The organism is Paraburkholderia mimosarum LMG 23256 = NBRC 106338 (assembly GCF_000739815.1).
Classification (GTDB): domain Bacteria; phylum Pseudomonadota; class Gammaproteobacteria; order Burkholderiales; family Burkholderiaceae; genus Paraburkholderia; species Paraburkholderia mimosarum.
Map to the genome: position 1 here is coordinate 1 of NZ_BBJJ01000035.1, position 56,271 is coordinate 56,271.

A 56,271-nucleotide genomic window follows, 5' to 3' on the forward strand; every position below is an offset into this window, starting at 1 on the left:
TAGTTGAAGACGAAGCGGCTTTCGCGCGCCAGCAAGCCGCTCGGGCCCTGCGGCGTATGCACTTGCAGACTGCGGATTTCACGCAGGAGCCGCTCGAGGTCGAATGGGGCATCGCCTGTCATTCGTCGTCCCTGAAGATATCATTCAGGTCCTCGAGTATCACGGTATCCATGGGCCGCAAGACGACTTCGTAGCCGAGTGCGTTCACGAGACGGCAGAGTTCGCGAATGCCGACGTTGCCCGCGCGTTCGGCGTTCGTAATGGTGCGGCGGGCGATGCCGGCACGATCGGCCAGCGCTTGCTGGGTCAACTTGCGCGCGCGCCGGGTCGCGCGCAGCGACTCAGCGAGGCGCTCGACGTTGGAGATCGGCAAGTCGGTGTGATTTTTGCGCATGATGATGCGCATTATAGGTTGTCGGCGGGAATTTGCGCATAATTTTGCGCAAAACTCGCGGGGCCAGCTTAGCCCGAATGAGCGCAATTGCGCGCAAACGCGGCGCCGAGGAGCGGAATGCGCAGGATCATGCGCATTCCGTCCGCGCAATGCGTTCCCGCTTTACAGCGCCCGCAATGCCGAACGCTTGAGCTTCCCAGTCTCGGTTCGCGGCAGCGCGTCGATGAACGCGATCAGGCGCGGATACTTGTACGCCGCCACCGCGTTTTTCACGAAGTTCTGCAACTCGGCGACCAGCGCGTCGCTCGCGTCGAAGCCTGGGCGCAGGACGACGAAGGCCTTGACCACCTGGCCACGCAGTTCGTCGGGCACGCCCGTCACCCCGCACTCGGCCACCGCAGGATGCTGCATGAGCACCGTCTCGATTTCCGGCCCCGCGATGTTGTAGCCCGACGAAACGATCATGTCGTCCGAGCGCGCCTGATAGAACACGTAGCCGTCGGCGTCGATCGAAACGGCGTCGCCGGGCAGATTCCAGCCGCCGCGCACGAACACCTTCTGGCGTTCGTCGGCGAGGTAGCGGCAACCGGTCGGACCGCGCACGGCGAGATTGCCCGTTACACCCGGCGCGACAGGTTGCAGATCGTTGTCCAGCGCCTGTACGACGTAACCCGGCACCGCACGCCCGATGGAGCCGGGCCGCACGTCGGCGCCCGCCGACGAAACGAAGATATGAATCAGTTCCGTGCCGCCAATGCCGTCGATCATCTCGATGCCGGTCGCCTCGTGCCACAGGTCGCGCGTGGCCTGCGGCAGCGCCTCGCCTGCCGAGACCGTCTTGCGCAGGCTGGAAAGATCGTGCTGCGCGACGAGCGGCGCCATCTGCCGATAGAACGTGGGGGCGGTGAAGACCATCGTCGCCCGAAAGCGCTCGATGGTATCGAGCAGCAGCGCCGGCGTGAGCTTCTCGATCAGCACGGTCGATGCGCCCACTCGCATCGGGAAGCACAACAAGCCGCCCAGCCCGAATGTGAACGCGAGCGGCGGCGTGCCGCAGAACACGTCATCGGCCGCGGGCTTCAGTATGTGGCGCGGGAAGAGGTCGCACATGGCGATCACGTCGCGGTGGAAGTGCATGCAGCCCTTCGGCATGCCCGTCGTGCCGCTCGTGAAGGCGATCAGGCAGACGTCGTCGCTGGCCGTATCGCAGGCCGTGAAGTCGGCGGGCTTGTTTCTCGCCAAGGCTTCCAGCGTGCCCCGTGAACCGACGCCCGGCGAAGCGTCGCCCGGCGAAGCGTCGCCCGGCGCCTCGTCGTGGAAATAGCGGACCTGCTTCAGGCTCTCGCAGAAAAATTCGTCGGCGGGATCCATGCAGCGCGCCAGTTCTTCGGTGAGCCGCACGTCGCACAAGGCGGCGCTAACCTGTGCCTTGTCGGCGATCTGCTTGAGCTCCTTCGCGCGCAGCAGCGGCATGGTGGGAATCACCACGAGGCCTGCCTTGAGCGACGCGAGGAACGCGACCGCCATCTGCAGCGTGTTCGGCCCGCGCAACAGCACGCGATTGCCCGGTTGCAGTCCCATGTCTTCGACGAGCACGTGGGCACTGCGATTGACGAGCGCGAGCAGCTCGGCATATGTCGTCGCCTGGGGCTTGCCGTCGATGTCCGACCAGATGGCCGGCCGCTCGCCGTGCCCGGCCTCGATCGCGCGGTCCAGCAGCTCGACCGCGCAATTCATGCGTGCGGGGTAGGCGACGTCGGGGTTGTCGAGCAGCATGTCGGGCCACTGCGACTCGGGCGGCAGATGATCGCGGGCGAAGGTATCGACATGGGCGGTGGGTTGCATGGCGTCTCCGGCAGTCTGAATGGGCGGGTCGTGCTGTTGCGCTTGCCGCGGCCTATGCGCGCGTGAGGCGCGCGTCGTCGGGAATCACGGCCGTTGCTTCGATTTCGACCTTGGCTTCGTCTTCCATGAGGGCGACCACCTGAACCGCGCTCATCGCGATGTCGTAGTCGCCGATCAATTCGCGAAACGCTGCGCCGATCTCCTTCAGCGATGCCAGGTACTCCTTCTTGTCGGTGACATACCAGGTCATGCGCACGAGATGCTCAGGCCTGGCGCCCGCCGCGCCCAGCACGGCGACGATATTGCGCAGCGCCTGCACGGCCTGCGCGCCGAATTCCCGGCTCGTGAAGCGTGCGTTCTCGTCCCAGCCGATCTGACCGGCGATATAGACCTGGGTGCCGGTGGCGGCCACGCCGTTGGCATAACCGCGCGGCTTGATCCAGCCTGCGGGAAGAAGGGCTTGTTTCATGTCTCGTCCGATTCCATAGAGGGGCCGCGCAGGCTTACGCGGCGTTGTATTCCTTGAGCAGGTCGCGCCCGACGATGAGTTGCTGCACTTCGGTCGCGCCTTCGTAGATGCGCAGCGAGCGAATCTCGCGGTAGAGCGATTCGACGATGTTGCCGCTCTGCACGCCCATGCCGCCCCACAGCTGTACGGCCGCGTCGATCACCTGCTGCGCGCCTTCGCTTGCATGCCATTTCGCCATGGCGGCTTCGCGCGTCACGCTCTCGCCCTGGTCGCGCAGCCACGCCGCGCGATAGACGAGCAGCGCGCTGCTGTCGATGGTGAGGGCCATGTTCGCGAGCTTTGCCTGGGTCAACTGAAAGTCGCCGAGCGTCTGGTTGAACATCTTGCGCGAGGCGGCGCGCGCAAGCCCCTCGGCCATCGCGCGGCGCGCAAAGCCCAGCGAAGCCGCGGCGACCGACGTGCGGAAGATATCGAGCGTGCGCATGGCGATCTTGAAGCCTTCGCCGGGGGCGCCGAGCATCTGGCTGCGCTTCACGCGCGCGCCGGTGAAACTCAGTCGCGCGAGCGGGTGCGGCGCGATCACGTCGATTCGTTCGGCAATTTCAAGCCCAGGCGTGTCGGCATCGACCACGAAGGCGCTGATGCCGCGCGAGCCCGGCGCCTCGCCGGTGCGCGCGAACACCACGTAGAAATCGGCGATCCCGCCGTTCGAGATCCACGTCTTTTCGCCGTCGAGCACGTAGTCGTCGCCCTCGGGGCGTGCGGCGAGCGCCATCGCGGCTACGTCGGAGCCCGCTTGCGGCTCGGAGAGCGCGAACGCAGCGATCGCCTCGCCGCGCGCGACACGCGGCAGATAGCGCGACTTCTGCGCGTCGTTGCCGGCCAGCGAGATCGCGCCGGAGCCGAGACCCTGCATCGCGAGCGCGAAGTCGGCGAGGCCCGAGTGTTTCGCTAGCGTTTCGCGCAGCAAACAGACGGCGCGCGTATCGATCGTATCGCCATGGCCGCCGTATGCCGTACCGCCCACGCCATAGCGCAGCCAGCCGGCGTCGCCCAGTTTGCGCACCAGCGTACGGCAGGTCGCATCGACATCGTCGTGCGGCACGTGCGAGAGATGCTCACGCGCCCAGGTCTCGATTCCCGCAGCCAGCGCGCGATGACGATCTTCGAAGAAAGGCCACGCGAGCGGGTCGTGAAGGTTGGTTTGTGCGGCAGCGTTCAATTCAGTCCCCCTCGAAAACCGGACGCGTCTTCGCCGCGAACGCCTCATAGGCCCGGCCGAAATCGCGCGTGGCCATGCAGATCGCCTGCGCCTGGGCCTCGGATTCGATGGCCTCGTCGATGCTCATGGTCCATTCCTGATGCAGCATCGTCTTGGTGATGCCGTGTGCGAAAGTCGGGCCCGACGCGAGATCGGCGGCGAGCTTCTGGGCATCGGCGAGCAGCGTCTCGGGGTCGCAGAGGCGGTTGTAGAAACCCCACGCATGACCTTCCTCGCCGCTCGCGGAGCGCCCCGTATAAAGCAGTTCCGCGGCGCGGCCCTGCCCGATGATGCGCGGCAGGATCGCGCACGCGCCCATGTCGCAGCCCGCGAGTCCCACGCGCGTGAAGAGAAACGCGAGCTTGCTGCGTGCCGTGGCATAGCGCATGTCGGAGGCCATTGCGAGAATCGCGCCCGCGCCGGCGCACACGCCGTCCACGGCGGCGATGAGCGGCTGCGGGCAGTGCCGCATCGCTTTGACGAGATCGCCCGTCATACGCGTGAACATCAGCAGTTCCGGCATCGGCAGATCGACGAGCGGCGCGATGATGTCGTGCACGTCGCCGCCCGAACAGAAGTTCTCGCCGGCGCCGTGCAGCACGACGGCTTTCACGTCGGTTGCATAGGCGAGCTGGCGAAAGAGATCGCGTAGTTCTGCATAAGATTCGAACGTAAGCGGATTCTTGCGCTCGGGGCGGTTGAGCGTGATGGTCGCGACGCGGCTCTCTACAGACCAGCCAAAGTGTTTAGCCTGATAGCCCGCAAGCGTCACGCGGTTGCCTGCGAAGAGCGCGTCGGCGCTGGAACGTGTCGTCAAGATATGTCTCCTGTCTATCTGCTCCGCGCGGCTTCAGCCTTCGATGCCGTTGCGCAGATGTTGTTTGAGCTTGCCGAGGCGCTCGTGCATCTTCGACTTCTCGTCGAGCGAGAGGCCGCCGAATAGTTCCACGACCCATTGCTCGTGCGCTGCCGCCATGCGGTCGAAGAGGGCGCGTCCCTCGGGTGTGAGGCGCACCGCGAACGAGCGCCGGTCGTCGGGGGCGACGTCGCGCACGACGAGGCCTTCTTTTTCGAGCTGATCGGTAATGCCGGTGACGTTTCCGCCCGTCACCATCAAGCGGCGCGAGAGTTCGGTCATGCGCAGGCCTTCGGGGTGGCGCTCTAGTTGCGCCATCAAGTCGAAGCGCGGCAGCGTCGTGTCGAATTCGGCGCGCAGACGGCGGCGCAACTCGGCCTGCACGAGGTTCGTCGTGGTGAGCAGGCGCAGCCACAGGCGCAGGCCCATGTGGCTGTCGGCACCCGTGCTCATTTCCATGTCGACGACGTTCTCGGCCGGCTTCTCTACGCCCTTGCGCGGCGCTTTCGTTGCGGCCTTCGCGGTGGCGTTCTTGCGCGTGGATGCGGGCGAGGTCATGTGATTTCTCCACCTGAGACGGAAATGGACTGGCCCGTGATCGCGGACGATCCGGGTGCGCAGAGCCACAGCACCGCGTTAGCGACTTCGTCGGGCGTGACGAACCGCTGCTGCGGGTTGTGGCGCACGAGGATGCTACGCGCTTCAGCCTCGCTGCGTGAAGTCTTGCGCGTGATCTGTTCGAGCGACGCCTGGAGCAACTCCGTTTCCGTATAGCCGGGGCAGACGGCGTTCACGGTCACGCCCTGGGTGGCCACTTCGAGCGCAAGCGCGCGCGTCATGCCGATCACGCCATGTTTCGAGGCGCAGTAGGCGGCGACATACGGATAGCCGACCTGGCCCGCCGTGCTCGCGACGTTGACGATGCGCCCCGCCTTGCGCGCGAGCATGGCGGGCAGCACCGCCCGCGTGCAAAGAAACGCGCCCGTGAGATTGACGTCGAGCATGCGCTTCCACAGCGCGAGGTCGGTTTGCGTGAACGGCGCGGCCTGGGCCTGGCCTGCGTTGTTGACGAGGATATCCACGGCGCCAAGTTTTTCTGCGGCTCGCGAGAACGCTGCGTTCACGGCGCTTTCGTCGGTGATATCGGTGCTCACGCAGGCCACGTTTTCGCCGCCGCCTAGCGCCGCACGCTGCGCATCGAGCCGCGCGGCATCGCGCCCCATCAGCGTGACGCGGGCGCCGGCACGCAGGAGGGCAGCAGCCGTTGCGGCGCCGATGCCGCTGCCGCCGCCCGTGACGACGGCGTGACGATCGTTGAGGATTGCCTGGTTCATGCTCACACCGTTCCTTCTGCGCGTTGTGCGCGCTCGAGTGGCGAAAGCCCAGCGGCCGCGGCGGCTGCCGCACGCTCGCGCTCTATGTTGCGCTCCAGTTGCGTCTTGGCGGCCGTGTACTGGTGCGGCCACTTGATGTCGAGGTAGCCAATGCGCGCGGCTTCCGTGAGCGTCCACGACGGATTGGCCAGATGCGGCCGCGCCACGGCGCACAAATCGGCGCGCCCCGCCGCAATGATGCCGTTCACGTGATCGGCTTCGGAAATCGCGCCCACGGCAATCGTCGCGATTCCGGCTTCGTTGCGGATGCGATCGGCGAAGGGCGTCTGGAACATGCGGCCATAGACGGGCTTTTCTTCCTTGCTCACCTGACCCGAGGAAACGTCGATCATGTCCGCACCCGCCGCCTTGAAGGCGCGCGCGATCTCGATGGCGTCGTCGGGCGTGTTGCCGCCTTCCACCCAGTCGTGTGCCGAAACGCGCACCGAAATCGGCTTGTCGTCGGGCCATACCGCGCGAATCGCCCTGAAAATTTCGAGCGGATAACGCAGGCGATTCTCGATCGAGCCGCCGTATTCATCCGTGCGCTGGTTCGTAAGCGGCGAGAGAAAGCTCGAAAGCAGATAGCCGTGCGCGCAGTGCAATTCGAGCCAGTCGAAGCCCGCCTCGACTGCCATTTGCGCGGCGCGCACGAATTGCGCCTCGATTTCGCGCAGTTCTTCCTTGCTGGCCTCGTGCGACCACTGGCTCACGCCGCGCAAGTATTGTTGCGGCGAAGCGGAGACGAGCGGCCAGTTGCCGTCGTCGAGCGGCTGGTCGATGCCTTCCCAGGCCACGCGCGTCGAGCCTTTGGCGCCCGAGTGACCGAGTTGCACGCCGATCTTCGCGTCCGAGTTCGTATGCACGAAATCGACGATGCGCTTCCAGGCCTGCAGATGCTCTGGCGCATACATGCCCGGACAGGCGGGGGTGATGCGCGCCTCGGGCGAAACGCAGGTCATCTCGGTCATGACGAGCGCAGCGCCGCCCATGGCGCGCGCGCCGAGATGCATGAGATGGTAGTCGCCGGCCACGCCGTCATGCGCCGAATACTGCGCCATGGGCGAAACGATCACGCGGTTCTTCAGCGTGACGCCGCGCACGGTATAGGGCGTGAACATCGGCGGCACTGCGCGCGCCTCGCCACCCGCGCGCTGCGCGAGCCACGCTTCGAAACCGGAGAGATAGCTGGCGTCGCGCTCGCGCAGATTTTCGTGCGAGATGCGCTGCGAGCGCGTGAGCAGCGAATAGGCAAACTGCTCCGGCTCGAACTTCGCGTAGCGGTCCACGTGCTCGAACCACTCCGTGGAGTTGCGCGCGGCGTTCTGGATGCGCAGCACGTCCACGCTGCGCACGTTCGTATAGTGCGTGAGCGCCGCGCGCAGATCGCCGGGGTGCGCTTCCATGCTGTTGGCGAGTTCGATGGCGTCTTCCAGTGCGAGCTTCGTGCCCGAGCCGATCGAGAAGTGCGCAGTGTGCGCCGCGTCGCCCATCAGCACGACGGGCGTTTGTTTGCCGTCGGCCGCGGTTTTCCAGTGCACCCATTCGCGATTGACCACGCGCGGAAAGCGGATCCATTGCGCCGAGCCGCGCAGATGCGACGCGTTCGAGCGCAGCGCGTGACCGTCGAGATAGCGCGCGAACAGCTTTTCGCAGAACGCGATGCTGTCTTCCTTGCTCATGGTCTCGAGCCCCGCCGCGCGCCATACGTGATCGGGTGTTTCGACGATGAACGTGGAGGTGTTGTCGTCGAAGCGATAGGCATGCGCCTGGAACCAGCCCCATTCGGTTTCTTCGAATGCGAACGTGAAGGCGTCGAAGAGCTTCGACGTGCCGAGCCACACGAAGCGGCAATTGCGCAGATCGATATCGGGCTGATAGGTGGCGGCGTACTTCTGACGCGTGGCGCTGTTCAGTCCGTCGCTCGCGATGATGAGGTCGGCCTGGGTTATGTCGTCGTCCGTGATCTGCGATTCGAATACGAGCTTCACGCCGAGCGCTTCGCAGCGCGCCTGCAGGATATTGAGGAGACGTTTGCGGCCAATGCCGCAGAAGCCGTGCCCCGACGAGCGGACCGAGCGGCCGCGAAAATGAATCTCGATGTCGTCCCAATGATTGAAGGCGTCGAGAATTTCTCCGGCGCTTTCGGGGTCGGCCGCGCGCAGGTTTCCGAGCGTTTGGTCCGAGAACACCACGCCCCAGCCGAAGGTGTCGTACGGGCGGTTTCGTTCAATCACGGTGACTTCGTAACCGGGGTGACGCCGCTTCATCAAGAGGCCGAAATAGAGGCCTGCCGGCCCGCCGCCAATGCAAACAATGCGCATGCTCGCTCCTTCGTTTACCTTCGTTCAGACCGCAGGGACAATGTAAATTGATTTACTTTAGGTGTCAAGTAACTCGACGGGGAGGGCGGGATGACCCTGGGCGCGGCAACAAAAATCCGCCAATTCGCCGGAACCCTTGGGGCACGCACGGCGTCCATCCGGCATGACTCGCGCAAAGGACGCATGCATTGCTTTCGGACGCCTTCCAGCGGCCGTGACGGGGCGGAAGCGATGTCGTCGGATGCGGCACCAGAAAAGGGCGGGTGCTGTCCTGGTGGGCATGCTGCGCACCGTTCGGGCATGTGCGGGCGGCTGCGTGAGCGCATCGCGCACGGGAAATGCTTAGCATGGGTTGCTCAGCCGGAATCCGCGTGGAGCTGGCATCAAATTCGCATAGTGGCGCGGGGCTTTCGCGCCGGCTATTACGAAACCCTTTCATGCGCAACGCAGTGGGTGGCGAATCGATCAGGCATCCTTACAAATAGAAGCTGACAGCTTCATCGAATCGCGACCGTGAATCCCTTCAATCGTAATCTTCGGCACGAACGGGAGTCGTCTTTGATGAACCAGATAGCGAAGCGATCGATCGAAATCGACTTTTTCAGGGGTTTCGCATTGATTGCCATTGCGCTCGATCACGTCCCGTCGAGCGTGCTTTCGCATGTGATGCTGCACAACTTCGCGTTCTGCGACTCCGCGGAAGTGTTCGTGTTCGTGAGCGGCTACGTATGCGCGGCGACCTGGCTCGCCATCGCCGGGCGCAAGGGGGAACAAGCGGCCAACCGTCGCTTCTGGCGACGTGGACGCGAGATCTACGCCGCCTACTTGTGCACCGCCGCGCTCATGCTGCTTTCGGGCGCCGCCGCGGTGATGCTGCGAGTCGATTCGCCGCTGGTGGCGGCGTCGGGCTATCTGCGCTTCACGGCGCAGCCGTTCACGATGCTCGCCAATATCGCGGTCTTTCGCGATCAGCCTTACCTCGCGGGCGTGCTGCCGATGTACATCATGCTCGTGACGGTCTTGCCGTTCGTGATGCCGCACGCGCGCCGTTCGCCCGATGTCGTGCTGGTGGGCAGTTTCGTGCTGTGGTTCGGCGGCTGCTGGCTTGCCGTGTGGCTGCCTGCGGCTCCGGGCGCGTCGTGGCCGTTCAATCCGTTTGCCTGGCAGGCCATGTTCATGCTCGGCCTGCTGTGCCGCCTCTATCCCGTCTCAAGTGCTTTCCAGGTTTCGTTGGCGGGTCGCGCGTTGACCGTGTCCGCTGTGTCGCTGGTTGCAACGTTCGCGTTCATCCAGTTGTTCGCCGATCTGGACCCGCAGCCCGGCTATATGAAGCAGAACCTCGCAAGCGTGCGGATCGTGAATTTTGCCGCCATTGCCTGGCTGGCAGCGCAGGCGGTGCGCAAGGGCTGGATAGCAAGGCTCGCGCAACGGCTGCCGGCCGTCGTCACGGTGGGTCAGCAGGGCCTGGTGTGCTTTGTGGGCGGGGCCGTGGCCTCCAATGCAATCGACACGCTCCTGCGCGCAACGCATGTCACGGATTTGCTGCCCGCGAGGCTCGCCGGTGACCTGCTCGCGATCGGCGCGTTGCTCATGCTCGCGGGCGGCGCGCGACGACTGAAATCGGTACGGCCGCGTATCGCGCTTACGTGAAGCGGGTTGGGAATATCAAAGGTGAGTGTTTGCGGGAGACGATACCGGCTGGCAAGAAAAGGACGGCTTGGCCAGCGGAAAAAACGCGGCTTCCGGCCCACCCATTCCACTGCGGACGGCAGCGAAGGTGAAGGTTTGCGGGAGACCGCCGATGCGCAAAGCGCTTACGCCTTGACGAGATCGCGCACATCGGCTGTCGGCACGGATCCGAATGCCTCGCTGAGCGCATAGTCGATCAGTTGCTGCGCGGCAGCTTCCGGTGTGGACAGCAAACCGTTTTGCTTGAGTTGTTCGAAGCGTTCGCGCATCGGGAATTGATCGACGCTCGTCGCGCGTATCGTCTGCTGCATGCCGGTGTCGACCACGCCCGGAGCGAGGCTGCAGACGCGCACGCCAGGCGGCGCGTCGAGCGCGACGGCTCGCGCGTGATGATCGAGCGCGGCCTTCGTCGCGCAATAAACGCTCCAGCCGGCGTAGGCGTTGCGTGCAGCACCGCTGGAAATGTGCACGACACGGCGCGACGCGCTCGCGCTCGAATGAGGCATGGCGGCGAGCGCATTCGCGAGCATCAAGGGCGCCGCGACGTTGAGTGCCACGGCGCGTGCGATGGCGAGCGCATCCTGGGCGCCGAGCGGCGCGATGGGGTCGACGGTGCCCGCGTTGTTGAAGAGCAGCACGCACTGCGCGCCGTGCGCGAAGGCCTTGAGCGTTTCTCCGGCCAGCCAGCGGTCGAGCGCAGCGGGATCGGCAAGATCCACGACGGCTTGCGCGAACCGCGTCGCGTATTGGGACGCGAGTTCGCCGTGCGTACCACGGCCGAGGCCGAGCACGTCGATGTCCCGTTGCAGCAGCGCTTTGGCGAGCGCTGCGCCCAGCCCCCGCGTATGACCGGTGACGATGGCGCGAACGGCGGAACGGGGGGCGGATGCGGAATTCGTCATGATGTGTTGATGGAGACAGGAATCGGTCCTTGCGGGCGCAAGGGATACGTAGCGGAAAATCGGGGTTTTATCGCGCTACAGGGGTATTTGCTACCGGCAGCGGGCGCATGATGGCGGATTCAGGCGCAGCTCTGTCATACGATTGCCCGGTTAGGTCGGCCGCGATTCGGTATCATAGCGTCCGGTCCCATATGGAAGAGAGCTGGACGTGAAAGCCGCATCGCAACAACGCCGTACCCTGAGCTTCAAGGAAGGTCTTCTTGAGATCAAGAAGAGCATGGGTGGCGGCTCGGGCCAGCCGCCCGAAGAACACGCGCAAAAATCGCAGGGAAAGCCTGCCCACAAGGGCGCGAAGAGCCATGGCGGCTCGCACGCCCCGAAGGGACCGCGCGCGCCGAGAGATGGCGCGGCGCCTGCGGGCGCGGCCGGCGCCAAGGACGAGCGCTCGCGTTCGCGCCACAGCCGGCCCCAGGGCGCAAGAGCGCAGCAACCTGGCCAGCAGCAGGCGCAACAAGGGCAACCAGCGGAGCAGGGCCAACGCGCGCAGCAGCCGCGCCGCCCGCAACAGCCCAAACCGGCTCGCGGGCAGGAAGGCGGCGAGCGCGCCGCGCAGCAGCGCCGGCGTCCGGCGCGGCCCCAGCAGCCGCCGGCAGCGAATTTGAGCGAGGCAGAAAGGGCGCGCATCGAGCGCAACCGCCAGCTCAACACGGTCTGGAACGTATTCGCGAAGCACTACCCTGCATTCCGCGACCGTTTGCCGCTCAAGATCGGCGTGGCCGAGGATCTCGTCGCCCGTCATCCCGAGTATGAGCGGACGATGATCGTCGCCGTGCTCAAGCGTCACGTGAATCATCCGCGCTATCACGAGCGCGTCGCCGCGGGCGGATCGCGTTACGAACTCGACGGCACGGCTTCGGAAGGTCCGGGCATCGACCCCTCGCACATCGGTCGCGCAAACGCGGCGCTCGCGCGCCAGAAGGCCAAGGCCGAGGCGCAGGCCAAGGCACGCGAAGACGGCAAGGCGCAAGCACGGCCGGAGGCGCAAGCCCAGTCCGCGCCGAATGCCGAAGTGCAGACCGAAGCGCAAGCCCAGTCCGCGCCGAATGCCGAAGTGCAGACCGAAGCGCAAGCCCAGTCCGCGCCGACTGCCGAAGTGCAATCGGAAGTCCAGGCCGTGCAGCCTGACGCCAGGGCCGATGCGGCGCAAGCACCGGCACCGCATCCGGAAAACGGAGAGACGCCCGCAATCGGCGCGTGAGCCTTGGTGGCGCTGGAATCTCCGTTCGGAAACGACCCTCGCGCGGCATAGCCACGCGAGGGTCGTTTACACATGTGGCCGGCGCCGCGATCGTTCCCGGTTCATCACTGCCTGCATGACGGCAAGTGCCGCCCGCACTCGGGAGCAGACTGCCGATTCACCCACGTCGCGAGTGTTGTCGATTCGTTGCGCGCGCATCCGTCTGCATGCAGCTTCGCGCAGGCTTGCGCTCGGCACGCTGCTGGTCTCACGCACCTGGCGTTTTCGTCGATCCGTCGAACCCGTGTATTGAAAAGCGCGATTACCGGGCGTTGCTCGAAGCCGTGCTTTGCAAGGAGGCTTGCGCCGAAGCCCCCGATCCAGAACCTTTCGCAGCAGGCGCGGAAGCCGCGCTCACAGCCGAAGCGGCCGCTGCCGCAAAAGCCGACGCCGCCGAAGCCGCAAGCTCCGCGCTTGCGGGCGCGTCGCTCGGGGCGGGCGCGCTAGCGGTGTCGAGCACGTGGCTGAACTCCACGGCGCGCGTGCGGATCTTTTCCGCATAGGCCTTCGAGCCGCCATAGTTCCTCATCGCCGAGTTGAGGTCGCCGCCGGCGGCCCGCTCGTAGCCGTAGAGGATCGACGAGCCAATGTCGATGTTGACCTCGGGATCGGTAAGGTCCTTGTTGCGCAGGATATTGCGATGTGCCGACGGCACGACCTGCATCAGCCCGGTCGCGCCATTGGCGCCGCGCGCCTTCTCGCGAAAGCGCGACTCGATCGAAATGATGGCGAGGAGCACCGCGGGCGGCAGCGAGTACTTCTCGGCAGCGCCGGTTACGGCCTGCGAGATCTGCGCCGCCTTCTCCTTCGCGACACCGAACTTTCGTGTGAGATACCTGGAAACGGACGCTGAGACCGCACCGGCGCTCGCGGGTGCAACGGGTGCGGAAGCAGAGGGAGAAACCGCGCTCGCAGCCGAGGCGCTGACGGTGTCGCTAGCGGACGTCTGCTGCGCCTGCGCGGCCGCGGTTTGCGCGAGGCCCGGCAACAGGACGAGCAGGCAGAGTAGCTGCCTCATGGCCGGTGCATTCGGAGAAAAAAGGGAAGGTGCAAGTATAACCGGCCTCGCTCAACGAGGCCGAATTCGTCTGACCTTCCTCGCCGGCCCGCATGAGAACCGGCCCGGCGCGCGCTAACGCCGGGTTAGACGCGCCTCGCCCGGGCAGTCAGGCCTTCTGCACCGAAGCCTTCCAGATCTCGTCGATGCTCGCGGCGAGCGCTGCATCGAATTCGGCGTCGCTCATCCCCTTCGTGAGGTCGTTGATGAGGGCGCGCGAAAAGCTTGCAATCATTCCGTGGTTCCAGGCGAGGCGCTCGCACGCGTCGGTGCGCGTATAGCCGCCGGAAAGCGCCACCACGCGCACCACGCGCGGATGCTCGATGAGCGGCAGATAGAAGTCGGGCGTATCGGGAATCGTCAGCTTGATCATGACGTTCTGCGAAGCGGGCAAGGCGTCGAGGCCCTTGAGCAGTTCGTCGCGCAGCAGCGTCTCGGCTTCGGCCTTGTCGGGAGCCTTGATCGACACTTCAGGCTCGAGGATCGGCACGAGTCCATGCGCGGCGATCTGCGCCCCGAATGCGAACTGCTGTGCGGCGATCGAAGCGATGCCCGCAGGCAACGCGTGCTCGATCACGGAGCGCATCTTGGTGCCGAAAATGCCCGCCTTCGCCGCGCGTTCGAGCAACGCGTCGAGGCCGGGAATCGGCTTCATGAGGCGCACGCCGTCGGCCTCGGCCTCCAGTCCCTTATCGACCTTGAGAAAGGGCACGACGCCGCGCTCGTTCCAGAGGAAAGCCGGCACGGGCTTGCCTTGCGCCTCGCCGTCCATGGTGGCTTCGAAGAGAATCGCGCCGATCACCTTTTCGCCCGTGAACGCCGGCGCGCTGATGATGCGCACGCGCATCTCGTGGATCAGGCGGAACATTTCGGCGTCGCCGCTATAGGCGCTTTCCGGGATGCCGTACTGGCGCAGCGCGCCCGGCGTCGAGCCGCCGCTCTGGTCCAGCGCGGCGATGAAGCCCGGTTTGTCGCGCATCTGCGCAAGCATCTGGTCGTTTGCCATCGTCATTACTCCCGCGTTTGGGGCGCCCTTGCGGGCGCGGTTGCCCGAATCCGGCCGTCGGCTGGTCCGACGAGTGTACTTGCGCCGCGCTGCCGCGTCTTCGCCATTATGTGGGCACGCGCGCGCAGGGGCACTGAAGAAAGAAAACGTAGCATTTGCGATGCCAGAGCAGCCGATGAAGAACACGCAAGCGCGAGCCGCGAAGGCCGCACCTCGCGCGATGGTGCGTAAGGGTGCGCGCAGGTGCGTAATCGTGGGTGCAGGTGCGCAATGGTGGGCGAAGGGTGGGCAATGGTGCGCGCCGCCGCGCGACTCACGAGCGAGGCGCCGTCACACGATCACTTGCGCCTGCGCGCTGCGGTCGTTCGCGAGCAGCCCAGAAAGCTTGCGCAGCGCGGCCTGCAGTTGTTCGCGTTCGCCCGTGGCGCCCAGCGAAATGCGGATGGCATTCGCGGATTCCGGGCCTTGCTGGAACGCCGTGGAGGGCGCCACGGCGAGGCCCTCGGTGCTCGCGGCGGCGGCCAGTTCGCGCGCTTGCCAGTAACGCGGCAGCGTGTACCAGAGGTGGATGCCCGCGCCCGCCGACGAGCCCAGCGTTTGCGCCGCGATGCGCTGACGCTCGCGCGCCTCGGCCTTCACGCCAGCGAAGATCTGCTCGGCCACGCCTTCCTCGATCCAGTGCGTGGCGAGCGCGTTGGTGAGCGGCGCGGCCATGAGCGAGAACGCACGCAACGCGCTCAGGAGGCGCCCATGCGCTTGTTCGTCCGGCAGCGCGAGATACGCCGTACGCAAACCGGGCGAGAGCGTCTTGGAAAGCGTCGCGAGATAGCACACCTGGTTCGGCGCCAGACGCGCGAGCGGGGGAGGCGCGTCCGGCGCGAAGCGCCAGTAGGGATCGTCCTCGACGATGCGCGCGCCGCAGCGCTGCGCCACCTGGAGAATCTCCAGCCGGCGCGACTCGGGCATGGTCGCCGTGGTCGGGTTTTGCAGCGTGGGGTTCAAGTAGACGAGCCGCGCCGCGTGTTCGCGGCAGGCTGCTTCGAGCGCGTCGGGGCGCATGCCGTGGGCATCCCCGGCAACCGGCTCGACGCGCCGGCCCAGCTGCGCCGCGGCGTGCGGCAAGCCCGGATACATCAGCGGCTCGGCAAGGATGGCGTCGCCGGTTTGCGTGAAGGCGAGGATAAGTGCTGCGAGCGCCGCCTGCGCGCCGGGGCAGACCACGACGCGCTCGGGCGCAACCTGGCCGAGCATCGGGCGGAGCCACCTGGCGCCCGCTTCCCAGTCGGCGCGGCCGCCGCCGCCCATGTGATAGGTCATGAGCAGGTCGGCGTCGCTGCGCAACAGCACGCGCGACATGCCCTCGCGCAGGAGGACATCCATCTCGAGGCCCACCGGTGGCGGCGGGATGTTCATGCTGAGGTCCACGCGTTGCAGCAGCTCGGCGCGCGGCGCGGCGATGAAGGTGCCGAGCGGCCCCCGTGCCTCGATCAAGCCACGCCGGCGGGCTTCGTTGAAGCCGCGCGTGACAGTGGTCAGATCGACCGCGAGCAGGGCGGCCAGGCTGCGCTGCGCGGGCACGCGCTCGCCCGGGCGCAGCGCGCCTTGCGCCACAGCGTCTTCGATGAAATCGGCGAGCCGCAGGTAGCGCGGGCCGCTGCCGCTTTGCATCGCCGTGGCCCATGCATTGATTTCGCCGGTGCTCGGGGAAGGGTGATCGTGTGTCATTGTGTCGCGGATGTATGCGTCATGTCTTACTCTAGCATGCGTGCATGAAGCGCGTAAATCCATACATATAGGCTATGTATGGCATCTGCGGCGGCGCGTGGTCGTGCGATTGGGCGGCTCGTGCAGCAGCAGAATGAGCACGTATGGATGGGTTTGCGCGAACGTCAACCTCGGAACCAGACATGCGCAATCCAGACCCTCGCTCGGGGCGGGCCGCCACGGCCGGCCCGCCGCCTTCACCCCGTACTCCCGTTATTGCCCGCTTTCTGCGTCGCGCCTCGCTCGTCGCCGCGGCCGGTCCGCTCGTCCTGCTCGGCGGCTGCAACATGGCGCTGCTCGCCCCGAAGGGCGACATCGGCGTGCAGGAAAAGAACCTCATCCTGATCGCGCTCGGCCTGATGCTGCTCGTCGTGATTCCTGTGATCCTGCTCACGCTGTGGTTCGCGTGGCGCTATCGCGCCTCCAACACGAACGCGACCTACGCGCCGCGCTGGTCGCATTCGACTGCGATCGAAGTGGTGGTGTGGTCGATTCCCTGTGTGATCGTGCTCACGCTCGGCGTGCTGATCTGGCGCACGACACACTCGCTCGACCCATATCGCCCGATCGAGTCGCAAGTGAAGCCGGTGCGCGTCAACGTGGTCGCGCTCAACTGGAAGTGGCTCTTCATCTACCCGGATTACGGCGTGGCCTCCGTGAACCAGCTAGCGATTCCCGTCGATACGCCGGTCGAGTTCAACCTCACGGCCGAGTCGCTGATGAACTCGTTCTTCATTCCGCAACTGGGCAGCCAGGTTTACGCGATGCCGGCCATGCAGACGAAGCTGCACCTCATCGCGAACGCGCCCGGCGTCTACGCGGGCCGCTCGGCGGCTTTCAGCGGCCCGGGCTTTTCCGACATGCATTTCGACACGCTCGCCAAGAGCCGCGCCGATTTCGACGCGTGGATCGCGCAAGCGAAGGCCTCGCCCACGATGTTGAGCCGCGCGGCCTATGAACGGCTCGCGCAACCCGGCGAAAAGACCCCGGTGACGCTCTATTCGAACGTCGCGCCCGGCCTCTTCGACGGCGTGGTCGGCAAGTACATGCGCGACGTGCACGGCAACCCCATTTGCGGCACGGTCCCCAGCGCGGTCCCGGGCAGCGGCGCCCCGGCGCTCACGCTCAACCGTAACGCCATCCTGGCAGCGGAGTAATCACACCATGTTCGGAAAACTCACGCTCGACGCCGTTCCCTGGCACGAGCCGATCATCATGGGCACGGGCGCCGTCGTAGCGCTCGGTGGCCTCGCCTTGCTCGCCGCGATCACGCTCGCGGGGAAGTGGGGCTATCTGTGGCGCGAGTGGATCACGTCCGTCGATCACAAGCGCATTGGCGTCATGTACATCATTCTGGCGGTCGTCATGCTGCTGCGCGGTTTCGCCGACGCCATCATGATGCGCGCGCAACAGGCCATCGCCTATGGCGACGCGGCGGGCTATCTGCCGCCGCATCACTACGACCAGATCTTCACGGCGCACGGCGTGATCATGATCTTCTTCGTGGCCACGCCGCTCATTCTGGGCTTGATGAACGTGGTCGTGCCGCTGCAGATCGGCGCGCGCGACGTCGCCTATCCGTTCGTCAACTCGCTCTCGTTCTGGCTTTCGGTCGTGGGCGCGGTGCTCGTGATGGTGTCGATGTTCGTGGGCGACTTCGCAGCCACTGGCTGGGTGGCCTATCCGCCGCTCTCGGAACTCGGCTACAGCCCGACCGTTGGTATGGATTACTACATATGGTCGTTGCAGCTATCGGGCCTCGGCACCACGCTCTCCGGCATCAACTTCATCGTGACGATCCTGCGCATGCGCGCGCCGGGCATGGACATGATGAAGATGCCCGTGTTCGTATGGACGGCATTTATCACCAACATCCTGATCGTCGCGGTGTTCCCGGTGCTCACCGGCACGCTCGCGCTGCTCACGATGGACCGCTACCTCGACATGCACTTCTTCACGAACGAGCTGGGCGGCAACGCGATGATGTACATCAACCTGATCTGGGTGTGGGGACACCCGGAGGTGTACATCCTGATCCTGCCCGCGTTCGGTGCGTACTCCGAAATCATTGCCACGTTCTCGGGCAAGCCGCTGTTCGGCTACAAGTCGATGGTCTACGCCACGTCGTCGATCGGCGTGCTTTCGTTCTTCGTCTGGCTGCACCACTTCTTCACGATGGGCTCCGGCGCGAATGTCAATGCGTTCTTCGGCATCATGACCACGGTCATTTCGATCCCGACGGGCGTAAAGCTCTTCAACTGGCTCTTCACGATGTATCGCGGCCGCATCCGTTATCACAGCGCCACGCTCTGGACGATCGGCTTCATGGTGACGTTCGCCGTAGGCGGCATGACGGGCGTGCTGCTGGCCGTACCGGGCGCGGACTTCGTGCTCCACAACTCGCTCTTCCTCGTCGCGCACTTCCATAACGTCATCATCGGCGGCGTGGTGTTCGGCTGCCTCGCCGGCGTGAGCTTCTGGTTCCCGAAGGTATTTGGTTTCACGCTCAACGAGTTCTGGGGCAAGGTGTCGTTCTGGTGCTGGCTGATCGGCTACTGGCTCGCCTTCACGCCGCTCTACATCCTCGGCTTCGAAGGCATGACGCGCCGCATGAACCACTATGAGGTGGCCGACTGGCATCCGTGGCTCGTCGTGGCGCTCGTGGGCGCGGTGTTCGTGGGCATGGGCATTCTCGCGTTCATCGTGCAGATCATGGTGAGCCTGCGCGATCGCGAGGCGAACCGCGACTTGACCGGCGACCCCTGGGACGGCCGCAGCCTCGAATGGTCGACGTCGTCGCCCGCGCCGTTCTACAACTTCGCCGTGCTGCCGGAGATCACCTCGATGGAGCAGCACTGGGACAACAAGGAAGCGGGCCGCGCCTGGGTGCAGCCGCGCAAGTACGAAGACATCCACATGCCGCGCAATACCGGCGCCGGTTTCATCATCGCGGCCTTCAGCCTGCTGTTCGGCTTCGCGATCGTGTGGCACATGTGGCTGTTCGCGGCGGTGGGCCTGGTGGGCATGATCGCCACGTTCATCGTGCGCAGCTACGACCAGGATGTGGATTACTGGGTTCCGGCCGCCGAGGTCGAGCGCATCGAGAATGCGCGCTTCAGACAACTCGGCATCAAGCGTTTCGAACAACCCGAGCAAATCGAGGAGATGGCGTAAACCATGGCTCACGCTGCTACTACTCACGCCCATGGTCATGGTCACGATCACGACGACGGCGCCAGGACCACGCTGGGTTTCTGGATCTACCTGATGAGCGATTGCCTCATCTTCGCGACGCTCTTTGCCACGTTCGGCGTGCTCGCGAACGCGACGGCGGGCGGTCCAGGCGCCAGGGAACTATTCGAACTGCCATACGTGCTCGGCGAAACGCTGCTGCTGCTCGCGAGCAGCGTCACGTTCGGCATGGCCATGCTGAACCTCTACGCGCAGCGGCGCGGCCAGGTGATCGTGTGGCTCGCCGTCACGTTCCTGTTCGGCGCGGGCTTCGTCGCGATGGAGGTGAACGAATTCGCCAAGCTCATCGCCGACGGAGCCGGGCCAGGCACGAGCGCTTATCTCTCCGCGTACTTCACGCTGGTCGGCACCCACGGTTTGCACGTCACGGCGGGTCTGCTGTGGATCGCGGTCATGATGCATCAGACCTTCAAGTTTGGCCTGACCGGTACGATCCGCCGCCGTCTCGCATGCCTGAGCCTTTTCTGGCACTTCCTCGATCTCGTGTGGATCTGTGTGTTTACGTTCGTTTATCTGCGAGGTTTCCTGTGAGCCAATCCCATGCCATTCACCACGCTGGTGACGACGCGTCGCACGGCAGCTTCAAGGGCTACATGATCGGCACCGTGCTTTCGCTCGTGCTCACGCTCGCGTCGTTCGGCGTAGTGATGTGCCGAGTCGTTTCGCCGGAGTTCGGGCTCGCGGCCATCGTCGTTCTGTGCATCGCGCAGCTCGTCGTGCAGCTCTTTTATTTCCTGCATATCGGCGCGTCGCGCAGCCAGCGCGCCAACACGGGCATCTTCATCTGCACGGCCTTTCTGATTGCGGTGATCGTCGGGCTTTCGCTGTGGGTCATGCATAACGCCAACGTCAACATGATGCCGTCGCAGATCTCGATCGACCGCGCCATGGCGCACGATTGACTGGCATCTCGCGTCTGCGATGCTGCCCTCGAAGTGGCGTAGCGCCATGACCGGGAACCGACGGGCCGCTGCGGCGCCGCCTCGCAAGGGGCGGCGCCGCCGTGCTTTGGGCAGGGCCGCGGTACCATCGCTCATCCCTTTCGTGCAGAACGGAGACGACGATGAGCGAACACAACGACAACGCCGGCGAGGCCGGCAAGGCGCGCCGCACACTGGTGATGGGCGAAGCGTTCGTGAAACGCGCGATGAGCGATCTCGATGGCTTTTCGCGCCCCTTGCAGGAATGGCTCAATGAGCACGCGTGGGGCAGCACCTGGCTGCGCGAGGGTCTCGATCTGAAGACACGCAGCCTGTGCACCTGTTCGATGCTGGCCGCGCTCGGCCGCAGCACGGAGCTCAAGGGCCACATACGCGGCGCGATCAACAACGGCGCAAGCGTGGTCGAGATTCGCGAAGTGCTCTTGCATAGCGCGCTCTATGCGGGTGCGCCGGCCGCCGTCGAGGCGTTTCGATGCGCGCGGGAAGTGCTCACCGAGCTTGGGGTTGCCATGCCAGAGTGAGCGGCGTCTCGCGGGGCAGATTGATTTCGTAGTGCGAAGAAATTGAGCCGTGGCAGTTGCCACCATCGCACTGCTTTCGAAATGCCTTCGTTTGCGTGGCGTAACAACGGGGAGGGGAGCGACGCAAAACCCGCGAAACAGGTATCCTCCAAACATCCCGCGTGCTCCACGCGGGGCTCGAACTGGAGTCTCCAATGTCCGCCAACCCTGCCGGTTTGACCTCTGGCGTGCGCGAAATCTGGCTGATCCGTCATGGAGAAACGCAGTGGAGCCGCTCGGGGCAGCATACGGGACGAACCGATATCCCACTGACCGAGCACGGACGAGAGCAGGCGCGCTCGCTGGCGCCGACGCTCGCCGCACAGCACTTCGATGCGGTGCTTTGCAGTCCCATGGCGCGCGCCATCGAAACGTGCCAGCTTGCAGGCCTTGGCGAGCAGATGACGATCACGGCCGACCTGCACGAGTGGGACTATGGGATCTACGAGGGCCGCACCACGACCGATATCCGCAAGACCGAACCCGACTGGAGCGTGTGGCATTCGCCCATCGCGCAAGGCGAGGATCTCGCGCGCGTTCAGTTGCGCGCGTCGGCGGTAGTGGAGAGCCTGCTTGCCTTGCGGGGCCGCGTGGCGCTCTTTTCGCACGCGCATTTCCTGCGCGCATTGGGGGGCTGCTGGATCTCCGGTTCGGCGGCGTTGGGCGAGCATCTGTATCTCGACACGGCTTCGGTGAGCATTCTCGGCTTCGATCACGAAAGCCGGGCGCTACGCCGCTGGAACGCATTAGGGGAGCGCAGGGCGCTGATGTGAACGGCACGCCGGCCGCGCGCCTGGCCCTGTGATCGATGCCCAGGACAGCGAGAGGCGGCGGCGGCCATCAGGCTCGCGGCGACGAGGGGGATCGGACGGCTGGGGCCAAGTTGGCGAACGCTATGCCAATGAGACCATCGTCTTATGGAACGGGCCGCCCGCCGGCTCCTATACTCCCGGGGAGCCACGGGAGAACAGGGATGCTCAATCAACTCTCCGATACCTTCCTCCTCGTCTTCGCAGGACTTTTTCCCGTCATCAATCCACCCGCGGCGGGGTTCATCGTCCTGAGCATCCTTCCGCACGCGACGCCTGGCGAACGGGCAATTCTCGCGCGGAGCATCGCGATCAATAGCCTTTTCATCCTGCTTGGATCGCTGATAATGGGCGCTTATGTGCTGTCGTTCTTTGGCATATCGATACCCGTATTGCGGGTTGCAGGCGGGTTGGTCATCGCGTTTGCCGGCTGGAATCTGCTTCATAATTCGTTCGGCGACGCGCGCAGTGCGCCTTCGGAGGCGTCGCCTGATGCGGCGCGCAAGGACACGCTGCGCGCCATGGCGTTCTATCCTTTGACGCTGCCTGTCACCGTCGGGCCAGGATCGATCGCGGTTGCGATCGCCCTGGGCACCGGCCGGCCGCGCGGCCAGGTGCAGATTGTCAATGTCGTGGGCGTTCTGCTGGCGTTGGTCGTGCTGTGCGGCTGCATTTATCTTTGCGTGCGTTTCGCCGGACACGTCGGCAAGCGGCTCGGCCCCGTAGGCACCGAGGTGATGATGCGCTTGCTCGCGTTCGTGCTGCTGTGCATCGGGATTCAGATTCTGTGGCTCGGGCTCGATGATCTGCTCGAGTCGGTGCCGCTTTCGGTCAGCGTCAAGCCGTGAGGTTTGGGGGAAAGCGACATTTCAAAAAAGCCGTAACAAGCAAAACTTCGCTAATTTGCATTATGTTAAATGAGGAGAAGGAAGCGATGCAGCGTCTTGTTCAAGGCATCAGACCATAGCGGCACGGAAAATCTTAGCCCCTTTCAAGCCCGGAGGCTGCTACTCGGGCAATCTGCTGCTGGCGACGCATCAACAACACAGCGTGGCTGCTGCGGCAAGCGGCCGCGTTGCGAAGCGTACCGTCAAGCGGTTGACGTCGCCTCGCGTGAAACCAGGAACTTGAATCTGCGGTAGATTCCGCGATGCTCCAAGCACGTTGGTGGGGGGGCGCCGATTCGACTCCATCACACGTTTCCCGCGGCACTCCTGGAGCGCTGCATTTGGAGGCGCGACCGCCGGATGCCCACATGGAACGCCAGCAAAGTCCATCCGAGGCGACGCTCAAGCAATCATCGGATTCAATTCCCACCAGGTTCAACGGGCCCTGTCGCAACGCTAACTACGCCAGCAAGATCATCTTGTTTGTGTGTCAGCAACGGGTCAGCCCAAAAGGACCAAACAACCTAGCACCCATTCACCTACCCACAGGCCATGGTGCGCGTCGCCCAGAGGCATCGGCCCTGACCTCGACGAGCAGGAAAAATGCAACCTGCAGCCAAACCCGTCCTATCGCCAAAATTTCCATCAGCTGCGTCACCTTTTTTGTTGTAGTACGACGGCTGTGTCAGGGTCCCCTAAAGAGCCAGGATTATCCGGCAAAGCCCCGCCAGACAAGGCAAAGGCAGCGCCACCCTTACGTGCACCCGGGATCCTTAAACGCAACAGGAGCCCAGCTCAATCTGGCCGCGGTTGGCTACCGGAATTCGTCCGCTTAACGTCCTTCCGCCGCTTCCACGTCCGGACGGGGGGAACATGCACCAGATTGCCACCGCCGGTGCCGCCCCTACGCTGAATTCCGCACCGGCCGACCGCCCTCCGTGGCGACGGATCGATGCATTGGCGCGAAGTGCTACATATGTAGCACTTCGTACTGCCAATTCTGCCGCGCCGCTCCCAAAGTCCGACTTAAGTAGGACTTTTCAACGATTTCGCCCTTCATGCCTCTGCTGGAGAGTCAGGAAGGAGCACGGAGCAAACAAAGACGACGAAGACTCTTGACGCAGACCTCCGAGGCATGCAGAATGCAACGCAGATAGGTAGAACCTGCTTTACCCTCAGCCGCCACTGCGGCATAACTCTCAAGCAAGACAACGGGCACTGTATTTTTGTGCTCCGTGCAAGACAAGCGTCACGCCTGACCCACGACTCTGCCGTGGATCAGGTGGACGTGCACCGGCAACGCGGTTGACCTGGACTTTCCAGCCCGGGCTCGCGCTCGTCACGTGCGGCAATGCACACCCTCTCCCCGCAATCATCCTCGCCGCTTCAGGCTGTCACTGCCTGTCAATGCGCGCCGCGTCCCCGGGAATCAATCAAATTTCCACATTCTGTCTGACCGCCTCTCACCGGTCATGGTGTCACGCGCCTCGTCCGCTTCGTGCCGCCATTCCGAAATAGCTGAATCCGACCAGTCGAGCCCGTGCGCGGGCGCGCCGGCACTGCCGTAAATCTTTCAGAAGCACCAGCTTTATCCGAGTTCCCCGACATCTACGACGGAGGATTGCGAACGCCCAGACTAACTGCCTGCTACCCTTGGCGTTCTGCGCGAAGGCATCGCGCGGCGCATGACGGGATTACTGCGCATCCCAAGACGCGCAGCTTTTTTCAGTAACCACAAGGACTACTCATGATCTTCCACGAACCGACTCTCACTCTTTCACCCGCAGGCGTAGCCATGGGCATCGACGTGGGGTACAAGGCGGTCAAGGCAGCCTGCGCCGACGCCGGTCGCATGCAGACATTCAGTTTCCCCTCGGTCGTGGCGCCTGCAGCCGACGCACCGCTCAATTCGAGCACCCAGTTGCTCGGCAACCGGAAATCTGAACTCGAGATCAAGATCGGCGGAGAAGCTTTCATCGTCGACACCTGCGACACGGAACCTGACTCAACCAGCGTCGTGCGGACTGAACTCGACGATTTCCCACGATCCAAGGAATATGCCGCACTGGTATTCGCAGCGCTTCGCTCCAGTGGATTCAAGCGATTCAAGCAGCTCACCCTTGGCCTGCCGCTTCATACCTTTCTCCGACACGCGGAATTTCTCGTCCACAAATTCCGCGGTGTCCACGAGTTTGGCCATGGCGAGTTTGTGGTCGAGCAGCTGACCGTAATCCCGCAACCCCTTGGCGCCTTCTACGCGTTTGCCAGGAACAACTCTGTACGCCTCGACACCCGGACTTCAATCGCCGCAGTAGACATCGGATACGGTACAACCGACATTTTCACCGCCTCGGCGAGCCTGAAGCCCGACAAGGAGCGATGTGGCGGCTTCCCGGGCGGCGCAGCGCTCGTCCTGCGCGAGATCGCAGCCCAGCTCCAGCAGCAATATCAGGGAAGATTCAGCAACCTGGATCGCATCGACCGGGCGATCGTCGAAAACCGACCGCTCGTCCACAGTGGCGCGGAGATTGACCTCACGCCGTTCCTCCAGCGCACACAGCATGTCACGACGCCGATCTGCAAGGCCATTGCGAATTGCCTGAAGACGACCGAAGATCTGACGGTGCTAGCAACTGGCGGCGCGGCCCACTACTACCTGCCTGACCTGCGCAAGACGCTGAATTGCAATGTAGAGGTCGTGGAAAACCCGCGCTTTGCGAACTCGATTGGATTTTGCCAGGCGGCAATCGATGCATGCGCGAGGAGCGCGAAATGAAATATCGCGGCCAATACACGGTCAACTCATCGATGCACCCCCTGCTGTGCGAGTTCCTGGCTTCCGAGTCCTCGGCAAAGAAACGGTCGGCGGCGATCACATGGTTTGCAGAGTTTGGTTGTGCTCTTCACAAGCTGGCTCGAGATGGCCGGCTCGACGCCTCCGGGGCAGCACTGATCGCTAATCTCGTACCGTCGCAGGTCATCCTCCAGCAGCTTCCGGCGGGGGAAGAGCTCACGAACCAGCTACTCGAGAACGCAATCGGTGGGTTCAGCTTCTCCTCCATGGACCTGCAGGACACTGAATGACCGGGAGACCGGCCGGGCGAGTCCACGGGCCTCACCGTTCCTGCCGCGGGATGCATCAAGAATCCCACGCAGGAACGGTAACGATCCTGTGCATCACCCGTTGTTGTTATGCAACACCTTCGCTGATCAGTAGTGCTAATATACGAGCAGCCCCCGTGGCATTGCTTTGAAATTCGGCAAGTCCCCGCCGGAACATGAACTGGCCTGGCGTACGACGGACAAGGAATACCTTCCGCTCGCACTACAGGTTTCAGACAACCATGCTTTGATCTCCTGTGTCCTGAGGACATGGCGAGAACATCAAGAACGCGTGTTCTTCGCGGCCACTGTGCACGTCCGCTCCTCGCGCGGCGGCACAGGCTCATCCATACCCCCGTTCGATCCGACAGACCCGCAGCTCAGTCGCGCCTCGCGACGCCCTGGACCGGAGCGCGCAACAGTCCCCTGCAACCGGTTCCCCGCCTGCCTTGCGCCCCCCCTTGTCACGGTCGCGCACGCCATCAACCCGCAACGTCATCGACATGCCTCACCTCAGAGGCTGCAGCATTTTGCTGCGCGGGTTGCGCCCACCCCCTCCCGGGCGCGCAGATCTACGGAGGAACACGTCATGGTTCGACGTAAGCGGTATTCGCGGCTTAACCAGCCGGCCGTTGTTGCGTGGCTTCGGCGTTGCGCGATGTCGCGCATCACCGGAGTTGAAGCGCGGAGCTACACACTGGATTTCCTGGTGGAAGAGCTGCGGACGCGCTTCGGAATTGAGGTCCACCGGACGACGGTCTTGCGCTTCATCCACCGGATCGGACTCGACTTTGCATGGGCAAGGAGAACCAAATGAGCCGCAGGACCAAATCCCTCTCCGCAGCCGAACAGGCGCGCCGCCTTGTTTCCCAGGTACTCATACTTGGGCACAAGAAGTCCGACTTGGGTGCGCACACGCGAGACCTGATCACCTCCCTTGGCACCGCACGGAATTACCAGCAGTGCGTAAAGGATTTTCTCGAATGGCGCCTGGCCGCCGGCGTCGGCGTCGATGCCGTAGCCTGCCGGCTCGAAATCGAGAACTACCTTCTAGTCGAAGGGAAGCGCTGGCGCCAAAAGACATTAGACCAACACAGACAGGCGCTGGCGCTCGTGTTCTGTATCACACTCCCCGTCTTCGACGCAGACATTGAGACCTTTGTCGACGGCCGGGCATACACGCACGCAGAAGTCTGCGCAATCGCCAAACGGCAGTGCTCACGGCACAGCCTGTCGACACACACCATTTTTTATTCCGGGATGCGCGCGGTCGAGATGTACGAGTTGCGTGAAGTAGACGAACTTGAACGGACTGCCGACCGCCCATGGCGAAATGATCTCTTCACGGGCTTCCCTGACGGAGCGCTTTTCAGCACAACCGGAAAGGGCGGACTGATCCGTCTGGTATGGCTTCCGTCAGATCTCGCCGAAGCAATACGGAAGGTACGGCTTGGCGAACCGCTTGAGGTCATCGACCGGGGAATCAACCGCACCTCCATGTTCGATGTTGGAGGCGGCCAAAATTTGTCGCAGTCGTTCACAGACGCCAGCAAGCGCGCGCTTGGTTACAGTCTGGGCATTCATGGACTGCGGCATGCCTATGTCCAGCGACACCTCGAAACACTGCTTCGACTGAAATTCGCCGTGATCGACGCCCTGGAGATCGTTTCCCAATATGTCGGACACCTTCGACCTGAGATCAGCCTGGCGTATACGCCAAGGAGAAATGGCCATGACGCGTGATCAACGCCGGCCCACGGGTATGCGATCGCGTCCCGCGCGGAATGGAACAGTCACGTACTACGTGCTCACCAAGGCCGGAAGACGCATCAGCCTGGGCAAAGACTTCACACTCGCATGTGTGCGCTGGGTTCACCACCGAAAAGATGAGGTCAAACACGACCCTCCCGCTACCGCCATTGCATTGCTCGACGCGTTCGTCCTGTGTTCACTTCCACAACCGAACGAGCAGGCTGCAAACTGGCGATCCTTCGAACTCAATACGTTGCGCGATTACTTTACCGGGTGCGGGAATCCTGGTTTTGACGCCATCACTGGTGAGAAGTGTTTTCTCAACTGGTGCAAACGTGAGAACCGCGTCCGGATCCCCGACGGGCCAATCCGCTTGTTGCGCCGTGTCTGGAAGTTTGCACTGGAACTCGATCTCACCAAACGACCCTGCCCATGGAGCCCCGTCGATCTCCGGCATCTGCGCGTAACCCTGGAAGCCGTCGACGTCCTCAGCATGTTCGCCACCGGCTCGCTCAGGCAGTTGCTGCTGGAAATACTGGGGAGTGGAGACTCAGACGGGACGACGACCGGACAATCCAGCGCCCTGGAGAACGAAGGAAGTCTCGCTGCAGATCTTCTGGTGGCCATTGACCAGGCGACGTCTTCTCTCCGCGCCAGCGGGAGAGCACAGCTTGTACCGAGAACCGCCAGCATCACTCCCGCCGAATTGTTCACGCTTCTGCAAACACCGGAAGTTGAACTCGCCAGGCCGCCCGGCAGACTTTTGCTCGAGCATCGCCGACTTGAACTCAAGAAAGCGCTCAATTCGGATAAGCGCACGGCCTCGAAGAAGCCGGCAACGCGACCGCTGACGGGCGAACGCGAATCAGCCGATCCGTCAGCTCCCGTAGAGCAGACTGGACGCGTGAGCAATAACCAGATCGGGGGAGGAGTCTGACAGGAGAACCGCTGATTGAACTGCCGCAGCCCGATAACCCCGTCCATCGCCAGCCGCTCGCGACCCGCAGCCTGCGTCCAGTCCGCGTCGTCGCGACACGCTACCTGTCCCTTTCGAACCTCGTTTCGCGACTCATCGACTTGGCTTCGAGGACACCCCGACAGCGCGCTCGTTGAGGCCTCGAGAGATTCTCGCCGGCCACGCGGCAGAGGTGCGTCCGAGATGCTCCGGCAAGACGGCCGGGTCAGCTGCGGTGAGCTCTGCTTCTGTCGTAATTCCCATTCTCGCAAGAGGTTCGTTCGCGCGTCGTCCAATCCCGTTGACCTTCTTCGCCGCCAGCGGCCAGATGCGCGATTCGAGATCGGCATTGAGAGGATCGTGAGGCCGTCCGGATTGTCCAGCTCTGAGCCGATCTGTGCGAGCAGCTTGTTTGGCGCGATCGCGATGGAACACGTGAGGAGTCGCAGATGGAGCGGTCATACGCCGGGCCGTTGGCGTGTGTCTGAAACTCTGAAACGGCTCCCGCTGGATCGGCGCATTCGCCTCATTGGCACCCGCGTTGGCTCACTCGACTGCGCGACCACTGACAATCCCGCCGCGATAGCGGCCGCATCGGACTTGCCGTTCGACCGCTAACGGCGCCGGATCGAACGTAACATCCCGACTGATTCCGGCTATGAGATCAACACGCCAAAGGCACTCCCCGCCGCGCCGCACCCGCCGCTTACCGATGTTGAAGGATGAAGTTTGCAGCCGGGCTTGCCTGAAAACTGCATGCGGCTAATATGGAGAATCGACCGGGCGGCACCGAGTCGCACATGATGCTGTATCTCGACGAGGTAACTCGAAGCCGGGTTCGGGCGATACTTTTCCAGAGGAGCCTGTAATGAAAAGACGCAAGCGCCATGCCCCGCTTCCCGACGAGACATCCAGTGAACTCCAGGCACGCCTGCGGCGTTTCGCCCTCGCCACCCGTGAAGAAGCCCTGCGCCCTGTCAATGTTCCATTTCCGGAACACGTCACCGTACTTGCAGGCCCGCTGCTCAAGGTCCGCAGGAAACCCGCTGACGCACCCGCTGAATCTGGGCGAAACAGCAATAATGGCCAGGGATCGGATGAAGACGAATAGCGGATCCGAGGACATTTTCCCGTGACTATTCGCTGGGGTACCCTTCCAGCGCAGATTTCTGCCTCCGTGAATAAGCCGATCTCCTTCATGGGCGACCCGACGTCGATGATGCATCTCGCATGCGTTAATGAAACCTGCGCGGTCATGTACGGAGCGTTCGACGACGCGCTTTCTCTTGAAGGTAGCCACATCCCATGGACGGCGACCTTGCCGCCGCCCCGCCTCCGCGCATGTCACAGGGAATGCAGCCTCGCGACGCTGAGCACTCCCTGAGTCCCCGTGTCAGACGACACGTTCTTTGCTCCCCACGATTCGACACCTACACGGATGAGCGGGCCTAACGCGCCTGTCCACAATAGTTTTTGTCGCCGTGCCCAGTTCCTCGCCTTCAGTCCCCGACGCACGAGTTCCTTTGTTCCCGCCGTCCATTCGGGAAGCTGATAAACCTCACGAACGTCATGCATGAAGCTTCCGGTTGCGCCGCGGTGATGCTCTGTTAGCCGCCGGCGCTCCACATCTCCGGCCACGTGCTGTACCCGGATCATCACCCGGCGCGACTTGCGCTCTGAAAATCTCATGAGAAGCTGAAAGTGTCACGAACGTCAGTCCCGAGCGCCGTGACAACGCGGCCGACGCGCTCCGCACGCGCGTTTTTGCATCCACCACGGTAAAGCATGCGACATCACGTGCACAAGCTCACCAACACCTGAATTTGGAGTACGAATCAATGAATTGCATGAGAAAGCTTCTGAAGATTGCCATCGATGAGGCGCATGGGTTCCTTATTGACGTCCTTGCCCCTCTCATTACTTTCGTCAGATGGCTACGCCGTAACGGCAGGAAGTGAGTTCACCGCATCCCAACTCAACGGCCACGGCCTTCGGAGTCAGCGTATGAAGATTCGCCGGTTTACCTACAAGCCCAATGGGAAATCCGTGACTCGCGTTTCGAGCAAACGGATGACGCTTTATGTACCCGACGAAGTTCCTGTCGAGGTTATCCGGCTCTGGCTCGCCCGTCTTACCGTAGAACTGCCTCGACGCCTGTCGACGCTGCGTTACGTCCGACGGCGCGAAACCAGGAGAAAACGCGTCCCGGTTTGCCGGTTCAAAAGACGTCGCACCCAGCGCAGGCGCGTGCGTGTGCCGGTCCGCTTCTGGCGTCACGAAGCGGCCAGGTAAGGCACCCCACTGGCAGCCCCGCTTCTCGCTGTCGACTTGCGTCGCGAGGAACGGGTCGCATACTGGATCCAGATCACCCGGACGACAATCTTCGCATCATCCCAAACCCGCTCTCATGAGATCATGATGAAAACCTTACATTTCGCATTACTTACCATATTACGCGTTGCTGTAATTATCGCCTGCCTGGCTTATGTGCATCACGAATGGCACGCGCTACTTCACCACGAAACCGTGCATGCTCTTGCTGTTTCGGTCGTGACGCTTGTTGCTGCATCACTGATCTGGGTTCCAAACCGCGACGTGCGTGGCTGGACATGGACAGCATTCGTCGTGCTTGTTTTCGGCATGACGCTCGCAGCGCTCACATTCACGACATGGAGTCCCGCTGCCATTGCCGCCATCGCGGCCGCTTCTTTCAAGCTTTGGCGTCTGCACCAGCGCCGTGCGCCTGTCGGGATTATTGTGGAAGGCACGCGCGTGTTCATCCCGCTTGAAATGAAGATCACGTCCCGGCAGCCTGTACCAGATGTATGTCCTGAAAATCGGGCACCGGCGGCACGCACCAGGCTGGCAGCTTCAGCAAACGAGTTGCCGGCTTTTCAGGAGCTACCGGTTGCTCCGACGCCGGCACATCAGCCGGCCCCCAGTCACGAGCCGCGCGCAGTACCGGCTGCCCAGGTAACCACGCCCGGCTGGGATTTCAGCGAGAGCGTTCGAAAGCCGCGACATGACTTTTCATCTGTCGTCGGCATGCAGGAGACGAAATCGCGCCTGTTCCGCATGGCCCGAGAGATTGTTGAAGGCACGTTAAATTCACACAGGAACGGCATCCTGCTGTTCGGCGACGGTGGCAACGGCAAAAGTTTTTTCGCCGAAGGGCTGGCGGGCGAACTCGACATGCCCTTTCTCTCAATCAGCTACGGTGATATCGCGTCGAAGTGGGTCAACGAAACCCCAGCAAAGGTCAAGGCAGTCTTCGCCGAGGCACGACGGATAGGGATCTGTGTGCTTTTCATTGACGAGATAGACTCCTTTATCAAGCCGCGCGACGGAAACGTTCACTCCATGGATCGTGACTTGACCAATGTGATGCTCACCGAGATCGTTGGACTGCGCGGCTCGAAAGTGATCCTCGTCGCAGCAACGAACTTCCTCGGTGGCATTGACTGCGCCGGCACACGCGACGGTCGCTTCGACTTCAAGATCGAGATCCCGCCGCCCGACGTTACCGCCCGGATCGCACTTCTCCGGCGCTCGATCACTGCGGAACTGGGCGAGGGTTTCGCCAAGCGTGAACCGATTTCAGCGCTCGCCCGCCGCTGGGAAGGATTCAGCGCCGCACGGCTTACAGCACTGGGAGGCCAACTGCGCGAGATGCATCGCGACGGAATATTCACGGGCCCGGTGACATTCGAAATCGGCATGCAGGCAATGCGCTTGTTGCGGGGGCGCAAGGGACGCCTGCCTGAGGACGTCAAGAAAATTTCCGAAATCATCATGCCCGATACATCCCGCGGTGCTTTGCGAAATCTGGCCTACCGCATGAAGGAAATTGAAAATCTTGAGAAGCTCGGCTCGACACTTCCGCGCGGCGTGCTATTTGTTGGGCCACCGGGTACGGGGAAGAGTCAGGCATCCCTGTCCCTTGCCAAAGCAGCTAACTTCGCATTCTTAAAGATTACTGGTGCAGATATCGTCGCAGATCCACGTTCGTGGGACACGCTATACCGCGAAGCCTGTGACATTCGTCCATGTGTTGTGTTTATCGACGAGTTAGATGGAATCCTGGGGGATCGACGACACAGCGGACATGGAATGCTGACCGAAAAGATCCTCGACACACTAGACGGGGCTTCCGGCCTGACACCCGATGTGCTCTTCATTGGGGCTACTAACCATTACGAACGAATTGACACGGCCGCAGTACGTAGCGGCCGGTTTGAGGAAAAGATCCTTTTCGACATTCCCACGAACAAGGCGATGTCCGCGTACGTGCGAGCAGTCGTCGCCAATAAACTGGCTGGCGCATGGAACGTGGAACCGGAAGCCGTTGCCCAGATGATCAGGCTTCTCGGCGGCCGGACTATCGCCGACGCCGACGCGCTCCTGCGCAAGGCGGTCACCATCGCGGCGGTACGGCGCATGCGCGAACGTACGGCGGATTTCCGGGCCGCCGACGTGATACTCGGGGCGCAATCAATCTTCCTCTGACGATCCGTAGACCACCTTAATTCTGCCTCTGTCGCGACACCAGGTGTGTCGCGACGAAGGGCCGACTGCGAGCTGCCGTTGTCCGACCAGTACCTCGACCGCCCGTCAAATGCCGGTGGTCGCGCCCGAAGTTTTCGCTACGGCCGACTACCTCTGCTCTTACTATCTTAGAACGCCAGACTCTGATATCTGCCCTCGCAACTCTGACGTCTCGATCGGCAGCAGCGTTTTGCCGACGCTCACGGCACGGTTCTGTGACGGTGGCTAACTGGCAATCCGCGTGTTCGGAGCTGTTGTCATGTTGTCGCGTTGGCTGCACCAGATATCAAGATTTACGCGGCTATAGACTTGCTGCAGCGCCACTTTCATCACCAGATAGTCCTGCAAAGCCCATCGCAATAGAGCGCAGCGGCAAGGCTTGGTCTGTCGGGATGCTTTGATACACGTGCAGCAAGAGTTGCCGCTCGGATGCCGGATTCGATCGGAAACGGTAGGCCATCCCCTGACGCTGGATCGAAATATCCTGCGGCGTCGCTGAAGACGAAATAACACGCGCTCGCGTGAGGCGCGGATCGCGACTTCCCGACCGCGTAAGTTCCTTTGATACGGAGTGCTCCCTCGCTCTGCTGCGAAAAAATTCGCGTGCGCGATGGCCTCTTGTGGGTCGAGGAACACGCCAAGCTGCTCCCAGTGCTGCTGAAGGCCTAGTCGTACGTGGCGACAACCTCGACAACTGGACCCGCATCAATAACTCGATCAAGTACGTGAGCACGTTGATGGGCGGTCTCAAGCTGGGTGCGCTATATGGCTTCTCAAACAGCTGGAGGTTTCGACAACGATCGCGCCTACAGTCTTGGCGCGTCGTATCAAATAGAAAATAGACAGGTAGGTCTTTGTCGGCACAATCTCCGGCGCGGCCCCGAGCATTCAACTCACCCGACCTCAGGAATCTGCACGGCTGCCTCTGGCACAGACTGACTGTTACGTTTCACGCGCCGCGCCGTGTAATCGACGGCTTTGCCCCCCAGATAAGCGTCCCGCAGCGCGTCCAGTTGCGCAAGTTCGGCCGACGCGCCCTGTGCCACGACGCGTCCCCCTTCGAGCACATACCCGTAGTGGGCGTAACGCAGCGCCATCGTCGCGTTCTGCTCGGCAAGCAGGAAGCTCACGCCCTCGTCGCGGTTGAGCGCCGCAACGATCTCGAAGATCTCCTCCACGACGAGCGGCGCCAGCCCCATCGAAGGCTCGTCGAGCAGGACGAGCGCTGGACGCGCCATCAGCGCCCGGCCGATCGCCACCATCTGCTGCTCGCCGCCCGACGTCAAGCCGGCCGGCGTCTGCCGCTTTACCTTCAAACGCGGAAAGATCGCGTAGATCCGCTCGATGTCCGCCCCGATCTCCGCGCGCCGCGGCCGCCGCGCGAATGCCCCGATCCGCAGGTTCTCCTCGACCGACAGATGCGCGAAACAGCGTCGGCCCTCCAGCACCTGAACGAGCCCGCGCTCGACCAGTGTCCACGGCTCCACGCGTGTGACATCTGCGCCGCGATAGACGATGCGTCCGCCCGTCAGCTCGCCGCGCTCGGCACGCACGAGGTTCGAGATCGCCTTGAGCGTGGTCGTCTTGCCCGCACCGTTGCCGCCAAGGAGCGCGACGATCGCGCCTTCCGGCACCGCCAGCGACACCCCGCGCAAGGCGGGGATGATCTGGCTATAAGTCACGGCGATCTCGTCGACCTGCAGGATCGGGGTGCTCGTCATGTCAGAGGTCCTTGCTGCAATCGCGCGGCGTAATGCCCTTTTCCTTCGCATAGGACAGGGCCGACTTCTCGATGATCGGACGCAGCAACGCGCGGTCGGCCTGAACCCAGTTGCTGATCACGTTCCACTTCTGGCCGTCCCATTGCTGAAAGCGCACCGCGCCGCCGCCCTCGTGGTCCGAGCAGGTCAGCTTGAGCGGCTGGACAAGACCCAGCGCGCCGAGTTGCTTGAGGCGCGCATCGTCGAGATCCAGATGCTCGAAGCCCCAGCGCACCTGCTCACCCGTCAGCGGCTTGTTGCCGAACTTGCGCTGCGCGACGCGCACCGCCTCGACGTTCAGAATGCCGTTCACCACACCCAGGTTGTAATAGACGGTGCCGAAGCGCGACGCATCCTTGAGGTTGCCGTTACCCGGCTTGACCACGTACTGGTTGATCGCCTGCAGCACCGGGTAGTCCGTGCCCGAGGGGTGCGTCGTGATCGAAATGAAGCCCTTGGCCGCGTCGCCCGCCGGACGCACGTCTTCCTCGGAGTTGCTCCAGATGTTGCCGATGATGTGATCGACCGGATAGCCGACCTTCTGCGCAGTCTTGATCGCCACGGGGTTCATCACGCCCCAGCCGCGCAGGATGACCCAGTCAGGATTGATCTGGTGAATCTTCAGCCACTGCGAACCCTGTTCGTTGCCGGGGTGCGGAACCTCGATCTGGGTCACGTCGAAACCGTACTTCTTCGCGAGCAGATCCACGACGGGAATCGTCTCGCGGCCATACGGCGAGCCGTGATAGAGCACGACGATCTTCTTGCCCTTGAGCGCGGCGAGTCCGCCGGAACGCTGCCCGATGTAGTTGACGATCGCCGAGACCTCGCTGTACGGATTCAACTGCAGCGGGAACACGTAGGGAAACACCGCGCCGTCGGTCGAATCGGTGCGGCCGTGGTTGATCGTGATGAGCGGAATCTTGTCGGCCGTGGAACGGTCGAGCGTCGCGTAGGCGATGCCGACCGACAACGGGTTCGTGGCCGCGGTCGGCGCGCCGTCGGGGCCGCCCTTCTTCAGACGCTCATAGCACTCCACCCCCTTCTCCACCACGTACTCGGTCTCGCACTCCTTCCATACGAGCTTGACGCCGTTGACGCCGCCGTCGCGCGCATTGATCAGTTGCAGATAATCGATGAAGCCGCCAAAAAATCCGCTGCCGCCAGCCGCATAAGGGCCGACCCGATAGCTTTGCAGCGGAAAGTATTCCTCTCCCGCAGCATGCGCTTGAGGCAGAGCGCCGATTGTGAGCGCGAGCGCGGCAACGAAGGCAGAGGACCATTTCCCCCATTTCGCGCCAACGGCGCGAAGAGGACGCTCAGAACGAATAGCATTATTTTGCATAACCAAATATTCCATGAACGATAAAAGAAACGACGAAAACGAATGAATCAGGTTTGCTTCGATCGGCGTTGGCGGACGATCTGCACGAGCCTCGCGAGGCCTTCCGGTTCCTTGATCAGGAAGACGATGATCAGCGTGCCGAACACGATCTTCTGCAGGTTCTGCACCTGGTCCGCGCCGATGCCCGCCTGCGCCAGCGCACCCGCCGCGTTCGAAAGCAGGATCGGCAGCAGCACGATGAAGGCCGCGCCCAGGAAGTTGCCCGAGATGCTGCCCATGCCGCCGATGATGATGATGAACAGCACCTGGAAAGAGAGATTCAGGTTGAAGCCATCAGGCTCGATCGTGCCGAGATACGCGAAGGCCCACAGCGCGCCCGCGATGCCGAGCACGAAGGAACTCAGCGCGAAGGCCAGCAGCTTGCTGCGGCCCACCGGAATGCCGATCACGCGCGCGGCTGCCTCCATGTCGCGCACGGCCATCCAGCGCCGGCCCAGTTCGCTGCGCACGAGGCTCGCGCCGAATGCGAAGAGCACCGTCGCGACGCCGAGCACGAACAGGTAGCGCGACACCGGCGTGTCGATGCGCCAGTGCCCTATTGCGAGCTGGGGTGCGTTCAGCACGCCTGAAGTGTCGTAGTTGGAAAACCAGCCCACGCGCGTGAACAGCCAGACCACGATGAACTGCGCGGCCAGCGTCGAGACGATCAGGTAGAAGCCTTTGATGCGCAGGCTCGGCAGGCCGAACAGCACGCCGGCCCCTGCGCTGAAGAGGCCGCCGAACAAGAGCGCGAGCGGCAGCGGCAGCGCGGGCACGCGCACGAGCAGGTTGTAGGTCGCGTAGGCGCCGATCGACATGAACGCGGCCGAGCCGAGCGACAGTTGCCCCGCATAGCCGGTCAGCAGGTTCAGGCCGAGTCCGGCTAGCGAGAGGATGAGGAACGGCACGAGGATCGCGTTCAGCCAGTAGTCGTTCGCCACGAGCGGCACGCCGGCGAATGCGACGAGCGCCGTCGCGAGCGGCACGCTCAGTTGGCGCAGGTTCACCCGGCGCGGTTCGGCAAGGGTACGGGTCAGTTCCATCACGGTTTCCTCAAACGCGCTCGACGGCCGCCTCGCCGAACAGGCCGGACGGGCGCGCGAGCAGGAATAGCATGGCAAGCAGATAAGGGAACCAGTTCTCGATGCCGTCGCCGATCACTGCGCCCGCATAGACCTCGGCCAGCTTTTCCGTCGCGCCGACCAGCAGGCCTGCGACGATCGCGCCGCCGATCGAGGAGAACCCGCCGATGATGAGCACGGGCAACGCCTTGAGCACGACCAGCGACAACGAGAACTGCACGCCGAGCCGCGCGCCCCAGAGCAGGCCCGCGACCAGGCTGACGAAGCCAGCCAGCGCCCAGACGATCGCCCAGATGCGCGGCAGCCGCACGCCGACCGCGAACGCGGCGAGCGGATCGTCGGCCACGGCGCGCAGCGACAGGCCGAAGCGCGAGCGCTTCGCGAGTTGCGAGAGCGCAAGCACGAGTCCGCCCGCGGTGGCGGCCGCGAACAGATCGAAACGGCTCGCCATCACGCCGGCCAGGTGCAGCGGCCGGTCGTCGATACCAAGGTCGAGCCCGTGCACCTGCGCGCCCCAGATGAGCTGCGCCGCACCTTCGAGAATCAGGCTCAGGCCGAGGGTGGCCATGAAGAGGACGATCGGCGCACGGTTGACGAGCGGCCGCAGCACGAAGCGCCCCGTTGCGATCGCGATCAGCACGAGCGCGGCAAGCGTCGCGACGAACGACAACCACGGATTCCAGCCGCGCTCGACGAGGCTCACGTAGGTCAGCGCGCCGAACAGCACGAGCGAGCCCTGCGCGAAGTTGAAGATGCCCGACGCCTTGTAGATCAGCACGAAGCCGATCGCGACCAGCGAATACATCACGCCCGCGAGCAAGCCGCCCACCAGCACCTCGAAGAAAAATCCCATGTCCCTCGCCTCTCAATGACGTGTGCCGAGATAGGCCGCCAGCACGTCCGGGTTCGTGCGGACTTCGTCGGGCCTGCCGTCGGCGATCTTCTTGCCGTAATCGAGCACCACCACGTGATCGGACAGGCCCATCACCACGCCGATGTCATGCTCGATCAGCACGACCGTGACGCCCAGATGTTCGTTGGCATACAGCACGTAACCGGCCATCGCGTGCTTCTCGTCGGCATTCATGCCGGCCATGGGCTCGTCGAGCAGCAGCAGGCGCGGTTCGGCGGCCAGCGCGCGCGCCAGCTCGACGCGCTTCTGCAACCCGTACGACAAGGTGCCCACCACGCTATCGCGCCATGGCTGCAAGTCCAGCGCTTCGATCACGCGCTCCGCGCGCTCGCGCTGGTCGGCTTCGTCCCGTGCCGCGCGGCCCACGTGCAGCGTCTGCTCGAGCCACGTGCTGCGGCGATGCAGGTTGCGGCCCGTGAGCACGTTGTCGAACACGCTCATGCGCCTGAACAGCGCGAGATTCTGGAAGGTGCGCGCGATGCCGCGATGCGCGGCGTCGTACGCGTCCATGCGCCGCCAGGCGTGGCCATCGAAACGCAGCGTGCCCTGCTGCGGGCGATAAACACCATTGATCACGTTCAGCAGCGAACTCTTGCCCGCGCCGTTGGGGCCGATCAGCGCGCAGATCTCGCCTGCCGCGACTTCGAAACTGATATCGGAAATGGCCTTGACGCCCCCGAACGACACGGAAATGCCGTCGAGCGCAAGCAAGACCGTCGAGGCTTGCGTCATGCTGATTCACCCCTTCGGATGGCGTTTTTGTGTTCCGGGTGGCCGTGTCCGCTCGCGCGCCCGGCCACGCCCCGCCGCCGCTTGCTTCAGGCGGCCTGCTTCTGCCGCTGCGCTTCGAGTTCGCGCACGAGCGGCAACACCTTCTGGCCGAAATACTCGACTTCCTCGATGAAATGCAGGAAGCCGGTCAGCACGAGATCGACGCCGATCGACTTGAGCTCGACGATGCGCTCGGCAATCTGCTGCGGCGTGCCGATCAGGTTCGTGCGGAAGCCGTCGTTGTACTGGACGAGATCCTCGAAGGTCGATTTGGCCCAGTTGCCCTCGCCTTCCGGCGAAGCGCTGCCCGCTTGCTTGACCGCATCGCCGAACGCGTGCACGGCCTCGACGTGCGCGTGCCTGATGATGTCGTCGAGCACCGCTTTCGCTTCTTCTTCGGTATCGCGCGCGATCACGAACGCGTTCACGCCAATACGCACCTGATGGTTGTTCTGGGCCGCCTTCGCGCGGATATCGTCGATCTGCGCCTTGAGATTTTCGGGCGTATTGCCGTTCGTGAAGTACCAGTCCGATACGCTCGCCGCGTTGTCGCGCGCCGCGCGCGAACTGCCGCCCTGGAAAATCTCGGGATGGGGCTTTTGCACCGGCTTCGGACTCAGCGTGTAGTTGTTGAATCGATAGAAGTCGCCCTTGAACGTGAAGTTGTCCTCGGTCCAGATGCCCTTGAGCGCGCGGATGAACTCGTTCGAGCGGCGATAACGCTCGTCGTGCTCGAGCCACGGCTCGCCGATCGCGGTGAACTCGCCCTTGAACCAGCCGCTCACGACGTTGATCGCAATGCGGCCGTTCGAAATGTGGTCGATGGTGGCGATCTGCTTGGCGACGACGGCCGGATGCCACGGCCCGGGCAGGATCGCCGCGAGCACCTTGAGCCGGGTGGTCGACTGCAGCAGCGCCTGACTGAACGACACCGACTCGTGCTGATGCTCGGCGCCATAGCCGGCCGTGAAGCGAATCTGGCTCAGCGCGTATTCGAAGCCCGCCCGCTCGGCGGTCTGCGCGAGACGCTGGTTGTATTCGAGGCTCCAGTCGGTGCGCTGCTCGATCGTGCTGACGACGAGGCCGCCGCTCACATTCGGCACCCAGTAGGCGAATTTGACGGCGTCGTTCGTGTGGGAAGTCTGGCTCATTGAAGGTTCCTCGTTGGGCTTTGGATTCAGGCGGCAAGCGCCGCGGTGACGTTTTCCGCACGCACGCGCAGTTGCGGCGCCGCGCGTTCGATGGCGAGTGCGATGCGGGCGCGCAAGGCCTCGTTCGCGATCTCGTAGCGATCGAAATCGTGTTCGGAGGCGTACACGCCGATCGGCAGCGTGCGCGCCTGGAAGAAGCTGAAGAGCGGTCGCAGTTGATGATCGATGACCAGCGCATGGCGATCGCTGCCGCCGGTGGCGGCCAGCAGGACCGGCACGTCGATCAGGGCCTCGTGATGCACGAGATCGAAGAGATGCTTGAACAGCCCTGTGTACGAGGCTCGATAGACCGGGCTCGCCGCGATCACGAGGTCGGCGGTCTCGATCGCGCGGATGTGTTCCTCGATATCGGCCGGCACCTGCGCACGCGTGAGCGCACCGGAGAGCCGTCCCGCGATCTCGCCCAGCTCGATCACGCGGATCTCGACAGGCAGCGCGGCCTCCAGCGCGGTCAGCAACGACTGCACCAGCGCCAGCGTGCGCGACGGCCGCTGCAAGCTGCCTGATACCGCCACCACTTTGTACTTCTGGCTCATAAGGATTCCTTGATTAACCGGGGCATGCCTGATCGGTCCCGTCAGGAGGTAAAGGCAAGTACCGTGCCAAAGTGTTCGAACAAGCGGGGCGTGTCGGGACGGCCGGCGTAGCAGCGATTTTTCCTGCGAGACCGGTGTCCAGGAGCCGGAAATGCACCTGATAAGCACATTGCAGCGACGCTCGAATCGATATGCAGGAACGTGATGAAGCGCGGGCAACAGCGCTGCTTCTTCGCTGCTTCTGACGCAGCAGCACCGGCTCGCCAAACGAATGGAAGCGCGCCAGGAAGCTTGGCCCCGGTCACGCTGCTGCTATCGCAGCACTGTGATTAGGTTATGAGAAATCCTCGCTTCTCTCCGCGGCCAAAACCTTGAACACTGTGCTGATCCTGCAGCACACCTGTCGTGCCGCGCCAACCGGTCACACCGTCGTTCGCTGCACGATCCGCTCGCCTTCAAGAGGCGCGAGACCGACGACCGGGCGCTCAATCGAACCTATCGCACGCCGAGCTTCTACTCATGAACCACACGCTCCCCAACGCATGGTCCGACGAGGCCGAAGCAGACCGCCACGACCCCGTCTCCGTCCTGACTTTGCCGCACAAGCATGCGCTCACCACCGCGATCCGCGCACGCGCGCAGGTTTTCGTCGATCCCCGTTCGATCAGGCTGCTCGAACGCATCGAGCTGGTCGCGCCGAGCGACGCGAATATCCTGATCATCGGCGAGACCGGCACGGGCAAGGAACTGGTGGCGCGCCACGTGCACAGCCTGAGCGAGCGGCGCGACAAGCCCTTCGTCGCCGTCAACTGCGGCGCGTTCTCCGAAACACTCGTCGAAAGCGAACTGTTCGGACATGAGAAAGGCGCCTTCACCGGCGCGTTCAACGCCAAGCCGGGCTGGTTCGAGGCGGCCAACGGCGGCACGCTGTTCCTCGACGAGATCGGCGACTTGCCGCTCTCGATGCAGGTCAAGCTGCTGCGCGTGCTGCAGGAGCGCGAGGTGGTGCGGCTCGGATCCCGGCGCGGCATCCCGATAGACGTACGCGTCGTGGCCGCGACGAACGTCCATCTGCAGCACGCGGTGGCCGCCGGGCATTTCCGCAGCGACTTGTTCTACCGGCTCAACGTCGTTCAACTCGCGATTCCCACGCTGCGCGAGCGTACCGGCGACATCCTGCCGCTCGCCCGCTACTTCATCGAGGACTACCGCGGGCGGCTCGGCTACGGGCCGCGCACGATCTCCCCGCGCGCCGAGCAGAAGCTGCTGGCGTATAGCTGGCCGGGCAACATTCGCGAACTGGAGAACGTGATCCATCACGCGCTGCTCGTGAGCCGCCACGACGCCCTCCAGGACGGCGACCTGCATCTGTTCTCGTCCGGCATCGCGGCGACGGCTGGCAGCTGCGCGCCGAGCGGTCTACCGAACGGTCCGCATCATGCGCTCGAAACCGCGCTGCTCGAACTCTTCAATGGCGAGCACGAAAATCTCTTCGAACAGATCGAGGACACGGTGATGCGCACGGCGTTCGAGTACAGCCACCGCAACCAGATTCAGGCCGCGAGGCTGCTCGGCATCAGCCGCAACGTCTTGCGCGCGCGGCTGATCCGCACTAAGGAAATCGCCGCCGCGAAGTAGTGCCGTCCACGGGACGGCACGATACCGCCGCGCTCAGGCCGCTTTCTGCTGAGCGGCGGGACCGGCGCCGATCGCCCAGACATAGGGGGGCTCGGTCCCGTTGATCTCGCGGTCGCCCACGATACGCTCCTTGAAGACGATGGGATTGTGCGAGGCCGCCGTGCGTGCGTTGCGCCAGTGGCGATCGAGACGCTTCTGCTCGCTCGTGCCTGAAGCGCCGAGCGCGTTGAACAGCAGTGTCGTGGCACGCAGCACGAGATCGGCGATCACGCTCTGGCCGCGCGCGGAGTCCAGCTCGGCATCGACGTTCGCTTCGTGTTCGGCCTGTGCATCTCCGCCGAAGCGCGCCTCGTAGGCGCGCTGCGAAGCCTGCGCCGCGCGAACGGCCGTGGCCTCGGCCGCGAACACGAGCGACGAGACCTGCCCCACCACCTGCTGCACCTGCGGATCCTGCGCGAACGACGGCGCATTGCCGTGGCTGAAGATGCGCCGGCGCGATCGTACCTCGTGCGAGATGTCGCGCAGCGCGGCGCGGCCCACGCCCGCGAGGACCGCCAGCAACACGAGCTGGTAGAACGCCGTCTGGTATTTGAAGCGCGCACCGAAGTCGATGATGTCGATCTCGTCCACCTCGGCCGCTGCGAATGTCGTCGTACCGCTGCCCGTCGTACGCTGTCCGAAGCCGTCCCAATCGTCGCGATGCGTCACGCCGGGCTGCCTCGCGCGCACGGCCGCGATCACGTCCTCGCCCGTGTCTTCGCGGCGTGCGAAGACGTCGATCCAGTCGGCGAAGATGCTGCCCGTGCTGTAGTACTTCTCGCCATTGACGACCCAGCGCCCGCCGTCACGCGACACGCGCGTGATCACGTCGCCGATCGCGACGCTGCCGACCTCGGTCCAGGCATTGCCGACCAGTTCGCCCGCAACGAATCGCGCGAACCAGACATCGCGCGCCGGGCCGGGCTCGGCGTTGAGGCGGTCTTCGACGAACGCGAAATGGCCGCGCAGCGCCTGGGGCAGGTTGGAGTCGGCTTCGGCCAGTTCGATCAGAAGCTGAATCAATTGCGGCAGCGAAGCGCCCGCGCCGCCCTGCTCGACTGGCACGCGAACCGCGCCGAATCCGGCGGCCCTGAGCCATTCGATCTGCTCATACGGCAAACTGCGATCGCGCTCGCGCGCCAGCGCGCCCTCCGCGATGCGGGCGAAGATCGGCCGAAATCGCGAGGCGAGGCGCTCGTAATCCGTGCCCAGCGATAAAGCGGGCGTGACGATTCCCCTGCTGGCGAGATTCAATGCGGTCATGTGTGCTCCAGATATCGGCTTGATGAATGGCCCGCGAATGGGCCTCGTTCCTTACCGATAAAGCAGAAGCCATGCCAATCGTCCGTTCAGCAACAGGGATGGGAGACGCGGCAACGGCTCGCGCCAGTTGCTGGCTCAGCAACAGCATGCTGCTGATTCACTGCTCGATATTCAGCGATCCCGCCGGCTTGCGGTCAGTCGTTTCCCGCACTGAGGGTTTCCTTCTCCTTGGGTCCTGCTGCTGCCCGCGCACGAGGCGTGTGGACGATACCGCCCGAGCCGCCGGTGAAAGCGCTTCGTGGCGCGGGCTTTGGAGGACTTCGACAGGCCGTTACTCGGAGCCCGGGTTGGACTTGCCGGTTTCGCTCAAATCGTCTTCTCGCACCTCCGCCTCTCGCACCGTCGTTCCTTCGTCGTCGGTTTCGGAGACGTCGGTTTTGAACGTGCCTGTATCGTCCTCGGGTTGCTGGCTGGATTCGTCTTTCTCATCGGGGCGCCCTGCGCCTGGGTCTGGAATGTTCATCGCTGCTCCTGGATCGTGAAAAAGGCGCGAACACCTGCGTGTCGTTCAGGCAGAGAAATGGTCCCGGCCTCGCGCTCCGGCGTCCGCTCGTCGCTGCCATCCTTACCGGACGAGTGGACAGCCGCATAGCGCAACGCACATTCCCAAGGAGGGAATCGCAGCGATCCGTGGCGCGGAGGTGAGGCTCACTCACGGTGCACGTCAAGCAGCTTGAAGTAATGCTCGATGCGCGAGAGCGCGTATTGCGCTGCAGCCTCGCGGATCTCATTGCGTGAGCCGGAAAAACGTTGGGTGTCGGAGAAGGTCACGCACCGCCCGTCCTTCGAACGCCAGGACCAGGCGAAGCACTGGGTGCCGGCCGGCGGCCCCTGTCCGTCGCCTACGCTATCCGCAACGCCGGTGTTGGACACGGCCATATCCGCGGTGCATCCCTGCGCCGCCAGCGCGCCCTCGGCCATTTCGCGCGCGACCTCTTCACTCGTGAGTCCGTACCGCTCCATCGTTTCCTCGCGCACGCCGAGGAAGCCGCCTTTTCCGCTGGGCGAATAAGCAACGAATCCGACGTCGAGGCATGCACCGCACCCCGGCACGGAAGCCAGCGCGGATGCGATCAATCCGCCCGTGCATGACTCGGCGGTCGCCAGCTTGCGATCCGCCGAGGTCAAGAGCGCAACGACATCGTGTTCGATACCCATGGCTCGTCTCCCTGTTCCTCGGCACTGGCTCAGCCCGGCGTCACGACGCTCACGGGCAAGGCCCGCTTGTGACGCGTCGCTGTGTAGAACCGCCGGATCGTCGCAAGCACCTCCGCGGACACCGGCTTGCCCTCCAGGAAGTCGTCGATGTCGTCGTAGCGGATGCCGTAGCTGTCTTCGTCCGGTTTCTGCGGGGTGAGCGTTTCGAGATCCGCAGTCGCGGCTTTGTTGACCAGCCGCTCATCGGCGCCGAGCGCCCTTGCGAGCGCGCGCACCCGCCGCTTGTTCAAGCCCGAGAGCGGGAGGATGTCGGCGCCGCCGTCGCCGAACTTCGTGAAAAAGCCCATCACCGATTCGGCCGCGTGATCGGTTCCGATCACGATTCCGCGCCGCGCGCCGGCGATGGCGTACTGCGCGATCATGCGCTGGCGCGCCTTGATGTTGCCCAGCACGAAGTCTTCGTGGAAGTCGTCGGTGAACTGGGCGCCGGCCGCCTTGAGCGACGCAAGCATCGCGTCGGCGGCAGGTCGGATATCGACGGTCAACGTCTCGTCGGGGCGAATGAACCGCAGCGCTTGCCGGGCGTCTTCTTCGTCGCGCTGCTCGCCGTAGGGGAGCCGGACGGCGAGGAAGTGGGCTTCCCTTCCCTGCCCGCGCAACTGTTCGACGGCCAACTGCGCCAGCCGCCCAGCCGCGCTGGAATCCACCCCGCCGCTGATGCCGAGCACATAGGTATTGAGCGAGTTCGCCGCGAGGTAGTCAGCCAGAAAACGAACGCGGCTGGCGCATTCCGATCCGGCGTCGAAGCCGGGCTCGACGCCCAGTTCGGCGATCACCGACCGTTGCCACTCGCGCGTGGCCTCGTCCTCCACCTCTCGATCTTGCGTGCTGTCTTTCATGGCCCGTTTCCGCTCCTATCCAGTGATTGTGGGCGCGCGCCCATTCGGTCCGGGACATCATCCGCCTCGGACATCCTCAAGCGCTATTTGACACCCCCTTGCTCGCCGCCTTGCGATTCCCGATCCGAAATTTCCTCTTTGGCACGATGCCAGTATTCGTCGGTGTGGCTCTCCGGAGAGCCGGCCTCCTCCCACAACTCGTAAGCGCGTCGCCGGATGCGCGCCTCTTGTTCGCTGTTGCCGTCTGACGGGTCCGGGCTCGTCGCGCCGGCGCTCTCGATCGGTTCTTCCTCCGCCGGAAACCGCTCGGCAGCCTCATCGCCCATGGATTCGGACTTGCCGGCTGCGTTCTTCGTGTCACTCGCCTTCTTCGCCATTTCAACCTCCGTTGCAGTGGTCACGTCGCCCAGCAAGGCGCATTCCTCGCAAACGGACTGCGAAGAGGCATCAACTACGTGTTCGCCCCATTGGGAGGCGCGTGCCGGGAATGGTCGATGCGCCAGCGCCGGCGAAGCGCGCGTGCGCTTCGACCAGAAAGGAGAACCTGCGATGCGAGCTCTACGTTGGCATGGAAAACACGACGTGCGTTGCGACACCGTTCCGGATCCCGTGATCGAAGACGGACGCGACGCCATCGTGAAGGTGTCCACCTGTGCGATATGCGGATCCGACCTGCACCTCTTCGACGGGTTGATGCCGACCATGGAGCACGGCGATATCCTCGGACACGAGTTCATGGGCGAAGTCGTCGAAGTCGGTCGCGAAACCCGGAATCTGAAACCAGGCGATCGCGTGGTCGTGCCGTTTACGATCGTCTGCGGCGAATGCGATCAATGCAGGCGTGGAAATTTTTCGGTATGCGAACGAAGCAACCGCAACCGTGAAAAGGCCGAAAAGGTCTTCGGCCATACCACGGCGGGGCTTTTCGGCTATTCGCATCTCACGGGCGGTTATGCGGGCGGGCAAGCGGAATATGTGCGGGTGCCATTCGCCGAGCGCACGCACATCAAGGTTCCCGATGGTCTTTCCGACGAACGGCTGCTATTTCTGAGCGACATCTTGCCCACCGGCTGGCAGGCCGCCGTTCAGTGCGAGATTCAACCCACCGATACGGTCGCGATCTGGGGCGCGGGCCCCGTGGGTCAAATGGCCGTGCGCAGCGCCGTCATGCTCGGCGCAAAGCAGGTCATCGTGATCGACCGCGTGCCCGAGCGCCTCGTCATGGCGAGCGGCGGCGGCGCCATACCCATCAACTTCGACGAGGAAAGCGTACTTGATCGCCTGAAGGAACTGACGAACGGGAAAGGACCGGAAAAGTGCATCGATGCGGTGGGAATGGAATCGCACGTGTCGCGCTCGCTCGATTCCATGTATGACCGCGTGAAGCAGGCCGTCATGCTCGAAACGGATCGTCCGCACGTGCTGCGTGAAATGATCTACGTCTGCCGGCCAGCGGGGACGCTCTCGATTCCGGGCGTCTACGGCGGCGTGCTCGACAAGATTCCGTTCGGCGCCGCAATGAACAAGGGGCTCACGTTCCGCATGGGACAGACGCACGTGAACCGTTGGACCTCCGACCTCTTGCGGCGCATAGAGGAAGGCCAGATCGATCCGTCGTTCGTCATCACGCATACCGTTCCCCTTGAAGAAGGGCCGGCGATGTACAAGACGTTCCGCGAAAAAGCGGACGGTTGCATCAAGGTCGTGCTCAAACCATGACCCTGGAGATCCAGGCACCGCGCCGGGATGCGCGCGCGGGGCCGGACGATGCCGCCGCAGCGCGCAGTCGGCCGCCCGATCAGCCGCTCAGTGAGCCGCTTAGTGAGCCGCTTAGTGAGCCGCTTAGTGAGCCCCTCATCCAGCCGCGAGCGCGCTGGCGCATCGCGCACGCGACGGCTTCTTTGCAGCGGCTGCCGCTTTCGGCGAGGGCGCCGGCGCTTGCGACGGCGCCGTCCGGCCCCGCACCTTCGAACCGGCGGCGCGGGCTTTACGGCTCGATTCGGCCAGCAGGCGGGTAAGGCGCGGGTCGCTCGATGGCGCGCCCTTGCCACGCGCCGCCTCGCGCGCGCGCCGCTTCGCGTCTCGCTGCAGGAAGATGAGCAGCGCGGCCTCGTCGACCTTGAGCCCGCGCCGGCGCGTTTCGGAAAGCGTTCCCGCCAGTTCGCCCGCCTCGAACGCCTCGATGACAGCGGGATGCACATAGCACTTCCGGCAAACGGCCGGCGTGTTGCGCAGCAGTTGGGCGACGTCCCGGATCGTGCCGACGACGTGCTTGTGCGCCTCGGTCACCGTTTCCCATTGCAGCTTTCTGAGCGCCGCCAGCGCGAAAACGCTGCCCGCCCATGTGCGGTAGTCCTTCGCCGTAAAATCTGCACCGGTTACCTCGCGCAGATAGTCGTTGATGTCCGATGAGCCGACCGAGTGGCGCACGCCGTCTGCATCGAGATACTGGAAAAGATCCTGGCCCGGCAGGTCCATGCAACGCTTCACGATCCGCGCGACGTGCGCATCGGTCACGGCGACGTCGTGTTCGATGCCGCTCTTGCCGCGAAACTTCAGACGCAGCGTATCGGCGGAGATCTTCAGATGCCGTTTGCGCAGTGTCGTCAAGCCATACGAGCGGTTCTCGCGCGCGTATTCCTCGCTGCCCACGCGGATCAGCGTCGTATCGAGCAAGCGCACGACCGTGGCCAGCACCTTGTTGCGGGGCATGCCGTCGAGCGCGAGGTCGCGCTTCACCTGCGCGCGCAGCTTCGGCAGCACCGCGCCGAAGGCCAGCATCCGTTCGTACTTGGTGGCGTCACGCGTTTCCCGCCACTGCGGGTGATAACGATATTGCTTGCGACCGCGCGCGTCGCGACCCGTCGCCTGGACGTGCCCTCGCGGATCGGGGCAGATCCAGACGTCGGTGTAGGCGGGTGGGATGGCCAGCGAAGCGATGCGTCGAATGTGCCCTTCGTCGTCGATTCGCTTGCCCTCTGTGTCGAAGTAGGCAAAGGCGCCGTTCGTCCGCTTTCGCGTGAAGCCGGGACGCGAGTCGTCGACATAGCGAAGGCTCGCCGGAAGTTCGCCTGCGCCAGTTTGCCGGATGATGGGGCGCGCGGCGGAACCCGAACCCGCACCGCGCAGGCCGCCGCTTTCGGCATGCTTTTGCTTTGTTGCCACTGATGGCCTCCATCCGTTGCACCATCCCTTGCGCGAAGCGGGCAGCAATCGGCATGCCTCTCGTGCGTAGGGCGAACGCCGGCTGGAGGCGCTGCGGACAAGCTCGAATCACGGTCGGTGCACTGCCAACCGCGTGACAAGCTCGAGAAGCTGCGAAGCAGCGAATGGCTTGCGCAGGCACGCGCTCACTGCCGTAGCCGAACGAGCCGTTGCAACGGCGGAAACGAGCACGACGGGCAAGCCCGACAGTGCCGGGTCGGAAGCAATTGCGCGCGCGAGTTGCAAGCCGTCCATCACCGGCATCATGTAGTCCGTCACCACGAGATCGATCGCTTGCGCCTTCGCCTGACGAAGCCCCTCTGCCCCGTTCCTCGCACGGACGGCCGTGTGTCCCCCTGATTCCAGTAGCGCCGCCGTCGCTTCCATCAGTTGCGAGTCGTCGTCCACGATCAGCACTTTTGCCACGTTTGTCCTCCCCCATCCAGCGCGGTGTCCCGATGCGCCGATTCGAACCGCTTCCACTGCTCATGAACCCAGCACGCCGAATGCCCGTGCCAGCGGGTTTGTCCCGAGAGGGTTTCGACTTCGCGGCACGAGAAATGCGCTAAGCCGTCGCCTGCTAACCACCAGGAGGAAGCGAAATGGCAAACCTCAATCCTCAAGCGCCCGGCTCGGGCGCGAAAATCACCGGCGGCGGCATCGGAGAAGGTCCGGGACCGGAAGTCATGGCCGCTGCCACGCTCGACGGCAACAAGGTCATTACCGCGGATGGCGAGCATGTCGGAAAAATCTCCGACATCATGCTCGACGTGCGCAGTGGACGGGTCGCGTATGCCGTCCTTTCCGAGGGCGGTTTTCTCGGCATGGGTAACACGCTCCATGCGATCCCCTGGAACGCACTGACGCTGGACACCGCCGAGAAGTGCTTCCGGGTCGACATTCCCGCGCAGCGCATCAAGGACGACCCGGGTTTCGACAAGGATCACTGGCCTTCGATGGCCGATGTCACCTGGGGCACCCAGTTGCACGAGTACTACAACCGCCGTCCGTACTGGATGGCAACCGAGCCGTCTGAGTACGGGTCCGTCTCTCCGCAAAGACCGACGGATATCTAGGCCCACGCAGCGCCGGGCGCTGCAACGCCAGCCACGGTAAAACGGAGTACCGGTTCGCCGGTACTCTCTTTATCGTGCTCTGTCGCGGCCCGATCAGCCCCGCGTCAAGGCGGGGCATCTGGAGCGCCATGCGATGCGCGGACGCCGCCTCCTTCACATCGAGCGCGTCTGGACCAGCCTTCGCCTCTGCTGGTCCACCACGCTGGAAGCCGTCAAGCGGTTCGGCAATGACCGCTGCGCGACGCTCGCGGCCAGCGTCGGGTTCTTCTCGGCTTTCTCGCTCGCCCCCACCTTGCTGATCGTGCTCGCCATCGCGGGATGGGTGTTCGGCAAGGACGCGGCGCGCGGCCAGCTCTTCGGACAGATCCACAATCTCATGGGAAACGATGCGGCGGCGGCGATGCAGGCGATCGTCGAGCACGCACATCGCTCGGGCCAGGGCGGCGTCGCCACCACGCTTTCCGTCGTGCTGCTCGCCGTGGGCGCCTCCGCCACGTTCACCTCGCTGAACACCGCGCTGAACGTCGTTTTCGACGAACTCGCGCTCAAGAATCGCAGCAGCGTGACGATGCTCATCCGGGCGCGCCTCATGTCGCTGGGCATGGTCATGGGTGTGGGGTTCCTGCTCGTCGTATCGCTCGTGCTCGACGCGGCGCTGGAATGGCTCGGCGATCATCTGTTCGGCGATTCTCCCCTCGCCGTCATCGCTCAACTCGCGCACACGGCAGTTGCGCTCGTCGTGCTGGCCGCCGCGTTCGCGTCGCTGATGAAATTCATGCCGGACGCCCACGTGCCGCTCAGACACGCGCTATGGGGAGGCACCGTGGCCGCGGTGTTGTTCAGCGTCGGCCGGCATCTCTTCGGGCTCTACCTCGCGCGCGCCGGCACGGCCAACGAGTTCGGCGCCGCGGGTTCGCTCGCAGTCCTCATGATGTGGCTGTTCTTTTCGGCGGCCACGTTCCTTTTCGGGGCGGAAGTGGCTGCATCGATAGACCGCGGCGCGCGTCGGCGCGGCAAGCCGGACGCGTATGTTCCGGCCCACGCCCGGTGAGCGTCACTGCACTTTCCACCCGCGCCTGCGGGCGCGCAGGCCGTCCGCCAGCGCCTGAATTGGCAAACCCGGAAAACCCGGGCGCCTCCAGGCGGCTGAGCCAAGCCGCCGCAAAAGACACGCTCGCTAGTCTAGCCGCGCAAAGGCATGCCGCGCGCAGCGCGCGAACCTGATAGCGCACGCCCATGGGCACGGCAATTGCGTTTCCGGTCGCACGGTTCCAGGAGACACCGCAAATCCGTCCCGGGCACAAGAGAGGTTGGCAGACAGATCGCCAAGCTCGAAGGGGGAACGCAGATGAACATGGTCATAACCATTTTCGGCCAGGGGCGTGATCTCGATCCGCTGCAAATGATCGCGCGCACCGTCGCCGTGTTTTTCGTGGCACTCCTCCTCATTCGCATATCGGGCCGCCGGTCTTTCGGACAGCGCTCGCCGTTCGACTACGTCGTCGCCATCCTGCTAGGGGCGACCTTGAGCCGGGCGATCGTGGGGGCGTCCCCTGCAGTCGCCACCCTCGCCGCGTCCCTTGTCATGGTCCTCCTTCATCGCGCGCTCGGATGGCTCTGCGTTCGCTCGAGAGCGCTGGAATCATGGGTGGTCGGCGTCGAACGCGAACTCTATCGCGATGGCGTCTTCAACCGCGAACAGATGTCTGCCGCGCTCACTACCGAGTCGGACATCATGGAAGCCGCACGCCTGGAACTCAACGCGCCCGACCTGGACGGCGTGCGCTCCGCGATTCTCGAGCGCAACGGCCAGGTGAGCCTGGTCCGGAAGTGAAGGCCCTCCCGGTACGGCGCTTGCGTGGACAGACTCAGCGTTACGACACCGCAAGGCAAAGGCATGACGGGCGAAAAGAGTCTCGAACCAGAATCCGCGGTTGCCGACCGTACCGAACGATCGTGGATTTCGCGGCTCGGGCCGGGTCTCGTCACCGGAGCGGCCGACGACGATCCCAGCGGCATCGGCACGTACTCGCAGGCCGGCGCCCAATTCGGCTTCGCGCTGTTGTGGACGCTCCTGCTCACCTACCCGCTCATGGTCGCCATCCAGATGACCAGCGCGCGAATCGGTCGAGTCAGCGGCAAGGGCCTTGCCTCCAACATGCGTGAGTTCGGGCCGAAATGGCTGGTCATCGTGCTCGTTCTGCTGCTCGCCGTTGCCAACACGATCAACATCGCGGCGGACCTCGCCGCCATGGGCGCGGCGATTCATCTGCTCGTGCCCGGTCCCCAGCTGCTGTACGTCACCGTCATCGGAGCCGCGTCCGCGGCGCTGCAAATCTCGGTGCCGTACGAGAATTACGCGCGCATCCTCAAATGGATGACGCTGGTGCTTTTTTCCTATGTTGCGGTGGCGTTCATCGTTCCCATCGACTGGCGGGAAGTCGCCGTATCGCTCGTGTGGCCGCGCGTGCAATTTTCGTCCGATTATCTAACCATGGTCGTTGCCGTCCTGGGCACCACGATCAGCCCTTATCTGTTCTTCTGGCAGGCGTCCCAGGAGGTCGAGGAACTCAGGGCGAACGCCACGGACCGCGGGCTTCGCTGGGTCTCGTCGTTCAGGGCGTACCGGCAGCTCAACCGGATCACTGCCGATACCTGGATCGGCATGGGCTTTTCCAACGCCGTCGCCTTCTTCATCATGCTGAGCGCGGCAGCCACGCTCCACGCGCACCATGTGACGATCCAGACCTCCGCAGACGCGGCAAGGGCGCTCGAACCGATCGCCGGCCATCTGGCGGCTTACGTGTTTGCCGCGGGCATTGTCGGCACCGGCCTGCTCGCCCTTCCCGTCCTGGCAGGCTCAGCGGCATACGGGGCCGCCGGTGCGTTTCGCTGGCGCAGCAGCCTCTCTCTGCACATGACGCTTGCGCGCGAGTTCTATTCCGTGATTGCCGTCGCGATCATCGGGGGCACGGCCATTACGTTTCTTCATCTCGACCCGGTGAAAGCGCTCTACTGGAGCGCCGTCATCAACGGCCTTGCTGCCGTGCCCGTCATGATCGTCGTCATGCTGATGGGGAGCAGTCCCCGTGTGATGGGCAAGTTTGCAATCACCGGAGTCCTGCGTGCGGGAGGATGGCTCGCGACAGCCCTGATGGCGTTTGCCGCGGTAGCCATGTTCGTTTCCAGCTAGCGCTCGTCATCGGCGGCGGGCCGGATGGAGTCTCGATTCCTCTCCACTGAGTCGGGACTCGTCGCGCGTGTCGATCGGGGCGTGCTACCCGTTCGGTGCTGCGCTTCGTCTGTCCGACCGGGTCCGTTTTTTGCGCACATCTGAGGTACCTGGCGGATTCGTTCTTCCGGGCGCTCTCGCGCCGCCTCGCACGGTCGACGCGAAGGTCCGATTCCATCCTTTTGCAAGGCGGACGAATGAACACCGCAGGCTCCGGCACAAGCCGGATCGTGGTAATCGGCGCGTCATCGGGAGGGCTGGCGGCATTGCGAGCCGTCCTCCAGGCCTTGCCGAACGAGCTGGATGCGCCCGTACTGGTTGTCATGCACATCGGCAAGCACAGAAGTCTGCTTCCCGAGTTGCTTGCGCCTTATTCCTCCCTGCCCGTCGCGCACGCCGGGCACGATGCGCCACTTCAGCGCGGCCAGATCTTTGTCGCGCCACCAGATAGACATATGATGGTTCAGGACGGGCGCATACGGCTCACCACGGGGCCCAGGGAAAACTTCACGCGTCCGGCGATCGATCCGTTGTTCCGCTCGGCAGCCATCGAGTTCGGGGCGCGGGCCATTGCGGTAGTCCTGACCGGTCACCTCGACGACGGCGCTGCGGGAGCCGTCGCAATCCATGCATGCGGAGGCGCGGTCATCGTGCAGGATCCAGCCGACTGCGTCGCGCCCTCGATGCCACTCAGTACCTTGCGAGCGGTTCCGAAGTCCCGGGTGGCCCAACTGGACCAAGTGGGCGATGCGATCGTGCGGGCCGTGCAGACTCCCGTGAAAGGAGGCCACATGAAAACCGACAAGCAGCGATTCGAGATCGAGACGCGGATCGGGCTCACCGGCGTCTCCACTCCCGCGGATCTCGACAGGATCGGCGAGCGCAGCACCTTGACCTGCCCGGAGTGCGGCGGTGTGCTGTGGCGAGTGGGCTCCGATGCCCCGCTTCGCTTCAGATGCCACACGGGCCATGCGTTTTCCAGCGAGACGCTGGACGGCGCGCAAAAATCCGAGCTCGAAGACGCGCTCTGGACGGGCGTGCGCAAGGCGGCGGAGCGCGCTGCGCTTGCGCGCGACAAGGCCGAGAGCGCCGCTGCAAAAGGAGACAACGAGTCAGCCGACGAAGCGCGGAACGAACATGCCAGGCTCGAAACCCTTGGAGAAACGCTGCGCTCGCTCGCGCTTCAGGCCGCTACTGAGTGAGAAAACGACCGCTCGGTCGCGCATGCCGGACAACCGTGCACGAGCGCCGTGCGCCGCCGTATCTTCGAATGAGGCGTCCTTGGAGCAAACAATGTATTTAGTCGGTGACTACTTTGTCGAGTGCCTCACGAACCACATACCGCGTGACGGATGGGCGGGAACGGCGCGCATCACCAGGCGGGATGACTGGAAAAAACCGGCGGAAGTCCCGAAGGCGCTGTTCGTTGGACTCCCGGACTGCCCGACGAAACGAGAGGCCGAGCAGGCCGCGATTCGATGGGCGCGCGAACGCGTGCTCAAACACAGGGACATCATCGAGAAAGCGCTCGAAGACGGTTGCTTCAACGGCGCTGCCGAAGGCCGTGATTAGTCCCTGCCTGGATGCCGAAGCCTCGACGCTCACGGATTCGCCCGAGCCGCCACCTCAGTGCGAATGAGACATGCCCTCGGGACGTGAACGTCACCGTCTGCCTGCACTGCGTGCATCGCGGTGGGCGAACTCATCTACTGGGGCGACGGGGCATTCAGAAGCTTGCTCAACGGCTTCAATGGGCCGATTGGCAGGAGCGAGAATGTCATCAAGTGCGCCTTTCCCAACGGAAGCGCCTCGAGCATTTCATGCGCTTGAGCGACATCCGTGACGTTCAGGATGAACACCACGCCGGCCCTGTCTTGCAGCGAATACCACTGATCGATTTTGCCCTCGAGATAGCGTTGCGCCGTCTCCCGAACTTCGTCCGGAAGCATGTGTTGGACGAGTTGCATGTCCGTGCCCGGAGCAAAGGTGCCAATCGCCAATATCTTCGTGGTTGGCGTGGCGGGCATAGTCGTGACTTGTGCCATGGAGACTCCCGTAGAAGCGATCAGCACAGCGGCTGTCGTCAAGTCAAGAAGCAGGCGTTTCATCGTTCGAGCGCCGCGGCTTCCGGTCCCGTCAGATAGCGATCGCGAAAGCGCTCGTCGACGAGCTCTCCCATCCGTTTCGAGAACAGCAGCGCTGCCTCGAGCGGGCGATGATTGATGACCACCGAATCCGTCTCGCCCTGTTCGTTCAGATGCGCGATGAGCACGGTTTCGATCGGCACGCCCTGGATCTGCGAACGATAGGACTCCAGATATAAACCGTTGCCGATTTCGCCCTTGTAGCTGTGATGCTGGAATTCGTAGAGCGAGGCCGCGTGTTTGATCACGGAAAGAATATCGGCGCGGCCCTCGATCGGACGCTTCAGGACGGTGGCTTCGAGCGTCGCGTTTTCGGCAAGCCTCGCCAGCCACAGCGGCGGACCGCCAACGGGCCCGAGCACGGGGGCTGTGTCGTTGAATTTCATGTCGGGTGCTCCTGTTTTAGGGTTTGCTCGTCGTGCCTGCGCGGGCGGCATCGAGCGTGGCTTCGAGGATGACGCGCGCCTTTTCGAGCCGGCGACGCGCGAGGCGTTCTGCGCCCGCACCACGCTCGGACTCGCCCGCCAGCAGCGCATGAATATCGGGCAGCGTCCAGATCGCGCCGCGCGTCCCCCAGGCGCCTTCCGGTATCTCGGTCGGGAAGACCCAGACGCGCGGCGCGACGTCGTCGAACGCGCGGCCCTCCGCGCGCGCCACGGCTTCAGTAACGGCTCTAACGAGCGCGCGACGTGATTCGTCGGTGTATTGGCCTTCAGGTACGGACGGAATGATCCGGTAGCGCATGGTGTTCGTACGCTCACCGCCGATATAGATCGCAGCAGGCCGATGAAGATGAAACACGGTCACACGCTGCGCGATCGGATTGGCGGGATCGTACCCTTCCGCCTTGATGAGGATGTC

The 56,271-nt window shown here is 63.8% G+C and carries 53 protein-coding genes and 1 pseudogene (1 of these 54 only partly in view); 25 read left to right on the forward strand and 29 right to left on the reverse strand.

Annotation, left to right across the window (positions count from 1 at the left end):
• Window positions 1–118 precede the first annotated feature (118 nt).
• The 8 genes from BMI01S_RS23280 to BMI01S_RS23315 all read right to left on the reverse strand — a co-directional run bounded on the left by BMI01S_RS23280 (window position 119) and on the right by BMI01S_RS23315 (window position 8,522).
• The gene (locus BMI01S_RS23280) at window positions 119–394 is read right to left on the reverse strand and encodes a helix-turn-helix transcriptional regulator (RefSeq protein ID WP_042290750.1); all 276 of its coding nucleotides are present in this window, start codon (window positions 392–394) and stop codon (window positions 119–121) included.
• Window positions 395–556: 162 nt separating this feature from the next.
• Window positions 557–2,239, reverse strand: coding sequence for an AMP-binding protein (locus BMI01S_RS23285; protein ID WP_028232325.1), 1,683 nt, complete (start codon window positions 2,237–2,239; stop codon window positions 557–559).
• A 52-nt stretch (window positions 2,240–2,291) separates the two neighbouring features.
• Window positions 2,292–2,708, reverse strand: coding sequence for a RidA family protein (locus tag BMI01S_RS23290; protein ID WP_028210215.1), 417 nt, complete (start codon window positions 2,706–2,708; stop codon window positions 2,292–2,294).
• 34 nt (window positions 2,709–2,742) lie between these two features.
• Complete coding sequence (locus BMI01S_RS23295; RefSeq protein WP_028210214.1) at window positions 2,743–3,930, reverse strand: acyl-CoA dehydrogenase family protein; 1,188 nt, start codon at window positions 3,928–3,930, stop codon at window positions 2,743–2,745.
• Between the two features lies 1 nt (window position 3,931).
• Window positions 3,932–4,786, reverse strand: a complete 855-nt coding sequence (locus BMI01S_RS23300; RefSeq protein ID WP_036017990.1) for an enoyl-CoA hydratase family protein — start codon at window positions 4,784–4,786, stop codon at window positions 3,932–3,934.
• A 33-nt stretch (window positions 4,787–4,819) separates the two neighbouring features.
• Window positions 4,820–5,383, reverse strand: coding sequence for a MarR family winged helix-turn-helix transcriptional regulator (locus tag BMI01S_RS23305; RefSeq protein WP_028210212.1), 564 nt, complete (start codon window positions 5,381–5,383; stop codon window positions 4,820–4,822).
• Window positions 5,380–6,159: an SDR family NAD(P)-dependent oxidoreductase gene (locus BMI01S_RS23310; RefSeq protein WP_036017989.1), complete on the reverse strand. Its 780-nt coding sequence runs from the start codon at window positions 6,157–6,159 to the stop codon at window positions 5,380–5,382. Before BMI01S_RS23310 ends, BMI01S_RS23305 begins: the two co-directional genes overlap by 4 nt.
• Before the next feature lie 2 nt (window positions 6,160–6,161).
• Window positions 6,162–8,522, reverse strand: a complete 2,361-nt coding sequence (locus BMI01S_RS23315) for a bifunctional salicylyl-CoA 5-hydroxylase/oxidoreductase (RefSeq protein ID WP_028210210.1) — start codon at window positions 8,520–8,522, stop codon at window positions 6,162–6,164.
• Window positions 8,523–9,083: 561 nt separating this feature from the next.
• On the opposite strand from BMI01S_RS23315, the gene BMI01S_RS23320 reads away from it, so the two are divergent.
• Window positions 9,084–10,172, forward strand: coding sequence for an OpgC domain-containing protein (locus tag BMI01S_RS23320; protein ID WP_028210209.1), 1,089 nt, complete (start codon window positions 9,084–9,086; stop codon window positions 10,170–10,172).
• Window positions 10,173–10,336: 164 nt separating this feature from the next.
• On the opposite strand, the gene BMI01S_RS23325 is transcribed toward BMI01S_RS23320, so the two are convergent.
• Complete coding sequence (locus tag BMI01S_RS23325) at window positions 10,337–11,113, reverse strand: SDR family oxidoreductase (protein WP_028232324.1); 777 nt, start codon at window positions 11,111–11,113, stop codon at window positions 10,337–10,339.
• A gap of 208 nt (window positions 11,114–11,321) precedes the next feature.
• Here BMI01S_RS23325 and BMI01S_RS23330 point away from each other — a divergent pair, with 208 nt between their 5' ends.
• On the forward strand, window positions 11,322–12,371 hold the full coding sequence (locus tag BMI01S_RS23330; RefSeq protein WP_028232323.1) for a ProQ/FINO family protein: 1,050 nt from the start codon (window positions 11,322–11,324) through the stop codon (window positions 12,369–12,371).
• 301 nt (window positions 12,372–12,672) lie between these two features.
• Here BMI01S_RS23330 and BMI01S_RS23335 read toward each other — a convergent pair whose 3' ends face one another.
• From BMI01S_RS23335 to BMI01S_RS23345, 3 genes are all read right to left on the reverse strand, one after another.
• Entirely contained in the window at window positions 12,673–13,428 is a 756-nt protein-coding gene (locus BMI01S_RS23335; protein WP_028232322.1) for a transglycosylase SLT domain-containing protein, read from the reverse strand.
• 148 nt (window positions 13,429–13,576) lie between these two features.
• Complete coding sequence (locus BMI01S_RS23340; RefSeq protein ID WP_028232321.1) at window positions 13,577–14,473, reverse strand: fructose bisphosphate aldolase; 897 nt, start codon at window positions 14,471–14,473, stop codon at window positions 13,577–13,579.
• A 330-nt stretch (window positions 14,474–14,803) separates the two neighbouring features.
• A complete protein-coding gene (locus BMI01S_RS23345) occupies window positions 14,804–16,198 on the reverse strand; it encodes an aminotransferase-like domain-containing protein (protein ID WP_028232320.1) in 1,395 nt (464 codons plus the stop codon).
• Between the two features lie 182 nt (window positions 16,199–16,380).
• Here BMI01S_RS23345 and cyoA point away from each other — a divergent pair, with 182 nt between their 5' ends.
• The 15 genes and pseudogenes from cyoA to BMI01S_RS43155 all read left to right on the forward strand — a co-directional run.
• Complete coding sequence (cyoA, locus tag BMI01S_RS23350; RefSeq protein WP_028232319.1) at window positions 16,381–17,394, forward strand: ubiquinol oxidase subunit II; 1,014 nt, start codon at window positions 16,381–16,383, stop codon at window positions 17,392–17,394.
• Window positions 17,395–17,401: 7 nt separating this feature from the next.
• Window positions 17,402–19,411 carry a cytochrome o ubiquinol oxidase subunit I gene (gene cyoB, locus BMI01S_RS23355; RefSeq protein ID WP_028232318.1) on the forward strand — a complete coding sequence of 670 codons (2,010 nt, stop codon included), beginning with the start codon at window positions 17,402–17,404 and terminating at the stop codon, window positions 19,409–19,411.
• A gap of 3 nt (window positions 19,412–19,414) precedes the next feature.
• The gene (gene cyoC, locus BMI01S_RS23360; RefSeq protein ID WP_028210201.1) at window positions 19,415–20,020 is read left to right on the forward strand and encodes a cytochrome o ubiquinol oxidase subunit III; all 606 of its coding nucleotides are present in this window, start codon (window positions 19,415–19,417) and stop codon (window positions 20,018–20,020) included.
• The gene (gene cyoD / locus BMI01S_RS23365; protein WP_028232317.1) at window positions 20,017–20,391 is read left to right on the forward strand and encodes a cytochrome o ubiquinol oxidase subunit IV; all 375 of its coding nucleotides are present in this window, start codon (window positions 20,017–20,019) and stop codon (window positions 20,389–20,391) included. Before cyoC ends, cyoD begins: the two co-directional genes overlap by 4 nt.
• Before the next feature lie 161 nt (window positions 20,392–20,552).
• Window positions 20,553–20,951: a carboxymuconolactone decarboxylase family protein gene (locus tag BMI01S_RS23370; protein ID WP_028232316.1), complete on the forward strand. Its 399-nt coding sequence runs from the start codon at window positions 20,553–20,555 to the stop codon at window positions 20,949–20,951.
• A gap of 194 nt (window positions 20,952–21,145) precedes the next feature.
• Window positions 21,146–21,763 (forward strand): histidine phosphatase family protein, encoded by a 618-nt coding sequence (locus tag BMI01S_RS23375; RefSeq protein WP_042290733.1) that lies wholly within the window; start codon window positions 21,146–21,148, stop codon window positions 21,761–21,763.
• A gap of 200 nt (window positions 21,764–21,963) precedes the next feature.
• Entirely contained in the window at window positions 21,964–22,647 is a 684-nt protein-coding gene (locus tag BMI01S_RS23380; protein ID WP_028210191.1) for a MarC family protein, read from the forward strand.
• Window positions 22,648–24,433: 1,786 nt separating this feature from the next.
• Window positions 24,434–25,462 carry a ParM/StbA family protein gene (locus BMI01S_RS23385; RefSeq protein ID WP_154671391.1) on the forward strand — a complete coding sequence of 343 codons (1,029 nt, stop codon included), beginning with the start codon at window positions 24,434–24,436 and terminating at the stop codon, window positions 25,460–25,462.
• Window positions 25,459–25,770, forward strand: a complete 312-nt coding sequence (locus BMI01S_RS23390) for a hypothetical protein (RefSeq protein ID WP_154671390.1) — start codon at window positions 25,459–25,461, stop codon at window positions 25,768–25,770. The genes BMI01S_RS23385 and BMI01S_RS23390 overlap by 4 nt, the downstream gene beginning before the upstream one ends.
• 676 nt (window positions 25,771–26,446) lie before the next feature.
• Window positions 26,447–26,605, forward strand: coding sequence for a hypothetical protein (locus tag BMI01S_RS23395; RefSeq protein WP_154671389.1), 159 nt, complete (start codon window positions 26,447–26,449; stop codon window positions 26,603–26,605).
• Complete coding sequence (locus BMI01S_RS23400) at window positions 26,602–27,531, forward strand: site-specific integrase (RefSeq protein WP_051381527.1); 930 nt, start codon at window positions 26,602–26,604, stop codon at window positions 27,529–27,531. The genes BMI01S_RS23395 and BMI01S_RS23400 overlap by 4 nt, the downstream gene beginning before the upstream one ends.
• The gene (locus BMI01S_RS23405) at window positions 27,521–28,477 is read left to right on the forward strand and encodes a hypothetical protein (protein ID WP_154671388.1); all 957 of its coding nucleotides are present in this window, start codon (window positions 27,521–27,523) and stop codon (window positions 28,475–28,477) included. Before BMI01S_RS23400 ends, BMI01S_RS23405 begins: the two co-directional genes overlap by 11 nt.
• Window positions 28,478–29,363: 886 nt before the next feature.
• Window positions 29,364–29,606 (forward strand): hypothetical protein, encoded by a 243-nt coding sequence (locus BMI01S_RS41000; RefSeq protein WP_154671387.1) that lies wholly within the window; start codon window positions 29,364–29,366, stop codon window positions 29,604–29,606.
• A 1,304-nt stretch (window positions 29,607–30,910) separates the two neighbouring features.
• Window positions 30,911–33,001, forward strand: a complete 2,091-nt coding sequence (locus BMI01S_RS23415; protein ID WP_244145339.1) for an AAA family ATPase — start codon at window positions 30,911–30,913, stop codon at window positions 32,999–33,001.
• Window positions 33,002–33,720: 719 nt separating this feature from the next.
• A pseudogene (locus BMI01S_RS43155) lies at window positions 33,721–33,869 on the forward strand (porin); the annotation flags it as partial.
• Between the two features lie 64 nt (window positions 33,870–33,933).
• On the opposite strand, the gene BMI01S_RS23420 reads toward BMI01S_RS43155, so the two are convergent.
• From BMI01S_RS23420 to msuE, 7 genes are all read right to left on the reverse strand, one after another.
• Window positions 33,934–34,761 (reverse strand): ABC transporter ATP-binding protein, encoded by an 828-nt coding sequence (locus tag BMI01S_RS23420; RefSeq protein ID WP_028232081.1) that lies wholly within the window; start codon window positions 34,759–34,761, stop codon window positions 33,934–33,936.
• A 1-nt stretch (window position 34,762) separates the two neighbouring features.
• Window positions 34,763–36,145 carry an ABC transporter substrate-binding protein gene (locus tag BMI01S_RS23425; protein WP_244145338.1) on the reverse strand — a complete coding sequence of 461 codons (1,383 nt, stop codon included), beginning with the start codon at window positions 36,143–36,145 and terminating at the stop codon, window positions 34,763–34,765.
• A gap of 47 nt (window positions 36,146–36,192) precedes the next feature.
• Window positions 36,193–37,227: a branched-chain amino acid ABC transporter permease gene (locus BMI01S_RS23430; protein ID WP_028210186.1), complete on the reverse strand. Its 1,035-nt coding sequence runs from the start codon at window positions 37,225–37,227 to the stop codon at window positions 36,193–36,195.
• 10 nt (window positions 37,228–37,237) lie between these two features.
• Window positions 37,238–38,119 (reverse strand): branched-chain amino acid ABC transporter permease, encoded by an 882-nt coding sequence (locus BMI01S_RS23435; protein WP_028232079.1) that lies wholly within the window; start codon window positions 38,117–38,119, stop codon window positions 37,238–37,240.
• 12 nt (window positions 38,120–38,131) lie between these two features.
• On the reverse strand, window positions 38,132–38,911 hold the full coding sequence (locus BMI01S_RS23440) for an ABC transporter ATP-binding protein (RefSeq protein WP_028232078.1): 780 nt from the start codon (window positions 38,909–38,911) through the stop codon (window positions 38,132–38,134).
• 86 nt (window positions 38,912–38,997) lie between these two features.
• A complete protein-coding gene (gene sfnG, locus BMI01S_RS23445; RefSeq protein ID WP_028210183.1) occupies window positions 38,998–40,101 on the reverse strand; it encodes a dimethylsulfone monooxygenase SfnG in 1,104 nt (367 codons plus the stop codon).
• Between the two features lie 26 nt (window positions 40,102–40,127).
• Complete coding sequence (gene msuE, locus BMI01S_RS23450; RefSeq protein WP_028210182.1) at window positions 40,128–40,697, reverse strand: FMN reductase; 570 nt, start codon at window positions 40,695–40,697, stop codon at window positions 40,128–40,130.
• A 519-nt stretch (window positions 40,698–41,216) separates the two neighbouring features.
• On the opposite strand from msuE, the gene BMI01S_RS23455 reads away from it, so the two are divergent.
• A complete protein-coding gene (locus tag BMI01S_RS23455) occupies window positions 41,217–42,335 on the forward strand; it encodes a sigma-54 interaction domain-containing protein (protein WP_028232077.1) in 1,119 nt (372 codons plus the stop codon).
• A gap of 33 nt (window positions 42,336–42,368) precedes the next feature.
• Here BMI01S_RS23455 and BMI01S_RS23460 read toward each other — a convergent pair whose 3' ends face one another.
• The 5 genes from BMI01S_RS23460 to BMI01S_RS23480 form a co-directional block, all read right to left on the reverse strand.
• Complete coding sequence (locus tag BMI01S_RS23460) at window positions 42,369–43,637, reverse strand: acyl-CoA dehydrogenase family protein (RefSeq protein ID WP_042290736.1); 1,269 nt, start codon at window positions 43,635–43,637, stop codon at window positions 42,369–42,371.
• Between the two features lie 331 nt (window positions 43,638–43,968).
• On the reverse strand, window positions 43,969–44,160 hold the full coding sequence (locus BMI01S_RS23465) for a hypothetical protein (protein ID WP_028210179.1): 192 nt from the start codon (window positions 44,158–44,160) through the stop codon (window positions 43,969–43,971).
• Window positions 44,161–44,345: 185 nt separating this feature from the next.
• On the reverse strand, window positions 44,346–44,855 hold the full coding sequence (locus BMI01S_RS23470; RefSeq protein WP_028232075.1) for a CinA family protein: 510 nt from the start codon (window positions 44,853–44,855) through the stop codon (window positions 44,346–44,348).
• Between the two features lie 29 nt (window positions 44,856–44,884).
• Window positions 44,885–45,754 carry an ammonia-dependent NAD(+) synthetase gene (gene nadE, locus BMI01S_RS23475; RefSeq protein WP_042290739.1) on the reverse strand — a complete coding sequence of 290 codons (870 nt, stop codon included), beginning with the start codon at window positions 45,752–45,754 and terminating at the stop codon, window positions 44,885–44,887.
• An 83-nt stretch (window positions 45,755–45,837) separates the two neighbouring features.
• Window positions 45,838–46,167: a DUF2934 domain-containing protein gene (locus BMI01S_RS23480; protein ID WP_244145337.1), complete on the reverse strand. Its 330-nt coding sequence runs from the start codon at window positions 46,165–46,167 to the stop codon at window positions 45,838–45,840.
• Between the two features lie 136 nt (window positions 46,168–46,303).
• Between BMI01S_RS23480 and BMI01S_RS23485 the strand changes: the two genes are divergently transcribed.
• Window positions 46,304–47,473: a zinc-dependent alcohol dehydrogenase gene (locus BMI01S_RS23485; protein ID WP_028232073.1), complete on the forward strand. Its 1,170-nt coding sequence runs from the start codon at window positions 46,304–46,306 to the stop codon at window positions 47,471–47,473.
• Between the two features lie 135 nt (window positions 47,474–47,608).
• Here the strand turns inward: BMI01S_RS23485 and BMI01S_RS23490 are convergent, their stop codons facing one another.
• Both BMI01S_RS23490 and BMI01S_RS23495 read right to left on the reverse strand, forming a co-directional pair.
• Window positions 47,609–48,847 (reverse strand): DNA topoisomerase IB, encoded by a 1,239-nt coding sequence (locus tag BMI01S_RS23490; RefSeq protein ID WP_028232072.1) that lies wholly within the window; start codon window positions 48,845–48,847, stop codon window positions 47,609–47,611.
• Between the two features lie 180 nt (window positions 48,848–49,027).
• Window positions 49,028–49,384 (reverse strand): response regulator, encoded by a 357-nt coding sequence (locus tag BMI01S_RS23495; RefSeq protein ID WP_028210175.1) that lies wholly within the window; start codon window positions 49,382–49,384, stop codon window positions 49,028–49,030.
• Between the two features lie 176 nt (window positions 49,385–49,560).
• On the opposite strand from BMI01S_RS23495, the gene BMI01S_RS23500 reads away from it, so the two are divergent.
• From BMI01S_RS23500 to BMI01S_RS23525, 6 genes are all read left to right on the forward strand, one after another.
• Complete coding sequence (locus tag BMI01S_RS23500) at window positions 49,561–50,034, forward strand: PRC-barrel domain-containing protein (RefSeq protein ID WP_042290741.1); 474 nt, start codon at window positions 49,561–49,563, stop codon at window positions 50,032–50,034.
• 133 nt (window positions 50,035–50,167) lie between these two features.
• Window positions 50,168–51,085, forward strand: a complete 918-nt coding sequence (locus tag BMI01S_RS23505) for a YihY/virulence factor BrkB family protein (RefSeq protein ID WP_042290743.1) — start codon at window positions 50,168–50,170, stop codon at window positions 51,083–51,085.
• Window positions 51,086–51,382: 297 nt separating this feature from the next.
• Window positions 51,383–51,868, forward strand: coding sequence for a DUF421 domain-containing protein (locus tag BMI01S_RS23510; protein WP_028210174.1), 486 nt, complete (start codon window positions 51,383–51,385; stop codon window positions 51,866–51,868).
• 63 nt (window positions 51,869–51,931) lie between these two features.
• Window positions 51,932–53,227 carry an NRAMP family divalent metal transporter gene (locus BMI01S_RS23515; protein ID WP_028232071.1) on the forward strand — a complete coding sequence of 432 codons (1,296 nt, stop codon included), beginning with the start codon at window positions 51,932–51,934 and terminating at the stop codon, window positions 53,225–53,227.
• A 236-nt stretch (window positions 53,228–53,463) separates the two neighbouring features.
• The gene (locus tag BMI01S_RS23520; protein ID WP_028232070.1) at window positions 53,464–54,468 is read left to right on the forward strand and encodes a chemotaxis protein CheB; all 1,005 of its coding nucleotides are present in this window, start codon (window positions 53,464–53,466) and stop codon (window positions 54,466–54,468) included.
• Window positions 54,469–54,559: 91 nt separating this feature from the next.
• Window positions 54,560–54,838, forward strand: a complete 279-nt coding sequence (locus BMI01S_RS23525) for a hypothetical protein (protein WP_042290747.1) — start codon at window positions 54,560–54,562, stop codon at window positions 54,836–54,838.
• A gap of 134 nt (window positions 54,839–54,972) precedes the next feature.
• Here the strand turns inward: BMI01S_RS23525 and BMI01S_RS23530 are convergent, their stop codons facing one another.
• The 3 genes in view from BMI01S_RS23530 to BMI01S_RS23540 are tightly spaced (at most 16 nt apart) and all read right to left on the reverse strand, a layout consistent with a single transcriptional unit that may run on beyond the window.
• Window positions 54,973–55,374 carry a hypothetical protein gene (locus BMI01S_RS23530; protein ID WP_028232069.1) on the reverse strand — a complete coding sequence of 134 codons (402 nt, stop codon included), beginning with the start codon at window positions 55,372–55,374 and terminating at the stop codon, window positions 54,973–54,975.
• Window positions 55,371–55,796, reverse strand: a complete 426-nt coding sequence (locus BMI01S_RS23535; protein ID WP_036017975.1) for a hypothetical protein — start codon at window positions 55,794–55,796, stop codon at window positions 55,371–55,373. The genes BMI01S_RS23530 and BMI01S_RS23535 overlap by 4 nt, the downstream gene beginning before the upstream one ends.
• 16 nt (window positions 55,797–55,812) lie before the next feature.
• Window positions 55,813–56,271 carry the 3' portion of a tautomerase family protein gene (locus tag BMI01S_RS23540; RefSeq protein ID WP_028232068.1) on the reverse strand. It continues 78 nt past the right edge of the window, so only the last 459 of its 537 coding nucleotides appear in the window; its start codon lies beyond the right edge, outside the window; its stop codon occupies window positions 55,813–55,815.

Coding starts and splice junctions, on each gene's coding strand:
- cyoC (WP_028210201.1), top strand. CDS start 19,415: ATGGCTCACGCTGCTACTACTCACGCCCATGGTCATGGTCACGATCAC.
- cyoA (WP_028232319.1), top strand. CDS start 16,381: ATGCGCAATCCAGACCCTCGCTCGGGGCGGGCCGCCACGGCCGGCCCG.
- BMI01S_RS23470 (WP_028232075.1), bottom strand. CDS start 44,855: ATGGGTATCGAACACGATGTCGTTGCGCTCTTGACCTCGGCGGATCGC.
- BMI01S_RS23510 (WP_028210174.1), top strand. CDS start 51,383: ATGAACATGGTCATAACCATTTTCGGCCAGGGGCGTGATCTCGATCCG.
- BMI01S_RS23515 (WP_028232071.1), top strand. CDS start 51,932: ATGACGGGCGAAAAGAGTCTCGAACCAGAATCCGCGGTTGCCGACCGT.
- BMI01S_RS23320 (WP_028210209.1), top strand. CDS start 9,084: ATGAACCAGATAGCGAAGCGATCGATCGAAATCGACTTTTTCAGGGGT.
- BMI01S_RS23280 (WP_042290750.1), bottom strand. CDS start 394: ATGCGCAAAAATCACACCGACTTGCCGATCTCCAACGTCGAGCGCCTC.
- BMI01S_RS23370 (WP_028232316.1), top strand. CDS start 20,553: ATGAGCGAACACAACGACAACGCCGGCGAGGCCGGCAAGGCGCGCCGC.
- BMI01S_RS23405 (WP_154671388.1), top strand. CDS start 27,521: ATGACGCGTGATCAACGCCGGCCCACGGGTATGCGATCGCGTCCCGCG.
- BMI01S_RS23315 (WP_028210210.1), bottom strand. CDS start 8,522: ATGCGCATTGTTTGCATTGGCGGCGGGCCGGCAGGCCTCTATTTCGGC.
- BMI01S_RS23345 (WP_028232320.1), bottom strand. CDS start 16,198: ATGACACACGATCACCCTTCCCCGAGCACCGGCGAAATCAATGCATGG.
- BMI01S_RS23505 (WP_042290743.1), top strand. CDS start 50,168: ATGCGCGGACGCCGCCTCCTTCACATCGAGCGCGTCTGGACCAGCCTT.
- cyoB (WP_028232318.1), top strand. CDS start 17,402: ATGTTCGGAAAACTCACGCTCGACGCCGTTCCCTGGCACGAGCCGATC.
- BMI01S_RS23290 (WP_028210215.1), bottom strand. CDS start 2,708: ATGAAACAAGCCCTTCTTCCCGCAGGCTGGATCAAGCCGCGCGGTTAT.
- BMI01S_RS23420 (WP_028232081.1), bottom strand. CDS start 34,761: ATGACGAGCACCCCGATCCTGCAGGTCGACGAGATCGCCGTGACTTAT.
- BMI01S_RS23520 (WP_028232070.1), top strand. CDS start 53,464: ATGAACACCGCAGGCTCCGGCACAAGCCGGATCGTGGTAATCGGCGCG.
- BMI01S_RS23425 (WP_244145338.1), bottom strand. CDS start 36,145: ATGCAAAATAATGCTATTCGTTCTGAGCGTCCTCTTCGCGCCGTTGGC.
- BMI01S_RS23380 (WP_028210191.1), top strand. CDS start 21,964: ATGCTCAATCAACTCTCCGATACCTTCCTCCTCGTCTTCGCAGGACTT.
- BMI01S_RS23340 (WP_028232321.1), bottom strand. CDS start 14,473: ATGGCAAACGACCAGATGCTTGCGCAGATGCGCGACAAACCGGGCTTC.
- BMI01S_RS23465 (WP_028210179.1), bottom strand. CDS start 44,160: ATGAACATTCCAGACCCAGGCGCAGGGCGCCCCGATGAGAAAGACGAA.
- BMI01S_RS23435 (WP_028232079.1), bottom strand. CDS start 38,119: ATGGGATTTTTCTTCGAGGTGCTGGTGGGCGGCTTGCTCGCGGGCGTG.
- BMI01S_RS23395 (WP_154671389.1), top strand. CDS start 26,447: ATGTCGCGCATCACCGGAGTTGAAGCGCGGAGCTACACACTGGATTTC.
- BMI01S_RS23525 (WP_042290747.1), top strand. CDS start 54,560: ATGTATTTAGTCGGTGACTACTTTGTCGAGTGCCTCACGAACCACATA.
- BMI01S_RS23415 (WP_244145339.1), top strand. CDS start 30,911: ATGATGAAAACCTTACATTTCGCATTACTTACCATATTACGCGTTGCT.
- BMI01S_RS23385 (WP_154671391.1), top strand. CDS start 24,434: ATGATCTTCCACGAACCGACTCTCACTCTTTCACCCGCAGGCGTAGCC.
- msuE (WP_028210182.1), bottom strand. CDS start 40,697: ATGAGCCAGAAGTACAAAGTGGTGGCGGTATCAGGCAGCTTGCAGCGG.
- BMI01S_RS23460 (WP_042290736.1), bottom strand. CDS start 43,637: ATGACCGCATTGAATCTCGCCAGCAGGGGAATCGTCACGCCCGCTTTA.
- BMI01S_RS23335 (WP_028232322.1), bottom strand. CDS start 13,428: ATGAGGCAGCTACTCTGCCTGCTCGTCCTGTTGCCGGGCCTCGCGCAA.
- BMI01S_RS23375 (WP_042290733.1), top strand. CDS start 21,146: ATGTCCGCCAACCCTGCCGGTTTGACCTCTGGCGTGCGCGAAATCTGG.
- BMI01S_RS23390 (WP_154671390.1), top strand. CDS start 25,459: ATGAAATATCGCGGCCAATACACGGTCAACTCATCGATGCACCCCCTG.
- BMI01S_RS23485 (WP_028232073.1), top strand. CDS start 46,304: ATGCGAGCTCTACGTTGGCATGGAAAACACGACGTGCGTTGCGACACC.
- BMI01S_RS23310 (WP_036017989.1), bottom strand. CDS start 6,159: ATGAACCAGGCAATCCTCAACGATCGTCACGCCGTCGTCACGGGCGGC.
- BMI01S_RS23455 (WP_028232077.1), top strand. CDS start 41,217: ATGAACCACACGCTCCCCAACGCATGGTCCGACGAGGCCGAAGCAGAC.
- BMI01S_RS23440 (WP_028232078.1), bottom strand. CDS start 38,911: ATGACGCAAGCCTCGACGGTCTTGCTTGCGCTCGACGGCATTTCCGTG.
- BMI01S_RS23305 (WP_028210212.1), bottom strand. CDS start 5,383: ATGACCTCGCCCGCATCCACGCGCAAGAACGCCACCGCGAAGGCCGCA.
- BMI01S_RS23535 (WP_036017975.1), bottom strand. CDS start 55,796: ATGAAATTCAACGACACAGCCCCCGTGCTCGGGCCCGTTGGCGGTCCG.
- BMI01S_RS23430 (WP_028210186.1), bottom strand. CDS start 37,227: ATGGAACTGACCCGTACCCTTGCCGAACCGCGCCGGGTGAACCTGCGC.
- BMI01S_RS23285 (WP_028232325.1), bottom strand. CDS start 2,239: ATGCAACCCACCGCCCATGTCGATACCTTCGCCCGCGATCATCTGCCG.
- nadE (WP_042290739.1), bottom strand. CDS start 45,754: ATGAAAGACAGCACGCAAGATCGAGAGGTGGAGGACGAGGCCACGCGC.
- BMI01S_RS23400 (WP_051381527.1), top strand. CDS start 26,602: ATGAGCCGCAGGACCAAATCCCTCTCCGCAGCCGAACAGGCGCGCCGC.
- BMI01S_RS23500 (WP_042290741.1), top strand. CDS start 49,561: ATGGCAAACCTCAATCCTCAAGCGCCCGGCTCGGGCGCGAAAATCACC.
- sfnG (WP_028210183.1), bottom strand. CDS start 40,101: ATGAGCCAGACTTCCCACACGAACGACGCCGTCAAATTCGCCTACTGG.
- BMI01S_RS23325 (WP_028232324.1), bottom strand. CDS start 11,113: ATGACGAATTCCGCATCCGCCCCCCGTTCCGCCGTTCGCGCCATCGTC.
- BMI01S_RS23530 (WP_028232069.1), bottom strand. CDS start 55,374: ATGAAACGCCTGCTTCTTGACTTGACGACAGCCGCTGTGCTGATCGCT.
- BMI01S_RS41000 (WP_154671387.1), top strand. CDS start 29,364: ATGAAAAGACGCAAGCGCCATGCCCCGCTTCCCGACGAGACATCCAGT.